This window comes from Streptomyces sp. NPDC048659, assembly GCF_040650575.1.
Classification (GTDB): domain Bacteria; phylum Actinomycetota; class Actinomycetes; order Streptomycetales; family Streptomycetaceae; genus Streptomyces.
Genome location: NZ_JBEZHM010000030.1, coordinates 1 through 57,671, shown reverse-complemented (window position 1 = coordinate 57,671; position 57,671 = coordinate 1). Strand labels below are relative to the sequence as shown.

Below are 57,671 nucleotides of genomic sequence, written 5' to 3'. Positions count from 1 at the left end.
TCGAAGGGGTCCTGGAGCGGATCACCTACGCCAACGAGGAGAGCGGCTACACGGTCGCCCGCGTCGACACCGGCCGCGGCTCCGCCGACCTGCTCACGGTCGTCGGGGCGCTGCTCGGCGCCCAGCCGGGGGAGTCGCTGCGGATGGAGGGCCGGTGGGGCTCGCATCCGCAGTACGGGCGCCAGTTCACCGTGGAGAACTACACGACGGTGCTGCCCGCCACGATCCAGGGCATCCGCCGCTATCTCGGCTCGGGCCTGGTCAAGGGCATCGGCCCGGTCTTCGCCGACCGGATCACGACCCACTTCGGCCTGGACACCCTGCGGATCCTGGAGGAGGAGCCGAAGCGGCTGATCGAGGTCCCGGGGCTCGGCCCGAAGCGGACGAGGAACATCGCGGCGGCGTGGGAGGAGCAGCGGGCCATCAAGGAGGTGATGGTCTTCCTCCAGGGGGTGGGGGTCTCGACCTCCATCGCGGTGCGGATCTACAAGAAGTACGGGGACGCCTCGATCTCCGTCGTGCGCAACCAGCCGTACCGGCTGGCGGCCGACGTGTGGGGCATCGGCTTCCTGACCGCCGACCGGATCGCCCAGGCGGTCGGCATCCCGCACGACAGCCCCGACCGGGTCCGCGCGGGGCTCCAGTACGCGCTGTCGCAGTCCACCGACCAGGGCCACTGCTATCTGCCCCAGGAGCGGCTGATCGCGGACGCGGTGAAGCTGCTCCAGGTGGACACGGGCCTGGTCATCGAGTGCCTGGCGGAGCTCGCCGAGGACCCGGAGGGGGTGGTGCGGGAGGCGGTGCCGGGGCCGGAGGGGCTGCCGGTGACGGGCGTGTTCCTGGTCCCGTTCCACCGGGCGGAGCTCTCCCTGGCCGGGCAGCTCCGGCGGCTGCTGGGGGCGCCGGAGGACCGGCTGCCGGCCTTCCGGGACGTGGCCTGGGACAAGGCGCTGGCCTGGCTCGCGGACCGTACGGGGGCGTCGCTGGCGCCCGAGCAGGAGCAGGCCGTGCGGCTGGCCCTGACCCGGAAGGTCGCGGTGCTCACGGGCGGTCCGGGCTGCGGCAAGTCGTTCACGGTCCGCTCGATCGTGGAGCTGGCCCGCGCCAAGCGGGCCAAGGTGGTGCTGGCCGCGCCGACGGGCCGGGCGGCCAAGCGGCTGGCCGAGCTGACCGGCGCCGAGGCGTCCACGGTCCACCGTCTCCTGGAGCTGAAGCCCGGCGGCGACGCGGCCTACGACCGGGACCGGCCGCTCGACGCGGACCTGGTGGTGGTCGACGAGGCGTCGATGCTCGACCTGCTGCTGGCGAACAAACTGGTCAAGGCGGTGGCACCGGGTGCCCATCTGCTCCTGGTCGGCGACGTGGACCAGCTCCCCTCGGTCGGCGCGGGCGAGGTGCTGGGCGATCTGCTGGCCCCGGGCAGCCCGGTCCCGGCGGTCCGGCTGACCCGGATCTTCCGGCAGGCCCAGGAGTCGGGGGTGGTCACCAACGCGCACCGGATCAACGAGGGCCTGCCGCCCGTGACGACCGGCCTGCCGGACTTCTTCCTCTTCGCCGAGGAGGAGACGGAGGACGCCGCCCGGGTCACGGTGGAGGTCGCGGCCCGAAGGATTCCCGCCAAGTTCGGACTGGACCCGCGCCGGGACATCCAGGTCCTGGCCCCCATGCACCGGGGCCCGGCCGGCGCCGGTTCGCTCAACGGGCTGCTCCAGCAGGCCATCACCCCGGGCCGCCCGGAGCTGCCCGAGAAGCGCTTCGGCGGCCGGGTCTTCCGGGTCGGCGACAAGGTCACCCAGATCCGCAACAACTACGAGAAGGGCGCCAACGGCGTCTTCAACGGCACCGTCGGCGTGGTGACCGCCCTCGACCCCGACGAGCAGCGGCTCCTCGTGCGCACCGACGAGGACGAGGAGGTCCCGTACGACTTCGACGAGCTGGACGAGCTGGCCCACGCCTACGCGGTGACCATCCACCGCTCCCAGGGCAGCGAGTATCCGGCGGTGGTGATCCCGGTCACCACGAGCGCCTGGACCATGCTCCAGCGCAACCTCCTCTACACGGCCGTCACCCGCGCCCGGAAGCTGGTCGTCCTGGTCGGCTCCCGCCGCGCCCTGGCCCAGGCGGTCCGCACGGTTTCGGCCGGACGCCGCTTTACCGCACTGGCACATCGGCTCACAGGGGGCACTCTGGTGTCAGCTTCTCGGCCCTGACGGGCCGGGCTTGTCGGCTCGGCCGGGAGAGGGCGTCGATTGCAAGTGGAGCGCGACCGGCTGCCGCGTGGTCCCCTGCGTCCGGAACTACCGTGCGGTGGTTCTGGGGCGGCTGACCGCGCCCCGCTGCCACGCGACGTCCGCCCGGTGGCGGATGTTGCGGGAGCCGTTGTGGTCCGCGTGCAGGACGGTCCCGCAGGCCCGGCAGACGAACCTCGCCTGGGACACCCGGTTGCTCCGGTGGGTGTACAGGCATTCCGAGCACTGCCGGGAGGTGTCGCGTGGGTCCACGAAGAGGACCGGGACACCTGCCCTTCGGGCCTTGTACGCGATGAAGGCGCCGAGTTGGGCGAAGGCCCACGAGTGCAGTCTGGCCCGCTGGTCCTTCTTGGCCGTGACCCTCTTCCGGATGCCGCCGAGGTCTTCCAGGGCGACTCCGCGAGAGGTGCGTTCAGCGGTGCCGACGATCTTCTTGGCGATGATGTGGTTGTGCTGGGCGCAGTGCCGGGCCTCGCGGCGGCGCAGCCGCTTGAGCGCCCGCTTGGCGGACTTGGTGCGCTTCGCCCGCAGCTTGGCCCGCAGGTCGCGATGGCGCCGGCGGTAGCGGTCGATCCCGCGTCCGGACATGATCCGGCCGTCGGACGTGGTGGCGATGTTCACGATCCCCAGGTCCACGCCGAGCCATCCGGTCGGCTCGTAGACGGCGGGTTCGGGGACATCGATCGTGGCGATGAGGAAGAACATGCCGTCGCGCAGCACGAGATCGCTCTCGCCCTTGCGGCGTGCGAGCAGGCGGCGCGCTTCCGGGGAGCACACGAACGGGATGCCCTTGAGGCGCCCTGCGACGGTCCAGACCGACACCGTGCGCGCGTCGAGGTTCCAGGTCAGGATGCGGTCGTCGTAGGGCTGGGCCGCGTCCGCGCGAAACCTGATGGGTGTGGCCTCCGCGCGCAGACGGCGCTTCGAACCCCGAGGCCCGAGGTTTCCGGCGTCGATGGTGGCCCGCAGTGCCGCGTACGCGTCGACGACCTTCTTGATCACCCGCACGGTGGGCTGCGCCGCGAGACCGAAGGCGGCCTTGGTGTCGTAGTACACCGCCTCTTGGAGCTCGTTCCGCCGTTTCAGGCCCTTGGTGTGTGCGGCCTCGGACACACTGTTCGCGGCTTGGTTGCAGGTGTGCACGGTCGCCGACAGGGCATCGGCATCGTGAGTGGAAGCAGGCAGCAAGCGCACCTGCACGGTGAGCTTCACAGCCGCAACGCTACTACGGCGGATCGTAGGGATCGGGCGCGTTCTCGTACCCCGCGGGAGGGATGGGAGGAAATCAGGTGAAAGATCACACAGGACTTCCGGAACCGGGGCGAAGGGGGCAGGATGAGCAGGTTGGCGGCACTGAGTGCCGCCGATTGGCCCAATGGTCGACCCCGAGTGCACTCTCCTGAGCCAAATGGGGGATGGTAGAGACAGTCAGGGCACCTCGAAGAAGAGGCACTACGTCGGTGAGGGATGACGTGAGCGACAACTCTGTAGTACTGCGGTACGCGGACGGTGAATACACCTACCCGGTGGTCGAGAGCACCGTCGGCGACATGGGCTTCGACATCGGGAAGCTCCGAGCCCAGACCGGTCTGGTGACCCTGGACAGCGGATACGGCAACACCGCCGCCTATAAATCCGCCATCACCTATCTCGATGGTGAGCAGGGCATTCTGCGGTACCGCGGCTACCCCATCGAGCAGCTGGCCGAGCAGTCCACCTTCCTTGAGGTGGCCTCCCTGCTGATCAACGGTGAGCTTCCGAAGGCCGACGAGCTGTCCGCCTTCCAGAACGAGATCACCCAGCACACGCTGCTGCACGAGGACGTCAAGCGCTTCTTCCAGGGCTTCCCCCGGGACGCGCACCCGATGGCGATGCTGTCCTCCGTGGTCTCCGCGCTGTCCACCTTCTACCAGGACAGCCACAACCCGTTCGACGAGAAGCAGCGTCACCTCTCCACGATCCGGCTGCTCGCGAAGCTGCCGACGATCGCCGCGTACGCGTACAAGAAGTCGATCGGCCACCCCTTCGTCTACCCGCGCAACGACCTCGGGTACGTCGAGAACTTCCTGCGCATGACCTTCTCGGTCCCGGCGCAGGAGTACGAGCTCGACCCGGTCGTCGTCTCGGCGCTGGACAAGCTGCTCATCCTGCACGCGGACCACGAGCAGAACTGTTCGACCTCCACGGTCCGTCTGGTCGGCTCCTCGCAGGCGAACATGTTCGCCTCGATCTCCGCCGGCATCTCCGCCCTGTGGGGCCCGCTGCACGGCGGCGCCAACCAGTCGGTGCTGGAGATGCTGGAGGGCATCAAGGCGAACGGCGGCGACGTCGACTCCTTCATCCGCAAGGTGAAGAACAAGGAGGACGGCGTCCGCCTGATGGGCTTCGGCCACCGGGTGTACAAGTCCTTCGACCCGCGCGCCAAGATCATCAAGGCCGCCGCGCACGACGTCCTCTCGGCCCTCGGCAAGTCCGACGAGCTGCTGGACATCGCGCTCAAGCTGGAGGAGCACGCGCTCTCCGACGACTACTTCGTCTCGCGCAACCTCTACCCGAACGTGGACTTCTACACGGGCCTGATCTACCGCGCGATGGGCTTCCCGACGGAGATGTTCACCGTGCTGTTCGCCCTCGGCCGCCTCCCGGGCTGGATCGCCCAGTGGCACGAGATGATCAAGGAGCCGGGTTCCCGCATCGGCCGCCCGCGCCAGATCTACACCGGCGTCGTCGAGCGCGACTTCGTCCCGGTCGCGTCCCGCTGACCCGAGGCACCCCGCGCGCCTGAGCGAGCGGAAAGCGCCCCGCCGTCGATCCCCCCACGGGTCGGCGGTCGGGGCGCTTCCCATATCCCCGGAGCGGATTCCCCCCACGGGATCCGGGCCGGGCGTCTGCTCGCGCGGTCTGCCGGGGTACGTACGGGAGGGCCGCTCAAAGCTCCCCGTGCACGTGCCCCGGCCGCGCTTGCCTGGGACGTCCCCCAAGACATCCCATGAACGTCCCCCAAGACGTTCTCGGCATCGCCCACTTAGACTCGCGAACAGCCCAGATGGTTACCCCCAAATATCTGTGATCTAGATCTCGTTGTGAAGGTCCTGTGCGTCACGTGTAGGTGAATTCACGTGAAGCGACGCAGCCGCAGGCTGTTGGTCACGACGAAAACGGAGGAAAACGCCATCGCGAGTCCGGCGATCATCGGATTGAGCAGTCCGGCCGCCGCGAGCGGCAGCGCGGCCACGTTGTAGCCGAAGGCCCAGCCCAGGTTCCCCTTGATCGTCGCGAGCGTGCGCCGGGAGAGCCGGATGGCGTCCGCCGCGACCCGCAGGTCCCCGCGGACCAGGGTGAGGTCGCTCGCCTCGATCGCCGCGTCGGTGCCGGTGCCCATCGCGAGCCCCAGGTCGGCCGTGGCCAGCGCGGCGGCGTCGTTGACCCCGTCGCCGACCATCGCGACCGTGCCCCCCTCCGCCTGGAGGCGGCGCACCACGTCGACCTTGTCCTGGGGCAGCACCTCGGCGATCACCTCGTCGATGCCGACCTCGGCCGCGACCCGCTCGGCCGCCTCCCGCCCGTCCCCGGTGAGCAGCACGGGCCGCAGCCCGAGGGCGCGCAGCCGGGCGACCGCCTCGGCGCTGGTCTCCTTGACGGTGTCGGCGACGGTGAGGGTGCCGCGGGCGCGCCCGTCCCAGGCGACGTGCACGACGCCGGGCCCGGTCGCCCCTTCGGGTACGGCGATCTCCTCGGCGGCCAGCAGCGCGGTCCGCCCGACCAGCACGAGGTGCCCGTCGACGGAGCCGCGCACGCCGAGCCCCGGCACGTTCTCGAAGGTCTTCGGTACGGGGAGTTCGCCGAGCTCCTCGGCGGCTCCGGCGGCCACCGCGCGGGCGACCGGGTGCTCGGAGGAGTGCTCCAGGGCGCCCGCGAGGCGCAGCAGTTCGGAGCGGTCGACGCCCTCGTACGCGTACACCTCGGTCAGGCGCATCGCGCCGGTGGTGACGGTGCCGGTCTTGTCGAGGACGACGGTGTCGACCCGGCGGGTGGACTCCAGGACCTCGGGGCCCTTGATCAGGATGCCGAGCTGGGCGCCGCGCCCGGTGCCGACCATGAGGGCGGTGGGGGTCGCGAGGCCGAGGGCGCAGGGGCAGGCGATGATCAGGACGGCGACGGCGGCGGTGAACGCGGCGGTGGTGTCGCTGGTGGCGAGGAGCCAGCCGACCAGGGTGCCGAGCGAGATCAGGAGCACCACGGGGACGAAGACGGCGGAGACGCGGTCGGCGAGCCGCTGGACCTCGGCCTTGCCGTTCTGGGCGTCCTCGACGAGCTTGGCCATCCGGGCCAGCCGGGTGTCGGCGCCGACCCGGGTGGCCTCGACGACGAGGCGGCCCGAGACGTTGACGCAGCCGCCGGTGACGGGGTCGCCGGGGGCGACGTCGACGGGCAGGGACTCGCCGGTGAGCAGGGAGGCGTCGACGGCGGAGGCGCCCTCGGCGACGGTGCCGTCGGTGGCGATCCGCTCGCCGGGGCGGACGACGAAGCGGTCGCCCGCGCGGAGGGCGGCGACGGGGAGGCGGACCTCGGTGCCGTCGCGCAGCACGCCGACGTCCTTGGCGCCGAGGCGGAGCAGGGCGTGCAGGGCGGCGCCCGCCTTCCGCTTGGCGCGGGCCTCCAGGTAGCGGCCGAGGAGGATGAAGGTGACGACTCCGGCGGCGACCTCCAGGTAGATGGTGGAGGAGGCGTGGGCGCGGGTGACGGTGAGGTCGAAGCCGTGCCGCATCCCGGGGGTGCCGGCGTCGCCGAGGAAGAGCGCCCACAGCGACCAGCCGAAGGCGGCGAGGGTGCCGACGGAGACGAGGGTGTCCATGGTGGCGGCGCCGTGCCTGAGGTTGGTCCAGGCGGCGCGGTGGAAGGGGAGTCCGCCCCAGACGACGACGGGGGCGGCGAGGGTGAGCGAGAGCCACTGCCAGTTGTCGAACTGGAGGGCCGGGACCATGGCGAGGAGCACGACCGGCAGGGACAGGACGGCGGAGACGGTGAGCCGCTGCCGCAGCGCGGCGAGCGCGGGGTCGCCTGCGCTCCCGGGGCCGGCTTCCGCTTCCGCCTCGGCTTCCGGCTCGGGCGCGGGCGGCGGGGGTTCCTCGGCGGTGTAGCCGGTTCTGACGACGGTGGCGATGAGGTCGTCGACGCTGACCCCGGGGGGGTGTTCGACACGCGCCTTCTCCGTGGCGTAGTTGACCGTGGCGGTCACGCCGTCCATCCGGTTGAGCTTCTTCTCGACGCGGGCCGCGCAGGAGGCGCAGGTCATCCCGCCGATCGTCAGCTCGGTGGTCGTGGAGGGGGAGGTCATAGGGGGTCCCGGGTGGCTTGCGGACGAGAACAGGGCCGTACCGCAACGGTACGGCCCTGCACGGGTGGCGCGGGGGTCAGGCGGCGGGGCCCACGAGCTCGTAGCCGGCCTCGTCGACGGCGGCGCGGACGGCCTCCGGGTCGAGCGGGGCGGCGGAGGTCACGGTGACCTCGCCGGTGGCGGCGACGGCCTTGACGGCGGAGACGCCGGGGATCTCGGAGATCTCGCTGGAGACCGCGCCCTCGCAGTGCCCGCAGGTCATGCCCTTGACCTGGTAGACGGTGGTGAGTTCGGCCATGACGTTCTCCTCGTTCCGGGGTGGTGCGCTCGGTGCGCCTATGCCGTACTAACACATATTATACCCCTAGGGGGTATTAATCGGGGAGTCGCCCCGCCCGGCTCTCGCGAGCGATCTCAGCCAGACCAGTCCCGCCGCCGTGACCAGCACCAGGCCGCCCACCGAGAAGAGGGTGAAGAGGTGTTCCTGCTGGGAGGTGGGGGCCGGGAGGTAGCCCTGGGCGAAGAGGGAGCGGTCCAGGCTCGTCGTGGTGATCTGGAGCACCAGCCAGAGCGCGATGCCGTGCATGGAGTCCCACAGGGCGTGCAGCACGGCCACCCCGAGGTACGCGCCGATGACCGGCCCGGCGAAGCGGAAGCGTCCGTCCGGCCGACGGTAGGCCAGCAGGACGCCGCCCGCGATCGCCGTCCACAGGCCGTGCCCGAAGGGGGCGAGGACCCCGCGCAGGATCTCGGTCTCCAGGAGCGAGCGCAGGTCGATGCCCTCCATCGTGACGGCGGCGTTGAAGGCGTACCCGGCGCTCTCGAAGGCGGCGAAGCCGAAGCCGACGGTGCCGCCGAGCACCAGGCCGGCCCGCACCCCGCGCAGCCACGGCCGGTGCCGCACCACGAACATCAGGGCCGCCAGCTTCACCGCCTCCTCGATGAGGCCGACGCCGACGAACATCCACAGCGAGGGGTGCAGCAGGTAGTACTCCATGACGGAGGCGCCGAGCACCCCCAGCACCCCGCCGGTGACGAAGCAGCCGAGGATCACCGGCACCCCGAGGTCCTGGCCGTGCCGCTCGTAGGCCCAGAGCACGAAGACCGAGGGCACCAGGAAGCTGCCGAGCAGGATGAGCGTCGGCAGCAGCGTGGTGTTCTCCGTCGCGTACGTGACGATCGCGGTGAGCGCCCACAGCGCGAGCCCGCCCCACAGGCAGCGCCGCCAGAGCCCCGGGCGGGGCGTCTCGACGGGCGGGCGCGGGGGCGGCGCCTGGGTGCGGGGTTGCTGGTCGTACACAGCGAGACCTCCAAGTCCCTCCGCCGACAGGCCATCTGACCGGAGCTTATGGTAGATACCCGATATGTCGCATTCGGGGACCACGCTGATTCTGATCATGGCGATCGCCGTCCTGGCGCCGCTGCTGGCGTACGGCGCGGGCCGCTGGCTCCCCGTACCGCTCGTCATCTTCGAGATCCTGCTGGGCATCGTCGTCGGCCCCGACCTGCTGGGCTGGGCGAAGCCCGACGCGCTGGTCGACGGCCTCTCGGAGCTCGGCCTCACCATGCTGATCTTCCTGGCGGGGTACGAGATCGAGTTCGGCAAGGTCCGCGGCGACACGCTCCGGCGCTCGGGCTGGGCGTGGGGGGCCGCCCTCGCGCTCGGGCTCACCGCCGGGGTGCTGCTCGGCGGCGGCTACGACAAGGGCGTCTTCATCGGCGTGGCCCTGACCAGCACCGCGCTGGGCACGGTGCTGCCGGTGCTGCGCGACGCGGGCGACCTGCACGGCCGCTTCGGCTCGGTGGTCATGGCCTTCGGCGCGGTCGGCGAGTTCGGCCCGATCATCGCCATGGCGCTGCTGCTGAGCGGCCGGAACCCCGCCGAGTCCACCGCCCTGCTCGCCGCCTTCGCGGCGCTCACCGCGGGCGCCGTCTACTGGGCGCTGAAGCCGCGCAGGCCGTGGTTCGCCCGGATCATCGCGAAGACCCTGCATAGCAGCGGGCAGTTCGCGGTCCGCTTCGTCTTCCTGCTGCTGGCGCTGATGCTGGGCGCCTCCACGGCGCTCGGGCTCGACGTGCTGCTCGGCGCGTTCGCGGCCGGCCTGATCACCCGTCTGGTCCTGACCGGGGCCGCGCCCGAGTCGGGGCCGCAGATCCTGGAGAAGGTCGAGGCGGTCGGCTTCGGCTTCCTCGTGCCCGTCTTCTTCGTCGTCACCGGCATCGAGTTCGACCTGGACTCGCTGCTCGCGGGCGGCCGTACGCTGCTGCTCCTGCCGCTCTTCCTGGTGCTGTTCCTGGTGGTGCGGGGCGCCCCGGTCTGGTTCCTCGCGCCGCGCGACCTCGGCCGGCGCGACCGGGGCTCGCTGGTCCTCTACAGCTCCACGGCGCTGCCGCTGGTCGTCGCCATCACCACCATCGGCGTCGACGACGAGGCGCTCACGGCGGGCGAGGCGGCGGCCCTGGTGGGCGCCGGGATGGTCTCCGTCCTCGCCTTCCCGCTGCTGGCGCTGCGGCTGCGGGCCCGGGCGGGGGGCGGCCCGGCGCTGCCTGCCGAGCCGGTCACGGGCTCGGAATCGTGGTGAGCGCCTCCCCGACGACCGGGTCGAGATAGCGCAGCACGACGTGCTTGAGCTCGACGACCACGGCGTCCCGCTCGGGGCCCTCGGGGGCGGCCAGCACGAGCGCGAGACCGGCCTTGACGACGGCGAAGGTCATGTCGGCGATCCGGGCGCGCTCGGCGGGCGCGCTGTCCGGGAGGTAGTGGCCGAGCAGCTCGGCGACCCGGGCGAGCAGCGAGGCGTGCAGGGCGTCGTGCTCCTCGGCGATCCGGCCGGGGACGTCCGAGCCGTGCATGAGGGCGAGGAAGGCCGGGTTCTGGCAGTTGAACTCGATCATCGGGTCGAGCACCGCGTCGAGCATCTCCGGCAGCGGCAGGGCCAGGTTCGCGGGGGTGAACGCCTGGCCGTGGGCCTCGCGCATCTCGGCGAGCAGGCGCCCGCCGAGCTCGATGGCGATCGCCTCCTTGTTGGGGAAGTACTGGTAGAGCGTGCCGGGGGAGACGCTGGCCTCGCGGGCGATGGCGTTGGTGCTGCTCGCCGCGTAGCCGTTGGCGCAGAAGACGTCGGCGGCGGCCTTCAGCAGCTGTGCGATGCGGCGCTCGCCGCGGGCCTGGCGGCGGCGCGGCTTCGGCTCTTCGGGCCCTTCTCCGGACATGGCTGTCCCCAGCTTCCTCAACACGTTTGACAAACACGAGCCATCGCTCGCATTCTTGGAAAACGCGAGCGATCACTCGTGTTTGCCAGTCTATGGCAATGGGCGACCCATGCGACCTGCCGGGAAGCGAGCGCCTGGGTCACGGTGAAGGGGACACCGCGTCATGGCCGAAGTCAAGAAAGCGCCTTCCGGCGGGGGGTGGACCCGGTGGGTGACGGCCAGGCCACGGCTCTCGCTCCTGGTCGCGCTCGTGATCACCGCGCTCGCCGTCCTCGCGGGCAGCGGCGTCGGCGACCGGATGGGCAGCGGCGGCTGGGAGGACCCGGACGCCGAGTCCACGTACGCGCTGAAGGTCCTGGAGCGCGAGTTCCCGGCCTCTCAGCCCAATGTGCTGCTCCTCGTCGACGCGGGCGCCGCCGGGGTGGACGCCCCCGCCGTCGCCGCCGAGGCCCGCCGGCTCGCCGAGCGGCTCGACGCGGAGCCCGGCGTCGGCGGCGTCGGCTCCTACTGGAGCACCGGCTCCCCGGCGCTGCGCTCCGAGGACGGGCGCCGGGCGGTGATCGCCGCCCGGATCGAGGGCGAGGAGAAGGCCGCGGGCGAGATCCTGGAGCGTGTCGCCCCCGCCTTCCGGGGCACCCACGGACCCGTCGAGGTCTCCGTCGGCGGCCCGCTCGCGGTGCGCCACGAGATGCAGACGATCATCCAGGAGGACCTGCTGCGGGCCGAGCTGATCGCCCTCCCGGTCACCCTCGTCCTGCTCGTCATGGTCTTCGGCAGCGCCGTCGCCGCCCTGCTCCCGCTCGGCATCGGCATCGTCGCCATCCTCGGGACCAACGCGGTGCTGCGCGGCATCACCGAGCTCACCGACGTCTCCGTCTTCGCGCAGAACCTCACCACCGCCCTCGGGCTCGGCCTCGCCATCGACTACGCCCTGTTCGTGGTCCGCCGCTTCCGCGAGGAGCTCGACGGCGGCGCCGACCCCCACACCGCCGTCGCCACCACCCTGCGCACCGCCGGGCGGACCGTGCTCTTCTCCGCCCTCACCGTCGCCGTCTCGCTCGCCGCGATGATGGTCTTCCCGCAGTACTTCCTGCGCTCCTTCGCCTACGCCGGGATCGCCGTCGTCCTGCTCGCCGCCGCCGCGGCCCTCGTCCTGCTCCCGGCCGCGCTGCTGCTCCTCGGTGACCGGGTCAACGCCCTGGACCTGCGCCGCCTCTTCCGCCGCCGCGCCCGGGCCGCCGCGAAGCCCGGTGCCGGATCCGGTGCCGACGCGGGGGCCGCTGCCGGGACCGGCCCCGACGCCGGGGCCGGCTGGGCGCGCACCGCCGCGCTGGTGATGCGCAGGGCGCCGCTCTTCGCCGTCGCCACGGCCACCGGGCTCGTGCTCCTCGGACTGCCCTTCCTCGGCGTGCGGTTCGGCACCGCCGACGACCGGCAGCTCCCGGCGAGCGCCGAGTCCCGCGTGGTCCAGGACCGGCTGCGGGAGGACTTCCCCGGCAGCCCCGGCGGCGCGATCACCGTCCTCGCCGAGGGCGCGGCCACCCCCGCGCAGTACGCGGGCTACCGCGACCGGATCCGGACGATCGACGGGGTCGCGCGGGTCGACGGACCGGTGACCGCCCCGTCCGCCGCGCCGGGCCACGCCTACTTCACCGTCGTCCCCGAGGGCGAGGCCGTCGGCCCGGACGCCCAGCGGGTGGTGGGCGACGTGCGCGCCGCGCCCGCCCCGTTCACCACCTCCGCCACCGGGGCCGCCGCCGTCCTCGTCGACTCCAAGCACGCCATAGGAGAGCGGCTGCCGTGGGCCGCCGCGATCATCGTCGTGGTCACCCTCGTCCTGGTCTTCCTGCTCACCGGCAGCCTGATCGTCCCCCTCCAGGCTGTGCTGCTCAACGCGCTGAGCCTCACCGCCATGTTCGGCGCGGTCGTCTGGGTCTTCCAGGACGGGCACCTCTCCGGGCTCCTCGGCTTCACCTCCACCGGCGACATCGAGACGAGCCTGCCCGTCCTGATGTTCTGCGTCGCCTTCGGACTCTCCATGGACTACGGGGTGTTCCTGCTCTCCCGGATCAAGGAGGAGTACGACACGACCGGCGACCACGAGCACGCGGTCCGGTTCGGACTGCGCCGCACCGGCGGGCTGATCACCGCCGCCGCCGTGATCCTCGCGGTGGTCATGGTCGCCATCGGCTCCTCGCGGGTCACCAACACCAAGATGCTGGGGCTCGGGGTCGCCCTGGCCGTCCTCATGGACGCCATGGTGGTGCGCAGCCTCCTCGTGCCGTCCGTGATGAAGCTGACCGGCCGCCTCACCTGGTGGGCACCCGCACCGCTGCGCCGCCTGCACGCCCGCTTCGGGATCAGCGAGGGCGGCGCCCCCGAGGCGGCCCCCGCCGGCCCCGGGCGGCCCGGGCCCGAACGGGAGGACACGGCCCGGGAGAAGGAGCCGGTGGGCTGACACGCGAAGGGCCCCGCACCACGGTTCGGGAGGTGCGGGGCCCCAGGGGGCGGGGAGGGCGGTCAGTCCCGGCGGCTCCGGTTTCCGGGACGGTTCGCGACCCAGGCGCGGATGGTGTCCGCGTACCAGTAGGGCTTCCCCGACTCGACGTGGTCCGGGGGCGGCAGCAGTCCGTGCTTCCGGTAGGAGCGGACCGTGTCCGGCTGCACCTTGATGTGGGCGGCGATGTCCTTGTACGACCAGAGCCGTCTGTCCGTCATGCCTGGCACCTCCCTGAGGGCCCGGCAGCGGCGGCGGGGGCGCCGTCGGGGTAGCTGCCGGGGGTTGCACTCGCGATCACTGAGCCTGTGCCCGGTGAACGAGCCCTTCTGACGGGAGGGGAGCGCCTGTCGAGCGCCTGTGACGGAAAACCCGCGTAACGGAGACATGTGTGACGAAGGGATGATGCTCGTGACGTAAGTGACGCACACTCATCAGACGCCGCAGGAACGGAGAAAACGCCGGGTGCGTAGCGCGATGGGGTAGGGCCGGTCCGGTTCGCAGGGGTACATGTCCTGCTCCACGATCGCGAACAGGTCCACGTCCAGCGCCCGGGCCGCCGTCAGGACCGGCTCCAGCGCCGGCACCCCGGCCGGCGGCTCGCACATCACGCCCCGCGCCACCGCCGGGCCGAACGGCAGCTCCTCGGCCACCACCCGGGCCAGCACCGCCGGGTCCACCTGCTTGAGGTGGAGATAGCCGATCCGCTCGCCGTAGGTCTCGATCAGCTTGACGCTGTCGCCGCCGCAGTACGCGTAGTGCCCGGTGTCCAGGCAGAGCGAGACCAGCTCCGGATCGGTCGCGTCCAGGAGACGGGTGACGTTCTCCTCGGTGTCGACATGGGTGTCCGCGTGCGGATGGACGACCACCCGCAGCCCGTACCGCTCCCGGACCTCGTGGCCCAGCCGCTCGGTCAGCCCCGTCAGGTGCCGCCACTGCTCCGGGGTGAGCGTCCGGTCCTCCAGCACCTCGCCCGTCTTGTCGTCGCGCCAGAAGGACGGGATGACCACCAGGTGCCGGGCGCCCATCGCCTGCGCCAGGGCCGCGTTCTCGGCGACATGGGCCCAGGTCCGCTCCCAGACCCCCGGACCGTGGTGCAGCCCGGTGAAGACGGTCGCCGCCGACACCTTCAGCCCCCGGCTCGCGGTCTCCTCGGCCAGCAGCGCCGGATCGGTCGGCAGATAGCCGTACGGGCCGAGCTCGATCCACTCGTAACCGGCCCCCGACACCTCGTCGAGGAAGCGCTGCCACGGCACCTGAAGCGGATCGTCCGGGAACCAGACGCCCCAGGAGTCGGGCGCGGAGCCGACCCGGATCCGGGACGGCGGGAAGGGCGACGGCGACGGCGGACTCGACGGCTGCGACGGCTTCGTCATGACCGCCACCATGACACACGTCCGAATGTAAGGACATGCCGTTGACAGCCTTCCGGAGCGCCGACTAGACCTTGAGGGGCGGGGCGGGGGCACCGAGGCGAGAGGTGACGGGGAATGACGTCGGAGCCGTACGACCTGATCACCATGGGCCGGATCGGCGTGGACCTCTATCCGCTCCAGAGCGGGGTGCCGCTGGACCGGGTCGAGACCTTCGGGAAGTTCCTCGGCGGCTCCCCGGCCAACGTGGCCGTCGCCGCCGCGCGCCTGGGCAGCCGGACCGCGCTCGTCAGCCGGACCGGCGCCGACCCCTTCGGCCGCTACCTCCACCGCGAGCTGGCCGCCTTCGGCGTGGACGACCGCTGGGTCACCGACGTGCCCGCCCACCCCACCCCGGTCACCTTCTGCGAGATCTTCCCGCCCGACCACTTCCCGATCCACTTCTACCGCCGCCCCAAGGCCCCCGACCTGGAGATCCACCCCCACGAGCTGGACCTGCCCGCGCTGCGTGCCGCCCGCGCGCTCTGGGTGACCGGGACGGGCCTGAGCGCCGAGCCCAGCCGGGCGGCCACCCTCGCCGCGCTCCGCGAGCGCTCCGCCCGCCCCGGCGACGGGCTCACCGTCCTCGACCTGGACTGGCGGCCCGCCCTGTGGGACGACCCCGGCGAGGCGCCGCCGCTCTACAAGGAGGCGCTGCGGCACGCCACCGTCGCCGTCGGCAACCTCGACGAGTGCGAGGTGGCCACCGGGGAGCGCGCCCCGCTCGCCGCCGCCCGCGCCCTGCTCGCCGCCGGGGTCCGGCTCGCCGTCGTCAAACAGGGGCCCGCCGGCGTGCTGGCGCTGGCCGCCGACGGCATCCTCGCCGAGGTGCCGCCGCTGCCCGTGGAGGTGGTCAACGGCCTCGGCGCGGGCGACGCGTTCGGCGGGGCGCTCGCCCACGGGCTGCTCTCCGGCCGGGACCTGACCGAGGTCCTGCGCCGGGCGAACGCGGCGGGCGCCATCGTCGCCGGCCGGCTCGCCTGCTCGCCCGCGATGCCGTACGAGGACGAGATCACCCGCGCCCTCACCTCCGGCACTGGCTCCCTACCGGAGCGCACGCCGTGACGGCGCCCGGCGGCCTCGGGCTCGGCCCCGTCCAGGGCCCCGGATCCGCCCCCGCCCGCAGCCCCGCCCCCGGCCTCGCCCCCGGCGGCGTGGCGTCGGAGTCCCGGACCGGCGCCTCGGGTAGGGAGACGACCATGGACTCCACCCCCTCCCCGTCCGGCCCACCCGGCCCACCCGACCCTCTCGCCTCCCCCGCCCCAGGCTCCCTCCACCTCCCCGCCGGTACCGCCGCCCGGGGCCCCTACGCCGTCGACGTCGACCCCGAGCGGGCCGGCTGGACGTACGGCGCGCTGCGGATCCTGGACGTTCCGCCCGGCGGGACCCACCGGTTCGAGACAGGTGGCAGTGAATGGGTGGTGCTTCCGCTCGCCGGTGGCGGTACGGTGCGCGTCGACGGGGAAATCCTCGAACTCGTAGGCCGCGTCAGTGTGTTCGACGGGGTCTCGGACTTCGCCTACGTGCCCAGGGACGCCCACGTCCAGATCGCCTCCGGTGCGGGAGGCCGCTTCGCTTTGGCAGGAGCGAAGTGCGAGCGACGACTCCCCGCCCGCTACGGCCCCGCGCCGGAGGTTCCCGTCGAGACCCGCGGCAGCGGCAACCGCGCCCGCGAGGTGCGCAACTTCGCCGCCGCCGGGGTCTTCGACTGCGACCGGCTGATCGCCGTCGAGGTCCTCACCCCCGGCGGCAACTGGTCCTCCTACCCGCCCCACAAGCACGACGAGCACCGCCCCGGCGAGGAGTCCGTGCTGGAGGAGATCTACTACTACGAGGTGGCCGAACCCCCCGGCCGGCCCCCGGGCGCGCCCGCCCGCGGCTACGGCTACCAGCGGATCAGCCCCTCCCGGCCCGGCGGCGCCGAACTCCTCGCCGAGGTCCGCTCCGGCGACACGGTCCTCGTGCCCGACGGCTGGCACGGCCCGTCCGTCGCCCAGCCCGGCCACCCGCTCTACTACCTCAACGTCATGGCGGGCCCCGGCCCCGAACGGGAATGGAAGATCTGCTTCCACCCCGACCACACGGAGGGATACGCATGAGCGTCCGGCTCACCGTCGCCCAGGCCCTGGTGCGCTTCCTCGCCGCCCAGCACACCGAGCGCGACGGCGTCCGGCAGCGGCTCGTCACCGCCACCTGGGGCATCTTCGGGCACGGCAACGTCGCCGGGATCGGCCAGGCGCTCGTCGAGTACCCCGGGCTCATGCCGTACCACCAGGGGCGCAACGAACAGGCCATGGTGCACGCCGCCGTCGGCTACGCCCGGCAGTCCCGCAGGCTCCGGGTGCACGCCGTCACCACCTCCATCGGGCCCGGCGCCACCAACCTCGTCACCGGCGCCGCCCTCGCCACCGTCAACCGGCTGCCCGTGCTCCTCCTCCCCGGAGACACGTTCGCCACCCGCCCCGCCGACCCCGTCCTCCAGCAGCTCGAAGTGCCCTGGGCGGGCGAGGTGTCCGTCAACGACTGCCTGCGGCCCGTGTCCCGGTACTTCGACCGGATCACCCGCCCCGAGGCGCTGATCCCGGCCGCCCTCGCCGCCGTACGGGTCCTCACCGACCCCGCCGAGACCGGCGCCGTCACCCTCGCCCTGCCCCAGGACGTGCAGGCCGAGGCGTACGACTGGCCCGAGGAGTTCCTCGCCGCACGCACCTGGACCGTCCGCCGCCCCCGCCCCGACCGGGCCGAGCTCGACACCGCCGTCCGGGCGCTGCGGGACGCCGAGCGGCCGCTGGTCGTCGCTGGCGGCGGGGTCAGGTACAGCGCCGCCGAGGACGCCCTGCGCACCTTCGCCGAGCGGACCGGCATCCCCGTCGCCTGCACCCAGGCGGGCAAGGGCGTCCTGCCGTACGACCACCCCTGCGACGTCGGCGGCGTCGGCCACACCGGCACCGCCACCGCCGACGGACTCGCCCGGGAGGCCGACCTGGTGATCGGCGTCGGCACCCGGCTCACCGACTTCACCACCGCCTCCGGCACCCTCTTCCACCCCGGCGCCCGCTTCCTCAACCTCAACATCACCGGCTTCGACGCCCACAAGCAGGCCGCCCTGCCGCTCGTCGCCGACGCCCGCGAGGGCCTCACCGCGCTCACCGAGGCGCTCGCGGAGGCGGTCCCCGGCCGGCCGCCGGGCGACCCCGCCCGCTGGGCCGCCGCCAAACGCGACTGGGAGGCCCGCACCGACGCCGCGTACTCCCCGAAGAGCGAGGACGCCCGCCCCACCCAGGCGCAGGTCCTCGGCGCACTCGACACTCTGGTCACCGGGGACGACATCCTGATCAACGCGGCCGGCTCGCTCCCCGGCGACCTCCACAAGCTGTGGCGGGCCCGCTCCGCCGACCAGTACCACGTCGAGTACGGCTACTCCTGCATGGGCTACGAGATCCCCGCCGCCCTCGGCGTGGCCCTCGCCGCCCCCGGCCGGCCCGTCTGGGCGCTCGTCGGCGACGGGACGTACCTGATGAATCCCACCGAGATCGTCACCGCCGTCCAGGAGGGCCTGCCGATCAAGGTGGTCGTCCTCCAGAACCACGGCTACGCCTCGATCGGCGGCCTGTCCCGGGCCGTCGGCGCCGAGGGCTTCGGCACCGCCTACCGCTTCCGGGACCCCGACGGCCGCTTCACCGGACCGCCGCTCCCCGTCGACCTGGCGGCCAACGCGGCCTCCCTCGGGATGCGGGTGCTGCGCGCCCACACCCTGCGTGACCTGCGAGAAGCCCTCGCGGACGCGCGGGAGGCGACGGTTCCCACATGTGTCTACGTCGAGACCGAAACGGCAGACAGTGTGTCGGGCCCGCCCCCCGCCCAGGCGTGGTGGGATGTGCCCGTGGCCGAGACGTCGACCCGCCCGTCGGCGGCCGAGGCCCGCGAGGAGTACGACCGGCACGTCACCGCCCGACGCCGCCACCTGTAACAGCCAGAAGGAGCATTCCGTCATGACGAAGACCGTCAACCACTGGATCGGTGGCAAGAGCGTCGAGGGCACGTCGGGCAACTGGGGCCCGGTCACCGACCCGGCCACCGGCGCCGTGACCACCCGGGTCGCCCTCGCCTCCGTCGAGGAGGTCGACGCGGCCGTCGCCGCCGCCAAGGACGCCTTCGCGACCTGGGGCACCTCCTCGCTCGCGCAGCGCACCACGATCCTCTTCCGCTTCCGCGCCCTGCTGGACGCCAACCGCGACGCCATCGCCGAGGCGATCGTCGCCGAGCACGGCAAGGTGCACTCCGACGCGCTCGGCGAGGTCGCCCGCGGCCTGGAGATCGTCGACCTGGCCTGCGGCATCACCACCCAGCTCAAGGGCGAGCTGTCCACCCAGGTCTCCAGCCGCGTGGACGTCGCCTCGATCCGCCAGGCCGTCGGCGTGGTGGCCGGCATCACCCCGTTCAACTTCCCGGCCATGGTGCCGATGTGGATGTTCCCGCTCGCCATCGCCTGCGGCAACACCTTCATCCTCAAGCCGAGCGAGAAGGACCCCTCGGCCTCCATGAAGATCGCCGAGCTGCTCGCCGAGGCCGGCCTGCCGGACGGCGTCTTCAACGTGCTGCACGGTGACAAGGTCTCCGTCGACCGCCTCCTGGAGCACCCGGACGTCGCCGCGATCTCCTTCGTCGGCTCCACCCCGATCGCCCGCCACATCCACACCACCGCCGCCGCCAACGGCAAGCGCGTGCAGGCCCTCGGCGGCGCCAAGAACCACATGCTGGTGCTGCCCGACGCCGACCTGGACGCCGCCGCCGACGCGGCCGTCTCCGCGGCGTACGGCTCCGCCGGCGAGCGTTGCATGGCGATCTCCGCCGTCGTCGCCGTGGGCGCGATCGGCGACGAGCTCGTCGAGAAGATCCGCGAGCGCGCCGAGAAGATCAAGATCGGCCCCGGCAACGACCCGGCCTCCGAGATGGGCCCGCTCATCACGGCCGTCCACCGCGACAAGGTCGCCTCCTACGTGACCGGTGCCGAGGCCGAGGGCTGCCAGGTCGTCCTGGACGGCACCGGCTACACCGTCGAGGGCTTCGAGGACGGCCACTGGATCGGCCTGTCCCTCCTGGACCACGTGCCCACCACCGCCAAGGCGTACCAGGACGAGATCTTCGGCCCGGTGCTGTGCGTGCTGCGCGCCGACACGTACGAGGAGGGCCTGGCCCTCATCAACGCCTCGCCGTTCGGCAACGGCACCGCGATCTTCACCCGCGACGGCGGCGCCGCCCGCCGCTTCCAGCTGGAGGTCGAGGCCGGCATGGTCGGCGTCAACGTGCCGATCCCGGTGCCGGTGGGCTACCACTCCTTCGGTGGCTGGAAGGACTCGCTCTTCGGCGACCACCACATCTACGGCAACGACGGCATCCACTTCTACACCCGCGGCAAGGTCGTCACGACCCGCTGGCCGGACCCGTCCGAGGGCCCCTCGGGCGTCGACCTGGGCTTCCCGCGCAACCACTGACCGGGGTGTAAAACGAGTGGCCCCCGGGGCGCGTTCCGACGCACCCTGGGGGCCATGTCCGTTCCCCCGCACGGCGTGCACAGCGCGCTTCCCGCGCCGCCGAAGCACCAGATCCGCGCGCTCCACACAGACACGACGATCACCGTCTACCAGGCGTACCGCCCGGAGCTCGGCCTCCCCGCCGCCCGTGACGGGCGCTTCCCCGCCGCCTGGAAGCGCGAGCGGATGACCTGGATCAAGCCCTCGTTCCTGTGGATGATGTACCGCTGCGGCTGGGGCCTGAAGGAGGGCCAGGAGACCGTCCTCGCCGTCGAGATCGGCCGCGAGGGCTTCGAGTGGGCGCTGCGCCACGCCTGCCTCTCGCACTACGAGCGCGCCCTGCACCCCGACCACGCCGCCTGGCGGCGCGAGCTGAAGCGCGCCCCGGCCCGGGTCCAGTGGGACCCGGAGCGGGACCTGCGGCTCGGCCCGCTCCCGTACCGCTCGCTCCAGCTCGGCCTCGCCGGGGAGGCGTCGCGCCGGTACGCGGACGAGTGGACGGTCGGCATCCGCGACGTCACCCCGCTCGCCCGCGAGGTCCACGCCCTGGTGCGCGCCGGGGACCTGGCGGCGGCGGAACGGCTGCTGCCCGAGGAGCGGCCGTACCCCTCGGGGGACGGGCTCCTCGGGCAGCTCACCCGCTAGTCACCGGGCGGTGTCACCGCCCGGCGCGGTCACCAGCGCGAGTGCAGGAGCTTGTTCGGGGAGCCGGTCTTCGGGTCCTGGACCTTGCCGTTGGTCGCGTTGGCCACGAGCGCGGCGGAGACCTGCGCCGGGGTGGCCGTGGGGTTGGCGGCGAGGTACAGGGCGGCGACGCCCGCGGTGTGCGGCGAGGCCATCGAGGTGCCGGAGATCGTGTTGGTCGCCGTGTCGCTGTCCTTCCAGGCCGAGGTCACCGAGACACCCGGGGCGAACAGGTCCGCACAGGTCCCGTAGTTGGAGAACGAGGCCCGCTTGTCGGCGGAGTCCGTCGCGCCGACCGTGATCGCCTCGGGGACCCGCGCCGGGGAGTAGTTGCAGGCGTTCGCGGGCATGCCGAGGAAGTTTCCGTTGCCCGCGGCGACGGCGTACGTGACGCCCGAGGCGATCGAGCGCTTCACGGCGTTGTCGAGGGAGGTGTTCGCGCTCCCGCCGAGGCTCATGTTGGCGACGGCCGGCTTCACCGCGTTCGCCGTCACCCAGTCGACCCCGGCGATCACCCCGGCGTTGGTGCCGGAGCCGTTGCAGTCCAGCACCCGTACGGCCACCAGCCTGGCGGCCTTGGCCACGCCGTAGGCGGCGCCGCCGACCGTGCCCGCCACGTGCGTGCCGTGGCCCTGACAGTCCTGGCCGTTCTGGCCGCCGCCGACGGTGTCGGTGCCGACCGAGGCCCGCCCGCCGAACTCGGCGTGCGAGGTGCGGATGCCGGTGTCGATGATGTACGCGGTGACGTTCGAGGCGGTGGTGTCGTACGTGTACGTCGTCGACAGCGGCAGGTCCCGCTGGTCGATCCGGTCGAGCCCCCAGGTCGCGCCGGGCTGGGTGCCGGCGATCCGGACGGTCGCGTCCTGCTCGACGTACGCGACCCGGGGGTCGGCGGCGAGGGCGGCGGCCTTCGCCCGGGACATCGAGGCGGCGAAGCCCTTGAGCGCGGAGCGGTACTCGTAGCGGGGCGAGACGCCCAGGTCGGCGGCGCGGGTCGAGCCGTCCTTGAGGACGACGATCCAGCCGTTCTCGACGGCGGTGGCGGCGGGCGCGAGCCGCAGGTCGCCGGCGGGCACGCCCTGCGCGGCGGGGGAGCCGGCGAACTGGAGGCCGGCGGCGAGGGCGAGGACGGGGACGAGGGCGCCGATGCGGCGGGATATCCGCTTCATGGGGGTGGGCACCTGAACCTTTCGTTGTCCGGACGGGGCACGGGCAAGTACGGGTACGCGTGTGGTGCGGAAAAGCGGTGCGGAGACGGTGGTTCCACCGTCTCGTGTTGGCATGAACGGCACAAGAGTCTGGTTCGGACGCGGTGGAGGCACGGTTTTCGGTCGCTCCCGGGCGGCGCTCCCGCACGGGCCCGACCCCGGCCGCCGCCCGCGCCCGCCGCCTTCCGCGTACCGCGATCGCGGTACGCGGACCGTGCCGTCTACGACTTGAGGAGGCCGCCCGGCTCCCCCCGGGGGCGGCCGAGCCGCGCGGCTCCGGCCGCCTAGGCTCAAGGGCATGCAGCTGCGACTTCCCCGGAGGGGACCCCGACGCGCAGGTCCGCCCCGGTGGGCGGCGCTCGCCGCCGTCCTCGCCGTGCTCGTGGGCGGCGCCGGCACCTGGACCGCCGTCGCCTCCGACGACCCGCCGCCCGTGCACCGCGCGGACCGGACGCTCGCCCTCGACGGGGTGCGGATCGACACCTCGTACTTCACCGCCGGCGGCTCCGGCAGACGCCCCGCCGTCCTGCTCGGGCACGGCTTCGGCGGTTCCAAGGACGACGTCCGCGCCCAGGCGGAGGGGCTGGCCCGGGACGGCTACGCGGTGCTGACCTGGTCCGCCCGCGGCTTCGGCGCCTCCACCGGGCAGATCGGCCTCAACGACCCGGAGCGCGAGGTGAAGGACGTCAGCGGGCTCGTCGACTGGCTCGCCGGACGGCCCGAGGTCCTGCTCGACAAGCCCGGCGACCCGCGCGTCGGCATCACCGGCGCCTCCTACGGCGGCGCGGTCGCGCTGCTCGCCGCCGGGCACGACCCGCGCGTCGACGCCGTCGCGCCGCAGATCACCTACTGGAACCTGGCCGACGCCCTCTTCCCGAACGACGTGTTCAAGAAGCTGTGGGCCGGGATCTTCTTCTCGGCGGGCTCGGGCGCGCCCACGGGTGCCGGGGTCGCTTCGGGTGCCGCCTCCGCCGGCCGGACCGCCGGCCCCGCCGGCTGCGGGCGCTTCAGCCCTGAGGTGTGCGCCCTGTACGAGCGCGTCGCCGTCGCCGGGAAGCCCGACGCCGAGGCCCGCCGCCTCCTGGAGGCGCGCAGCCCGTCCGCCGTCGGCGCCCGCATCAAGGTGCCCGCGCTGATCGTCCAGGGCCAGTCGGACTCCCTCTTCACCCTCGGCCAGTCCGACACGATGGCCCGCACCATCGCCGCCAACGGCGCCCCGGTCGCCGTGGACTGGACGGCCGGCGGGCACGACGGCGGCGACCGGGAGACCGCCCGGGTCGAGGGCCGGATCTCGGCCTGGTTCGACCGGTACCTCAAGCGCGACGCCACCGCCCCGACCGGCCCCGCCTTCCGGGTGAGCCGCACCGGCGGCGTCGACTCCACCGACGGGCGCGCCACCCTGCGCGGCGCGACGGCCGACGCGTACCCGGGGCTCGCCGCGGGCCCGGTCCGGGTGCCGCTCACGGGCCCGGCCCGCACCTTCGCCAACCCGGCCGGGGCCAATCCGCCCGCCGTCTCCGCCGTCCCCGGGCTCGGCGGCGGACTCTCCCAGCTCTCCTCGCTCGGCGTGGGCCTGTCGGTCGACTTCCCCGGCCAGTTCGCCGCCTTCGACGCCCCGCCGCGGACGGCCCCGCTGCGGATCACCGGCTCGCCGACCGTCAAGGTCCGCGTGACGTCCACCGCTCCCGACGGCTCGGCGGTCCTCTTCGCCAAGGTGTACGACGTGGGGCCGGACGGGCGGCAGCAGGTGCTGCCCGCGCAGCTCGTCACCCCGGTCCGGGTCACCGACGCCGGGCGCGGGCGCACCGTGGAGCTGACCCTGCCCGCCGTCGACCACGAGGTCGCGGCCGGCCACCGGCTGCGCCTGGTGCTCGCCGCGACGGACCTCGGCTACGCCTCCCCGGCCGCCCCCGCCACGTACACCGTCGGCGTGGAGGGCGCGCTGACCGTGCCGACCGCGCCCGGTGTGACGACACAGGCGGCGGGGCTGCCCTGGTGGGTGTGGGGGCTGCCGCTCGCGGGCGCCGTCATCGCCGCCGCGCTGCTCCTGACGGCCCGCCGCAGGACCGCGCCGCCCGCGTCCGACCCGGCGCTCGCGGAGGTCCCGCTCCAGATCACCGGCCTGTCCAAGAAGTACAAGGGCGGCGACCGGTACAGCGTCCGCGAGCTGTCCTTCCGCGTCGAACAGGGCCAGGTCCTGGGCCTGCTGGGCCCCAACGGCGCGGGCAAGACGACGACCCTGCGGATGCTGATGGGGCTGATCGCCCCGGACGAGGGCGAGATCCGGGTCTTCGGCCAGGCGATCCGGCCGGGCGCGCCGGTGCTCTCGCGGGTCGGCGCGTTCGTGGAGGGCGCGGGCTTCCTGCCGCACCTGTCGGGCCGCGAGAACCTGGAGCTGTACTGGCGCTCCACCGGCCGCCCCGCCGAGGACGCGCACCTCGACGAGGCGCTGCGGATCGCCAACCTGGGCGGCGCCCTCGAACGGGCCGTGCGCACCTACTCGCAGGGGATGCGGCAGCGGCTCGCCATCGCGCAGGCCATGCTCGGCCTGCCCGACCTGCTGATCCTGGACGAGCCGACGAACGGCCTCGACCCGCCGCAGATCCGCGAGATGCGGGAGGTGATGATCCGGTACGCGGCCGGCGGCCGGACCGTGATCGTCTCCAGCCATCTGCTCGCCGAGGTCGAGCAGTCCTGCACCCACCTCGTGGTGATGGACCGGGGCGCCTTGGTGCAGGCGGGCCCGGTCGAGGAGATCACCGGCGCCGACGACACCCTCCTCGTCACCCTGGGCGGACCCGTCCCGGACGAGGTGGTGGAGAAGCTGGGCGCGGTACGGACCGGGGCCGGCCTGCTTGTGCGCCTGGCCGGCTCGCCGTACGCCACGCCCACCGCGCTGATCGCCGAGCTCGTCCGCCTGGAGGTGCCGGTGACGGGCGTGGGGCCGCACCGGCGCCTGGAGGACGCGTTCCTGACCCTGATCGGAGAGACCGCATGACCGCCGCAGCCCCGGCCCCGGCCGCCGCCCCCGGCTACGCGCCGGGCCGCACCCTGCCGTTCCGCGTGGAGGCGCTGCGGCAGCTCAAGCGCCGCCGCACGCTGGTGATGGGCCTGATCCTGGCCGCCCTGCCCTTCGTCCTGATCGTCGCGTTCGCGATCGGCGGCGGGCCGGACGGCTCGGAGAACAACCGGATCACCCTGATGGACACGGCGACGGCCTCGGGCGCCAACTTCGCGGCGACCTGCCTGTTCGTCTCGGCGGGCTTCCTGCTGGTCATCCCGGTCGCCCTGTTCTGCGGCGACACGGTCGCCTCGGAGGCCGGCTGGTCCTCCCTGCGCTACCTGCTGGCGGCGCCCGTCCCGCGCGCCCGCCTGCTGTGGTCGAAGCTGGCGGTCGCCCTGGCCTTCAGCGCGGCGGCCATGGCCCTGCTCCCGCTGGTGGCGCTGGCGGCGGGCACGGTGGCGTACGGCTGGGGCCCGCTGAAGCTCCCGACCGGCGGCGCCCTCCCGGCGGGCGACGCCCTCGTCCGCCTCGCCCTGGCGACGGCCTTCGTCTACGTCTCCCAACTGGTGACGGCGGCCCTCGCCTTCTGGCTCTCCACCCGCACCGACGCCCCGCTGGGCGCGGTCGGCGGCGCGGTCGGCCTGACCATCATCGGCAACGTCCTGGACGCGGTCACCGCCCTGGGCGACTGGCGCGCCTTCCTCCCGGCCCACTGGCAGTTCGCCTGGGCGGACGCGCTCCAGCCGCAACTGGAGTGGTCCGGCATGGCCAAGGGCACGGCGATCTCCCTGACGTACGCCCTGATCCTCTTCGCCCTGGCCTTCCGGGGCTTCGCACGGAAGGACATCGTGTCGTGAGCGACCTGACATATTCGAGCGGCACTCGAATCTTCTCGGAGTCTGTCAGGTCGAAGAAGACGGGAGTGTCTTCGGTGTGACGGGGAGGCGCTTTTTTCGCCATCCGGAGTCGCATATTCGGCCAATGCCCGGACGCCTTTCGAGGCGTCAAGGTTCCGTTCGGCGTGTCGCTATGGGGTGAGTCACACTCAAGAGTGCCCTGATTGGCCGCTTCCTCCCGGTTATGGCAGGGGAAATTGAGATGTCGAACACGTGTTCCCGAACTAGCCTTCCGCACCTGGTTACGCAAACTTTGCGTACATGTGAAGGGCTGGGGGGCCTATGGGGTGGGCTAGACGTCGCTCGAAAGCGACCTACGGGGCCGTCGTCACGACACTGACGGCCATGCTGGCGGGAGGTACGGCCGTGCTGCCGGCCGCCGCCCAGGGCACGGGGACCGTGCCCGCCGAAAGCGCGGTCGCCACGGCCGCGAAAACGGGCGAAGCGCCCAGCGAGGACATGGCGAAGGCCGCCGCCAAGGAGAGCGGCCGGCCCGTCGAGGCGGCCAACCTCCGGGGCGAGCGCCGCGATGTGTTCGCCAACGAGGACGGGTCCTTCACGGCCCGCGAGTACACGGAGCCCGTGCGGACCCGACAGGGCACGGACTGGGTGCCGGTGGACGACACGCTCGTCAAGGAGAGCGACGGGACCTGGGCCCCCAAGGCGGCCACCGTGGACCTGGAGTTCTCCGACGGCGGCACGGGTCCGTTCGCCCGGATGAGCCGGGTCGGCCGCGAGTACGCCCTGACCTGGCCCGGTGGCACGCTGCCGAAGCCCACGGTCGAAGGCAGCACCGCCCGCTACGCCGAGGTCCTGCCCGGCGTCGACCTGGCGGTCCGTGCGGGTGTCGAGGGCTTCTCGCACTACTTCGTCGTCAAGACGGCCGAAGCGGCGGCCGATCCGCGGCTGGAGTCGATCGAACTCGGCCTGTCCACCAAGGGGCTGACCGCCACCGAGACGCCCGACGGCGCACTCAAGATGGTCGACTCCGCCGTCGGCGGCACCGTCTTCGAGGCGGGCGGCGCCTCCATGTGGGATTCGTCCGCCGCGACCACCGCCCCCGCCGCCCGCTCCGCCAGGACCTCCACGGTCGCGAAGCCGGCGCTCGACGCGGCCGACGGCGGGCGCAAGGCACCCGTCGGCATCGACGTGGCCAAGGGCAAGCTGCGCCTCAAGCCCGATCTGAAGCTGCTGCGCGGCCAGGACACCACGTACCCGGTGGTCATCGACCCGACGCCGCGCACCCAGAACACGAGTGCCTGGACCTCGGTCATGTCGGGCATGACGGGGGAGCAGGACTGGAAGTTCGCGAACGACGCGGGTGTGGGCCGGTGCCCCTCCGACCAGACCCCGGACTCCTGCTCCGGCATCGGCGTCCGGCGTACGCTCTTCAGCTTCCCGATGGGCTTCTACAAGGGCAAGACCATCCTGAGCAGCACGTTCTCCGCGCGGCTCGTGAAGAACTACTGGAACGACAACAAGGCCGAGCCGATCGACCTGTACCGGCTCGGCGGCAAGGACTACACCGTCACGTCGGGCAGCAACTGGTCCAACACCTCGGGAAGCTGGTCCAACTACCTCCTGACGGTGAACCGGGCGATCACGCCGACCAGCTGCAAGGGCCAGGCCAACCTGCACTTCAGCAACGGTGACCTCCTGACGGACACGAAGGCCGCCGCGAGCGGCGGCTGGAACACCATGTCCCTCGGTCTCAAGGCCAAGGACGAGGCGGCGTACGCGGGCTGGAAGCGCATCTGCGGCAACGCCTACCTGTCCGTCACGTACAACACGCCGCCCCTGCAGGTCGCGAACTCCCGCATGAGCTCGGACCCCGGCGGCCAGTGCGTCACCGACCCGGCCAAGGCGCCCCTCGTGGACGAACTGCCGATGCTGCGCGGCGAGGCCAGCGACCCCGACCACACGGCGGCCTCCAACGACCCGGTGAGGATGCAGTACCAGGTCTTCTACCGGGACGACCAGAACGTGGAACAGAGCTACCTGTTCACCACCGGGCCCAAGTCCCCCAACCCCGGCACGCTCTTCAGCCACCGGGTGACCTCCCCGACGGCGACCACCGGCGTCGGGATGTACTACCCGAAGGCGACCCCGTCGCCGAGGGTCTACCAGCGCACCACCCCGGACGCGGGCCCCAACACGGCCGACATCCCGTTCGACGCCAAGGGACGGAAGGTCCTCGTCGGCGACTGGAACGCTGACGGCATCGACACCCTGGGCACCTACGACGCGGTGACGCGCACGTTCGAGCTGTGGAACGACAAGTCGTTCACGAACCCGATCCGGATCACCTACGGAAGCACCGGCGACATCCCGGTCGTGGGCGACTGGAACGGCGACGGCCGCGACACCATCGGTGTGTGGCGTCCGAGCAGCCACATCTTCTACCTGAACAACGAGCACACCAACAACGTCGCGGACATCTCGTTCGTGTACGGCGCCGGCGGCATGGTCCCGCTCGTGGGCGACTGGAACGGCGACGGCGTCGACACCATCGGCATGTACTACCCGACGAACGTCATGTTCTACATGCGCGACTTCAACAGCCCGGGCGCCAACACCTATGAGATCCGCTACGGCAGCCCCGGCGACCAGCCCGTCGTCGGCGACTGGAACCGCAACAAGTCGGACACCATCGGTGTCTGGCGCGAGAGCAACCACACGTTCTACCTGAACAACGAGCACACCAACAACGTCGCGGACCTCACGTTCGTGTACGGCGCCGACGGCATGGTCCCGCTCACCGGCACCTGGATGCCGGGCATCCCCGAGAACACGACGATCTCGTGGCAGGCCCGCGCCAACGACGGCGACGCGGACGGGCCGTGGAGCTCGGCGAACGGCGCGGGGCGCTGCTACGTACGGCGCGACTCCACCGTTCCCGCGAAGCCCGTCGTGACGGCCGGCCGTTACGAGGACTCGGCCGACTGGCACGACGGCATCGGCATCGAGGACACGTTCAGCTTCACTGCCTCGGACACCGACGTGGTCGGCTACCGCTACGCCATCGACGGCGTGACCTACCCGCTGGTCCCCACGACCGGAGGCAAGACGGCGCAGGTCAAGTGGACCCCCACCCGGTCTGGTCGCTACTACGTCTCGGTCGAGGCGTACGACGCCGCCGGACACTTCAGTGCCAAGGCGAACTACTCCTTCCTGATCGCGACCGGCCGGGTCGCGCAGTGGGACCTCGCCGAGCCGTCCGGCAGCACGGACGTCAACGGGGTCGGCGACTCGACCATGGTGGCCCGCACCGGCGTGACCTTCGGCAACGAGGGACGCGGTGGACTGGCGAACCCGGTCGCCCGCTTCGACGGGACGGACCAGGCGTACATCTCCCTTCCCGACGGGGAGCCCGACGCCTCCGCCAAGGCGATCGTCGACACGCGGGCCAGCCTCTCGGTCAGCGCGTGGGTGAAGCCCGCGGACCTGACCGCCGACATGACCGTCGTGAGCCAGGACGGAACGGACGAGGCCGGTTTCCAGCTCGGCTACGAGGCCGCGAGCCAGTCCTGGACCTTCGCCACCCCGGACGCGGACGGTGAGAAGACCACCAGCTACGCCGCTCGCGTCCCCGTGGGCGCCAACGCGGTCGGCACGTGGGTCCACCTGACCGGCGTAATCGACGCCAAGGCCGCGGGCGGTCCGCAGCTGCGGCTCTACGTCGACGACGGCGACCCGGCCACGCCCACGGGCACGGCCACGGCCGCGCGCACCACCTCCTGGGCGGCGACGGGCGCCTTCCAGATCGGCCGGGCGCTCCACAAGACCGTGTACCAGGAGTACTTCAACGGCGACATGTCCGAGGTCCGGGTCTACAACCGGCCCGTGACCACGGCCGAGATCGCCCAGTTCCAGACCGTCGGTCCGGTGCGCAAGGCGTACTGGCAGTTCGAGGCCGCGCCGGTCGGCGGTGCCGTGAGCACGGTCGACGGCAAGGGCGGCCCGCTGACCCTCAACGGTGACGCGAAGGTCTTCCTGAGGACCGGACGGAACGACCCCGCTCTGGCCGACAACGGATTCATGACGCTCGACGGCACCGGCGACTGGGCGGCCACCGCCGCCCCCGTCGTGGGCGGTGACAAGAGCTTCACCGTGGCCGCGCGGGTCCAGCTGACGAACGTCGAGTCGGCCACGTCCCAGACCGTCCTCTCCCTCCCGGGTCAGAACACCGACCGGCTCGCCCTCCTCTATGACGGCGCGAGCAGGCTCTGGAAGGTCGTCCTGACCGACTCCGATCTGGCGGGCGCGAAGAAGACCGAGGCCGTCGAAAGCGACACACCCCCGCAGACGGAAGGGGGCGGCAACCACCTCACGCTCGTCTACGACGCCGTGGTCCGCGAGCTCCGCCTGTACGTGGACGCCGGAAACCCGGTGTCCGTGCCCGTCCAGGAAGCGGGCACCTGGGCCTCCACCGGCGGCCTCCAGGTGGGCCGCTCGGCCAAGGCGGGGCAGTACCTCTCCGGTGCCGTGGACGAAGTCCGGGTGTACGACGGCGCGCTCAGCCCCGATGTCGTCAGGCAGGCGAGCGCCCTCATGGGCGATCCGGGCATCTAGCCCCATCCGACCGACCGGGCGGCCCGTACGCACGTACGGGCCGCCCGGCTCTTGGGACCCGCCACACGGCGGGTCCGTGTGACATCCCTTCCTCCCATCGACTCTGCATCGGAGTTCCGTCATGCCCAAACGCGGCAGACTGCTGCACGCGCGCATGCCCCGGAGCGTGCTGGCCGGAGCGGCCATCGTGCTGACCCTGGCCGTATCCGGAGGCAACGCCCAAGCGGTGACCCCGCTCGAACCCCCGCCTCCCGGCCTCCCCGGGTTCTCGAAGAACCCCGACCCCGTCACCGGCAAGGACGCGGGCAAGGCCAAGCCCCGGCCCGCGGACGCCGCCGCCAAGGCAGCCGTCCGCAGCCTGGGCAAGGTGACCTGGCCGGCCGCCGGCAGCGCCGAGGTCGCCCTGCCCGCCGCCGCGGCCCCCGCCGCGCGCACGGCCAAGGCGGCCGGCGCCCCGGCCGCCGCGAAGACCCGGGTCGGCGGCCTGCCCGTCACCGTCGCACCGGCCCACGCGAAGAGCCGTACGGCCGCAGCCGGTCCGGCCAAGGTGAAGATCAGCTCGGTCGGACGCGAGCAGGCGGCCCGCTGGGGCGGTGCCGCGCTCTTCACCGTCGAGCGCGCCGACACAGGCACCACGGCGTCCCCGGTGCACGTGTCGCTGGACTACTCGGCGTTCGCCGACGGTGCGGGCGGTGCCTACGGCGAGCGCCTCACCCTGGTCGAGCTGCCGGGCTGCGCCGTCACGAAGGCGCCCGGCAGCAAGGACTGCACGGCCGTTCCCAAGGCCCTCGCGTCCGTCAACGACCCGTCGGCGCGCACGGTCGGCTCCGACGTCACCGCGACCGCGGCGAAGGCCCCGGCGGTCGTCTACGCGCTGACGCCCTCGGCCTCCTCGGCGAAGGGCAACTACAACGCCACCTCGCTCGCCCCCTCCGCGAGCTGGTCGGTGTCCAACTCCTCGGGCGGCTTCTCCTGGAACTACCCCCTGCGGACGGTGCCGACCCCCGGTGACATCGCGCCCCAGATCGCGCTGGGCTACTCGTCCCAGTCCGCCGACGGCCGCACCGGCGCCACCAACAACCAGGGCTCCTGGATCGGCGAGGGCTTCAGCTACGAGCCGGACTACATCGAGCGCTCCTACAAGCCCTGCTCGGAGGACGGCCACACCGGCTCGACCGAGCAGTGCTGGGCGTTCGACAACGCCACCGTGATGCTCAACGGGCAGTCCTCCACGCTCGTCAAGGGCGACGCGGACGGCAAGTGGCGCTTCGCCTCGGACAACGGCGCCAAGATCGAACAGCTCACCAACGCCGCGTACGTCACCGGCAACGGCGACAACGACGGCGAGCACTGGAAGATCACCACCACGGACGGCACGGAGTACTACTTCGGCCTCAACCGGCTGCCGGGCTGGACCGCGGGCAAGGAGGAGACCGGCTCCACCTGGACCGCTCCCGTCTTCGGTGACGACGCCGGCGAGCCCTGCTACAACGCGACGTTCGCCAGCGCCTACTGCAAGCAGGCATGGCGCTGGAACCTCGACTACGTCAAGGACCGGCACGGCGACGTCCGGGCGTACTACTACACGCCCGAGACCAACTACTACGCGCTGAACGCCAAGACGGACGTCAACGGCACCGCGTACCACCGCGCCGGCTACGTCAAGCGCATCGACTACGGCCAGCGCGACAACGCCGTCTACACCTCCAAGGCCCCGGCGCGCGTGGTGTTCACGACCGCCGAGCGCTGCATCGCCGACGCCTCCTTCGACTGCGCCCCGGCGAAGTTCACCATGGCCAACTCGGCCAGGTGGCCGGACACTCCCGTCGACCGCAACTGCGCGGCCAACACCAAGTGCACGCTGAGCCAGAGCTCCCAGACCTTCTGGACCACCAAGCGGCTCGTCGGCGTCACCACCCAGGTGAGCAAGAGCGCGACCGCCGGCGAGTACGACGACGTGGACGCGTGGACCCTCACGCACCTGTTCACCGACAACGGTGACGCCACGAAGTCCCTGTGGCTCTCCAAGATCGACCACGAGGGCCGCTACGGGGGCACCACCCCGAAGCAGACCGTCGATTTCGGCGGCGTGCCCCTCATGAACCGGGTCGACAGCGACACCGACAACACCGACCCGTTCTACCGCTTCCGCCTCACCACGGTGACGAGCGAGACCGGCGCGCAGCTCGACATCACGTACGCCCCGCGCGAGTGCACGCCGGCCGGCCTCCCGCAGCCCGGCTCCTCGACCAAGCGGTGCTACCCGGTCGTCTGGACCCCGCCGGGTGAGGAGAACCCGAAGACGGACTGGTTCCACAAGTACGTCGTCGAGGAGATCGCCGACACCGACCGCACGGGCAAGAGCGAAGACCTCGTCACCCGCTACGACTACCAGGGCGACGCGGGCTGGCGCTACGGCGAGCCCAACGGCATCAACGACCCGAAGTACCTGACCTGGAGCCAGTGGCAGGGCTACGGGAAGGTCAGCGTCACCGGCGGCAACGGCCAGTCCCGCACCTCCCGCGTCGACTACACGTACCTGCAGGGCCTCGACGGCGACAAGCTGCCCGGCACCGGCACGGCCACCCGCACGGAGAAGGTGAAGGACTCCACGGGCGTCGAGTACACCGGCTCCAAGGAGTTCACCGGCTTCGAGATCGAGAAGCAGGCGTACGACAGGGCCGTCGGCGGCAAGGTCGTCTCCAAGACCGTCACCGAGCCGTCGATGGTGGAGACCGCGACGCAGAAGCGGACCTGGGGCACCACCAAGGCCACCGTGGTCCGGCCGAAGGCCAAGCGCGAGTACAACGTCCAGCACGACAACACCTGGGTCGCCACCAAGTCGGTCTCGAACTACGACGACACCGTCCCGGGCACCCGGCTGAAGAGCACGGACGACTACGGCGACATGTCCACGTCCGACGACGACAAGTGCACGACCGTCGAGTACGCCGACGTGGCGGCCAAGAACGTCTACGACCAGGTCTCCCGCAAGGAGACGGTCACCGTCCTGTGCGCCGCCGCGGCCACGGCGGACCGCCCCTCCCAGGTGCTCACCGACACCAAGGCGACCTACAACGCCGCCGGTGACATCACCCTGAACGAGCGGCTCGTGGGCTACGTCGGGAAGACCCCCGACTACGACCCGACGACGACCACCGCCTACGACACGTACGGCCGTCCGACGTCGGTGACCGACGCCCTCAAGAACGAGACGAAGACCGAGTACACGGACGTCAACGGTCTGCTGTCCAAGACCAAGGTCACCAACGCGCTGACCCACGTCACCACCACCGACTACTCCCCGGCCTGGGGCGTGGCGACCGGCTCCCTCGACGCCAACAGCAAGCGCACCGACCTGGCGTACGACGCGCTCGGGCGGCTCACCTCGGTGTGGCTCCCCAACCGCGCCAAGACCTCCACGCCGAACACCAGGTACTCCTACGACATCCGCCGCGACAAGCCGTCCGTGGTGAAGACCGAGACGATCAAGAACGACGGATCGTACGCGGCCTCCTACCAGCTCTACGACAGCCTGCTGCGCCTGCGGCAGACCCAGGCCCCGGGATCCGGCGGCACGCGGCTCGTCAGCGACGTCTTCTACGACGGCACCGGCAAGCAGAAGAAGACCAACGCCACCTACAACGCGGCCGGCGCCCCCTCCGACGAGCTCCTGACCGTCCTGAACGGCCAGGTCGGCGCGCAGACCGCCTACGAGTACGACGGCCTCGGCCGGACCACCGAGGAGATCTCGCTCATCGCGGGCGTCGAGCAGTGGCGCACCAGCACGGTGTACGACGGCAGCCGGGTCCACGTCGACCCGCCGACCGGCGGAGTCCCCACCACGACGATCTCCGACGCCGAGGGCCGGATCACCGAGACCCGCCACTACCGCACCGACAGCCCGGAGCCGGCCGGCCCCGGGACGCAGTACGACAGCATCAAGTACACGTACAACAAGCGCGGCCAGCTGGAGACGGTCACCGACTCCAAGAACAACGTGTGGAGCTACGGGTACGACCAGCTGGGCCGCAAGACCTCGGCGTCGGACCCCGACGCGGGCGTGACGACGACCGAGTACGACGAGCTCGACCGGCCCAAGTGGACGATCGACGCCCGTAAGAAGAAGATCTCCACCAGCTACGACGCCCTCGGCCGCGCGACCGCGACGTGGGACGGCGAGGCCGTCACCGGCACGAAGCTGACCGAGACCCTGTACGACCGGTCCGGCTTCCGCGGCTACCCGTGGGCGTCCATCCGGTACGTCGGCGGCGTCGAGACCTTCTCCAGCAACATCCTGAGCCGTGACGCGCTCTACCGCCCGCAGCGCACCGACTACTACGTCTCCGCGGGCGTGGACGCCAAGCTCCAGGGCTCGTACACGTTCACCACGGGTTACGCGCTCGACGGCACCATCGAGAGCACCGGCATGCCGGCGGCGGGCAAGCTGCCCGTCGAGACCTTCTCCTACACCTACGACGACGTGCAGCGCCCCGACACCATGAAGGGCTCGGTGTCGACCTACGTCAAGGACACCCTGTACAGCAACACCGGCCAGCTCCGGGGCCTGATCATGGCCGCGGGCAGCGGACGCCAGGTGCAGCAGTCCTTCGACTACGAGAAGGGCACCGACCGGCTGCTCACCTCGACCGTGGACGTCGAGGGCATCACCGGTTCGGCGAGGAAGTCGTCGTACTCCTACGACCAGTCCGGGAACGTCCTGTCCATCGCCGACACGGCGGACGCGACCCCGGACGTGCAGTGCTTCGCCTACGACACCGGCAAGCGCCTCTCCGAGGCGTGGACCCCGGCGGCCACCCCCGAGGCGGCGGCCGGCTCCGGCACCGTCGACAGCACGCAGGACGGCAAGTCGCCGGCGGCCTGCGCCGCGGCTCCCGGCACCAGCCCGCTGGGCGGCCCGGCCGCGTACTGGAAGTCCTACACCACGGACTCCATCGGCAACCGGACGCAGGACGTCACCCACGACGTGGGTCTGGACGCGTCGAAGGACGTCACCCGGACCTTCACCTACGGCGAGAACGGCGCCGGTGCGCACGCGGTCACCAAGGTCGACGAGACCTCGGCGGCCGGAAACCGCACGTCGACGTACCACTACGACGCGAGCGGCAACACCGACAGCCGGACCTTCGGCACGGACACCCAGAAGCTGGAGTGGAACTCCGAGGGCAAGCTGGCGACGACCACGGAGGCTGACGGCAAGGTCGCCTCGAACGTGTACGACGCCGAGGGCAATCGCGTCGTTCGGACGGACGCCGGGGGCAGCACCGTCTATCTTCCGGGTATGGAACTGAAGTTGGCGGCGGGCCGTGCCTCCGTCGAGGCGACCCGCTACTACAGCTTCGCGGGCCAGTCCGTGGCCGTGCGCCAGGACAGCGGTGTGCTGAACTTCCTGGGTGCCGACCAGCAGGGCACCGGCCTCGTGGCCATCGCCGCCGTCACGGGCGCGTTCACCCGCCGCCGCCAGGACCCCTACGGCAACAGCCGCGGCCCGGCGGTCGCGACCTGGCCGGGCGAGAAGGGCTTCGTCGGCGGCACGATGAACCCGCAGACGGGCCTGACGACCGTCGGCGCCCGCGAATACGACGCCACACTGGGCAAGTTCATCTCGGTCGACCCGATCATGGACCCCCAGGACCCGGCCCAGATGAACGCCTACAGCTACGCCCACAACTCCCCGATCACCAAGTCCGACCCGACGGGCCTCCGCCCCGACGGCCCGGCCGGCGGCGCGTCGTACAACGACGAACGCTGGGCGGACGACCGCGGTATGTCGATCCACTACGACTACGGCAAGGGCGACTTCGACATCAAGCCGAAGAAGGACAAGGCGTCGAAGGAGAAGTACAAGAACTATCGTGCGAATCCGGCGAACTATCGGGTCTACCACTACGACCAGAAGAAGGTCGAAGCCCAGCGGAAGGCCGCGGACGAGCGTGCTTTCGAGCGGAGGAAGGCTGCTCAGGCACAGCTTGACAGGGAGCGGGGCCTCCTTGATCTCTTCAAGGCCAAGATGATCGATCCATATATCAATCCAGACACCAGTGGTATGTGCATCAACGTGTCTGTCGGATTTGTTGTTGGCGGATTTGCCAGCGGATGCTTCGTGACGACTGCGCGTCCGGATGGAAAGACCGACGTGGGTCTGTCTCTCTCTAAGGGACTTGAGGCGCTCTCCTTCGGAGGAAATGCAACGTTCAGCCTGTTCGGAAGCAATGCGACGGACTTTGAGCAACTGCGTGGCAATGCTGAGGGTGGTAGCATCACCGGGGGTTATGGGCCAGCGGTTAGTGTCTCTCACGAGAGGGACATCGATACATATAATGACCGCGGCGAGTCGACAGGCGCGACGAGTGTCGGCGTCGGCCTGGGGGTGGGGCTCGAGGCGGGCTGGCACAAGTCCTATGACACTCAGGTAGGGCACCTCTTCACCTACTGACAGTGAAGAATCTGGCTACGAGATTGAGTCGTCGAAGCGTTATTTTTCGAAAGCGATTGCGATGACGGCTCCGGGAGGGTATGTGCTCGCTCACGCAGTTGCAGGCAATTCTTCCAGCGGTATCAGCGTTTACGCTGTTGCCTTCTACATACTGTTCGGTGTTGTCGGCGTCTGTCTCGCGCTGAACTTCCAAAGCGCTGCCGACAGGTTCTTCCGCATCGTTTCGGTAGTGATGGGAGGGAAGGTTGGATGGGGGACTCCATGGATACTTCGACTGGTAGGGGCGATGGCCGCTGTTATGGCGATCATCGGAATCTGTGTCGAAGTGGTAGTTGAGCTGACCTGACGGTCACTGGAGTCCTGGACGCAGGCGCCTGAGTCACTCTCACACCCATCCCCGACGAGCCGCTTCCGCCCCCGCGCGGAAGCGGCTCGTCGTGCCTAGCGCTGCCATCAGTTCGCCGACGCGGCGGCTGTACGTGCGGGGGGACATGCCGAGGCGGGTGGCGGCGGCCTCGTCGGTGAGGCCCGAGAGGAGGGCTTCGAGGACGGGGCGGAGCTGGGGCGGGAGGTCGCGGGTCGGGGCGGCCAGGCCGACCAGCTCCTGGCCGGTGTCCCAGAAGAGGTGGTGGGCCCGGACCAGGGCGGCGACCACGACCGGGTCGCGGATCAGCAGCAGCCCGTTGTAGTGGAGCTCCAGGTCCAGGGGGACGGCCGCGACCGTGCGGTCGACGACGATCATCTTGAACGGGATCGCGTCCGTGACCCGCGCCCGGCCCGGGACCGTGAGGGCGCCCACGAGCTGGGGGAGGGCGTGCCGGGGGACGATCCGGCGGACCTCGCCGGCCCGCTCCGCCGCCGCTCGCATGCACGCCCCCGCCAGCTCCAGGAACGGCTCGGGGATCGCGCGCGACGCCGAGGCGGCCGGGTCGTCGAAGGTCAGCAGCTCGTGCCGGGCCGAGGCGGCCAGTCCCGCGAGGGCCGCGCTGACCCGCCGGGTGCCCCGGACCGGGCGCGCGGGAGGGCGCTGGAGCTCGGGCCCCGCCCGGCCCATGGCCGAGCGGGCCAGCATCACGGAGCCCGCAGTCTCTTGCACTGCTCACCACCCCCGCCCGTCCGGTGTGCCACTCCATGTACGCACGCGACTGCGTACGGTGACAACCCCTGTTGACAAAGGTGGCGAGTCCCTGCCACTGCGGTGTGCCCCCGCCGCCGTTGCCGCATTGAGATCCATCCGCAACACCCCCGTCCGCTCCTCTCCGCCGGCTCGCGCGTCACATGCGCAGAGGGACGTCGGAGCAAGTGGGGCGAGCCAAGGGGGAGTTCGGATGGGCGAGCGATGGCGGGCGTCGTGGCCGCGCTCGGTGCGGTGCTGCTCGCCGGCGGATGCGCCGGCGGTACGGGCGGGGGAGCGCGCGACGGGGGCGCGCCGCCCGCCGCCGCGGGCCGGGGCGTCCCCGACAGTGTCACGGGGCTTTCCACCTTCGCCCTCGACGTGGACACCGCCTCCTACGGCTACGCCCGCCGCTCCCTCGCCGAGGGGCGGCTGCCCGCGCCGGAGGACGTACGGCCCGAGGAGTTCGTCAACAGCTTCCGGCCGGGGTACGCGCCGCCGCCGGACGACGGGTTCGCCGTCGCCCTCGACGGCGCCGACGGCTGGTCGCTGCTCCGGGTCGGGCTCGCCACCCGGCCCGCTTCGGGCGAACGTCCGCCCGCCGCGCTCACGTTCGTCGTCGACGTCTCCGGCTCCATGGCCGAGCCCGGCCGCCTCGACCTGGTCAAGGAGCCGCTCGGGCTGCTCGCGGACCGGCTCCGGGGCGACGACGCGATCGCCCTCGTCACCTTCAGCGGCACGGCGGAGACCGTGCTCCCGATGACCCGGGTCGGCGCCGCCCGCGAGCGGATCCGCGCGCTCGTCGACGGTCTGGAGACCTCCTCCTCCACCAACGTCGAGGCGGGCATCCGGGCCGGTTACGACACGGCCGTCGAGGGCCACCGCGAGGGCGCCACCAACCGGGTCGTGCTGCTCTCCGACGCCCTCGCCAACACCGGCGACACCGACGCCGAGGGCATCCTGGAGCGCGTCGACCGGGAGCGCCGGGCGTACGGGATCACCCTGTTCGGCGTCGGCGTGGGCGGCGAGTACGGGGACGCGTTCATGGAGCGGCTGGCCGACCGGGGCGACGGGCACACCACGTACGTCGCCACCTCCGCCCAGGCCCGCAAGGTCTTCGTCGACCAGCTCCCGGCCCACGTCGAGCTGCGCGCCAGGGACGCCAAGGCCCAGGTCGCCTTCGACCCGGGGACGGTGGAGAGCTTCCGGCTCGTCGGCTACGAGAACCGGGCGGCCGCCGACCGGGACTTCCGGGACGACCGCGTGGACGGCGGCGAGATCGGGGCCGGGCACACCGTGACGGCGCTGTACGCGGTCCGGCTGCGCCCGGGGGCGGGCGTCCGGGTGGCCACCGCCACGGTCCGCCGGCTCGACCCCGCCACCCGGGCCCCGCGCGAGCGCGCGGGCGCGGTCGACGCCGCGGCCCTCGGCGCCCCGCTGTGGGGGCCGGGGCACGACAGCCTCCAGGTGACCGTGCTCGCCGCCTGCTTCGCCGAACGGCTGCGCGGCACGGCGCTGCCCGGCACCCCGGGGCTGCGCGGACTCGCCGGGCACGCGGAGGCGCTGGCCGCCCGGGCCCGCTCGGCCTCCGTCCAGGAACTCGCGCGGGCGATCCGCCAGGCGGACGCGCTGGGCGGCGGGGCCGGCGAGGTCGGGGCGGGGGATCCGTACGCCGGTTGAATTACGGTGCGGGCATGGGTGGTTGGCGGTGTGTTCGGCCATCATGGGGGCATGGCCGCCCTGTTGATCGCCCTCTCCGTCGTCTGCACCGGGCTCTACGCCGGTTTCATGCTGATCTTCCAGACCGGGGTGATGCCCGCCCTGGCCCGGCTCTCCGACGAGGAGTTCGTGCGGGCCATGCGGCGGATCAACGAGTACGTGCCGAGGCCGGTGTTCCTGCTCGTCTTCCTCGGGGCCGTCGCCTTCCCCGCCGCCGCCCTGGCCGTGCCCGTGGACGGGCGGACCGGCGCGGGGACGTGGCTGGTGGTGGCCGGGCTCGTCGCCGCCGTCGCCAATCACCTGGTCACCGTCGCCGGGAACGTCCCGCTCAACACCGCGCTCGCCGCCTCCGAACCGGCCGGGGAGCCCGCGGGCGCGGTGCGGGCGGCCTTCGAGCGGCGCTGGAACGGCTTCCACCGAATCCGTACGCTCCTCGTCCTCGCCGCCTTCGGGCTGCTGACCGCCGCCGCCGTCCTCGGCGGCTGAGCGCGCGACGGGACGAGGGTCCGGAAATCGCTTTCCACCGACCTCCAGGTCTGTTTTTCGGTCGCCCTGCGTGACGATGAGGGCCCGTCAGGGGGTCCTCGGGGGCCTCTCGGGGGGTCCTGAGGGCGGGGGAGTCGGGGAGACCTGACGTTGTGTATCCCGTTACCTTTGGCATCTGTGCAGGTCAGGGCCGTTTTCGTCCAGCACGTGAGATGGTCGGGTTCACTGCGAACAAGGCTTCGGGTATGTTCCAGCTGCCGGAAAATTGGTACCCCCAGGTTTGTTTTCTCGGACCACCGGGATGCCGGTTCGGGCGATGAGAGGGACGTGACTGCCATGGCGAAGCAGGACCGGGCGATCCGTACCCGTCAGGCGATCCTGGAGGCGGCGGCGGCCGTTTTCGACGAGCGGGGCTACGAAGCGGCCAAGCTCTCCGACATCCTCCGGCTCGCCCAAGTGACCAAGGGCGCGCTCTACTTCCACTTCGATTCCAAGGAAGACCTCGCCCACGCGGTGATCGACGCGCAGGTGTCGGTGGTGCCCGCGCCGCCGCCGCAGATCTCCAAGGTGCAGGAGTTCGTCGACGTCGGCATGGTCTTCGCGCACCGGCTGACCTGCGACCGGGTGCTCAGCGGCTCGGTCCGGCTCACCCTCGACCAGGGCGGCCACGAGCTCAACCGGAGCGGCCCGTACCGGGAGTGGACCGAGATCAACCTGCGGCTGCTCACCGAGGCGAAGAAGGCCGGCGAGCTGCTCCCGCACGTCGACCCGGAGGAGATCGCCCCGCTCGTCGTCGGCTCCTACGCGGGGCTCAACCTGATGACCCACGCCCTGGAGGGGCACCGCTCCTCGATGGAGCGTTGGGCGTCCGCGCTCTACCGCCACCTGCTGCCGAGCGTCGTCGTCCCCTCCGTGCTCACCGTGCTCGATCTGGAGCCCGGCAGGGGCGCCCGTGCACTGGGAGTGGCGGACGACGCCCCCTGACGACCTCTTCGGCGCGTCTAATCAAACCGCGACGCTGGTTTCTTTATGATGCTGGCCGGATGGTGCCCGCACCGTTGCCTGAAAACGATCCACAAAAGATACCCGTGGGTCCAGTATCTGGATCCGTAGGTACGTTTCCCTGACTGTTGACGTTCCGTTGATGGGGACGGATATGTCGAAAAGGGACGAAAGTGGAGTCCAAACGGTACGGCGATTCCGTACCGTCCGGTTTCTTATTGACATGCATCGCGGTCTCTTTTCTAATCATCGAGGGTCATCCCGTGCACAGACGCTGAGGGGGCAAAGTGGACGTCCGGATCCTGGGAGGGCTGTCGGTACGCGAGAACGGGGTGTCGATCACCCCGACCGCGGCCGCGCCCCGACAACTGCTGGCCCTGCTCGCGGCCAGCGCCGACCAGGTCGTCCCGGTCGCCGTCCTCATGGAGGAGATCTGGCCGTCCGGCGCGCCGCGCGCCGCGCGGGCCGAGCTCCAGTCGCACATCCTCGGGCTGCGGGCGCTCATCGCCGCCGCGCTCACCGGGGCCGCTCCCGCGCCCGGCCGGCTGTTCCCCGGGGTCCCGCGGGCCTCTGAGGGCGCAAAGGGCCCCGAGGGCGCAGAGGGCACCGAGGGGCGCGCCGCCGAGACCGTCCTCGCCGCCCAGTCCGGCGGCTACCGTCTCGACACCGGCGGCGGTTCCCACGACGTCCGTCAGTTCGAGCGCGCGGCCGGCGCCGGCTACCGGGCCATGGAGGCGGGCGACCTCCCGCGCGCGGCGCTCCGCCTCGGCGAGGCCCTCGCCCTGTGGCGCGGCGAGCCGTACGCGGGTGTCGACGCGGGCCCCCGGCTGCGCGCCGAGACCGAGCGCCTGGAGGCGTCGCGGCTGAGCGTGCTCGACCAGTGGGTCGAGGCCCAGCTCGGGCTCGGCCGGCACGTCGAGCTGGTGCCCGAGCTCGCCGTCCTCGCCGCCCGGCACCCCGCCGACGAGTCGCTGCACGGCCAGTTCATGGTCGCCCTGCTGCGCTCCGGGCGCGCCGACGACGCCCTGGAGGCGTACCGCAGGCTCTGCGCCGGACTCCAGCGCGACGGCGGCCGGGAGCCCTCCGCGCGGCTGCGCCGGCTGCACCGCTCGGTCCTCGCCGTACGGGACGCGACGCTGCCCCGCGTACCCACGCAGTCCAGCGGGTTCTGGCTCCGGCCGCGGTCCGAGCCGGCCCTGGCCGGGCTCGCCGGGAGCCTCGTCTGAGGCGCGCCGGCCGGGCCCCCGGGGCGCCCGTGGCGGCGGGCCCCGGGCCAAAGGGGAATCAAGTGGTCGATCTCACCGTTGACCGTCGTCGACGCCCGAATTAATTTCGGCCAGCGGGAGGAGTTGAGGCATGTCCTACGACAGCGCGGACGGAGGCGGGGGCGCCGACGCGCTCGCCGTGCTGGAGCTGCTGGCCCGCGGGGCCCCACCGGGCCGGTTCGCCGAACTCCTCGAACGGGCCCGCGACGAGGGCCGCCCCGAAGCCGAACTGGACGCCCTGGAAAGGGCCGTTCACCTCGCCACCGACGTCGGCCGCACGCTCGCCCGCCGCGAGCGGAGCGAGGAGGGCCTCGCCGCCCTCCTCGACACCACCCGGGACCTGACCCTCCCGTACGACCTGGACGGCCTGCTGCGGGTCGTCACCCGCCGGGCCAAGCGCCTCCTCGGCCTCGACCTGGCCTGCGTCACCCTGCGCGGCCCGCACGGCGGGCGTCTGCCGCACAGCGCCGAAGGCGCCCTCACCCCGCTCGACCCGGTCGGCTGCCCCGCCCTCTTCGAAGGCGACGGACTCGGCGGCCTGGCCCACACCCTCGGCGAGCCCGCCTGGACCGAGGACTACCTGGCCGACGCCCGCTTCCCGCACTCCGCCGACATGGACGACCTGGTCCGCGCCGAGGGCCTGCGGGGCGTCCTCGCGGTGCCGCTGCGCACCGGCGACACCACCCTCGGCGTGCTCTACGGGGCCGACCGCGCCACCCGCCGGTACACCGGGGACGAGATCGCCCTGGCCGCCGCGCTCGCCGGGCTCGCCGCCGTCGCCACCGAGAAGGCGGGGCTGCTCGACCAGACCAGGGCCGAGGTCACCGAGCTCGAACGGGACAGCTCCCGGGCCCGCACCCGGCTCACCCGGATGAGGTACATCGGCGAGGCGCACAGCCGCATCATGAGCCTGATCCTCGCCGGCGGCGACCTGGGCAACGTGGCCACCGCCGCGGGCGACGCGCTCGACGGCGCCGTCCTGGTCCGCGACCCGGGCGGCCGGACCCTCGCGCGGGCGGGCGAGCTGCCCGGCCTCGACGAGGACGCCGTCGCCAAAGCCTCGCTCGACGCCCACGCGCTCCGCCGCCCGGTCCTCACCGCGAGCGGGCCGGGCCCGGCGGGGGAGCCGGGGGCGGGAGACGGGTACGGATACGGCGACGGGGACGGCGACCAGACCTGGGTCGCCCCGGTGCTGGCCGGCTCCGAGGACCTCGGCGTGCTCGTGGTCCGCGCCGCGACCCCGCTCACCGGCGAGGACGAGCGGCTGCTCGAACTGGCCGCGCAGTCCGTCGCGTTCCTGCTGCTGATGCAGCGCTCCACGGCGGTCGCCGAGGGCCCGGTCCGCGACGAGCTCCTCGACGACCTGCTCGCCGAGACCCAGCACTCCCCGCAGCAGATCGCCCAGCGGGCCCGCCGCCTCGGCCTCGACCTGCGCAAGCCGCACGTCGTCGTGGTGGCCCGCCCCGAGGGCGGCGAGCAGGGCCGCGCGGTCGTCTGGGCCTCCTCGTACGCCTACCGCGTGTCCGGCCTGAAGACCGTGCACGGCGGCGCGATCGTGCTGCTGCTGCCCGGGGTGGACGCCTCCGCCGCCGCGAAGGCCGTCTCCGGGGAGCTCTCGCCGCTGCTCGGGCACCCCGTGTCGGTGGGCGCCGCCGGGCCCGGCTGGAGCCCGGACAGCGTGAGCCGGCTCTACCAGGAGGCCATGCGCTGCCTGGACGCGATGGGCGCGCTGGGCGGTTCGGGGGCGGCGGCGTCCGTGCAGGACCTCGGCTTCCTCGGGCTGCTGCTCTCCGACGACCACGACGTGGACGGCTTCATCGAGTCGGCGATCGGGCCCGTGCTCGACTACGACGCCGAGCGGTTCACCGATCTGACCCGCACCCTGGAGGCGTACTTCGCCTCCGGCGGCAGCCCGACCAACGCGGCCGAGGCGCTGCACGTGCACCCGAACACGGTCTCGCGGCGGCTGGAGCGGATCGGCGAACTCCTGGGCGCGGAGTGGCAGAAGCCCGGCCACGTCCTGGAGGTGCAGCTGGCGCTGCGCCTCCAGCGCACCCGCGACGTCCTGGCCCGCCAGCGCGCCGAACTCCGCGACGCCCGCGCCGCGTCCCCGCCGTGCGAACGCCCGGGGGGCTGACGGGGGTTGAAGGGGGCTGAGACGGGGGCCGGCGAGGACGCGGACGCCCGGGGCGAGGGCCGACGCCGGGGCCGGGGCCGGGTCCCTGGGTCAAGGGCCGACGCTGGCGCCGGGTCCCCTGGGTCAACGGGCGGCGCCGGGGCCGGGTCCCCTGGGCCAAGGGGCGGCGCCGGGGCGCGGTCCGGGCCGTCGGCCCCGGGTCCCGCGCCCTGGCGCACCGGTTCACCCCGCCGAGCGCCCCTGGAGCTGGCCGAAGGCCGGTGGGGCCGCCGTGTTCCAGCCGGGGGACAGGACCGTCGCCGCGTGGGCCGCGGAGGCCAGCGTGATGTGCCGGTGCCAGCCGCGGAACGAGCGGCCCACGAAGTCCCGCAGGCCCGCGCCCTCGCCCACCGCGCGGAAGTCCCGCTCCACCCGCCGCGACAGCTTCGTCAGCCGCAGCAGCGGGCCGACCGCCGAACCGGTCAGGTCGGTGATCCACAGCCGGGCCGGGGCCCGCCGCGGGTCGTCCCACTCGCCGAGCAGCAGCAGCGGGCGCTGCCGCTCCCCGGCCGGCACGGGCAGCGTGACCCGTACCGCCGTGGCCAGCGAGGTCCGCGAGGTGCGCACCCCGGCCGCCGAGTCCACCCAGCTCACCGGGCGGCGCAGCCCCTTCAGGGACTCCAGGATCTGCTGGGCCGTCAGCGGGCCCGCGCCGAAGCCCGGCAGCGAGCGGTCCGCCACCGTCAGCCGGCAGCTCGTGCCGATCCGCGCCACCACGGGCACCCCGGCCAGCGCGAGCCGGTGCAGCGCCGCCCGCCCCGCACCGCCGCGGATGTCCAGCAGCAGCGGCTTGCGGGTCACCTCCGGCCAGCGGGCGGTGTCGAGCGCCGCGTTCACCGCGCACTCCTCCAGGGTCTCCTCCGCCGCGCCCTCGGGGACCTCCGCGCGGTCGCGCCGCGTGCGGTCCTTCACCCAGGGGTCCGGCAGGAAGAGCCGCCAGTTGACGGGGACGCTGATCTCCTCCGAGGCCATCCACACGCCGAAAGCCTGCTGGCCGCGGAAGACCTGACCGCGCTCCGGGTCGAAGCGGCGGTCGACACCGACCGAGTGGTCGCCGGCCTTCGGTATCGGCATGGGGCGCACCACCCACGCCTGGGGCGCGCTGTTCTGCTGCAGGAACCGGGCCAGCTCCGCCCGCATCGGGCGCCAGTCCCACGTCGAGCTGGAGATGAAGTGGTGCAGGCTCTGCTCCGCGGCCGGCCCGCCGATCTGGGCGGCGATGTTGCGGATGGACTTGCGGCCCTGGGCGGTCAGCAGCCCCCGCAGGTACTGCTCGGCCTTGATCCGCTGGTCGCGGCGCGGGAAGGCGGAGAAGAGCGCGGCGCACAACTCGCCGTACACGTCCTCTTCCGCCGCGTCCCGGGGCGCGGCGACGGTCCTGAACCTGGTTGCGACGGATGTACTCACGACACTCCTGACCGACGGTTGCGCAGCTCCCTCCAGCTGCCCCTCCACCGTCGCGCTTCGACACCCCCCGCGACGAGGTGTACCCGGCACCCGTCTGGGCCGCCTGATGGTGGCCGGACCACCGCCATACCCCGCGGGGGGATCTGACAGACTCGCCGGACGGCCTTTGACCGGCGCGCGGCCGGGCCCGGACCATCACTTCACGAGGCTGCACGGGCCGGGCTCCGGTTAATGCCCCAGGCCGAAGACCGTGCCTGTGCGCCTCGCTCCACCGGCACCCGCGCGGACCCGTCATGACCTGCGCGGACCGGACCGCGCCCCGGCCGTCCCCGGGGAGCGCCTACGCTGGTGCCATGGGATTCCGCGCGCAGCTTCCGGTCGTCGGCGTGGTCGCCGCGGGCGGCGCACTCGGCGCCTGCGCCCGGTACGGGGCGACGCTGGCCTGGCCCACCCCGGTCGGCGCGTTCCCCTGGACCATCCTCACGGTGAACGCGGCTGGCTGCGCCCTGCTCGGCGCGATCATGGTCTTCGCCACCGAGACCCTCACCCCGCCACACCCCCTGCTGCGCCCCTTCCTGGGCACCGGCGTCTGCGGCGGCTTCACCACCTTCTCCACCTACTCCCTGGACACCCAGCGGCTGCTCGCCGCCGGGGACGCCGCGCGGGGCCTCTCGTACCTCGCGCTGACCGCGCTGACCGCGCTCGCCGCCGTGTGGGCGGGTGTCACCGCCGCGCGGGCCGTCGCCGGCGCGGCGCCCGAGAGGAGGCGGCGATGACCCGGCTCACCGGCCCCGCCCTGCGCCTGACGGTCCTCGTCGGCGAGGGCGACACGTGGCACCACCGGCCGCTGTACACCGAGATCGTCCACCGCGCCCACGCGGCCGGTCTCGCCGGCGCCTCCGTCTTCCGCGGCATCGAGGGCTTCGGCGGCTCCTCGCTCGTCCACACCACCCGGCTGCTCTCGCTCGGCGAGGACCTGCCGGTCGCGGTCCTCATGGTCGACACCGAGGAGCGGATCCGGGCCTTCCTGCCCCGGCTGGAGGGGCTGGTCCCGGACGGCCTCGTCTTCCTCGACGCCTGCGAGGTCGTGCAGTACGCGCGGGGCGCCCGGGACCAGGACCAGGCGGAGTCCCAGAAGTCACAGGAGTCCCCGGAGTCCCAGGAGCCGCCCGAGTGAACTGGCTGCTCGTCGTGCTCGGCGCCGCCGTCGGCGCGCCCCTGCGCTACCTCACCGACCGCGCCGTCCAGGCCCGCCACGACTCCGTCTTCCCCTGGGGCACCTTCACCGTCAACGTCGTCGGCTCCCTCGTCCTCGGCCTCCTCACCGGGATCGCCTCCACCCGCTGGGGCCTGCTCCTCGGCACCGGCCTGTGCGGGGCCCTCACCACGTACTCGACCTTCTCCTTCGAGACCCTGAAGCTCTACGAGTCGGGCGCCCGCGGCTACGCGGCGGCCAACGTCCTCGGCAGCATCGCCGCCGGGCTCGGCGCCGTCTGGCTCGGCGTCCTCCTCGTCTCGTAACGCCCGCGCCCCGCCCCCCGCCCGCGCCCCGCACGTCAGGATCACGTCAAGAGGCGCCCGAGCGGCGTCAAGAGCGCGGGAGGAACGCGCCTTTCCGGCCCGGACGCGCCCCACGCTGGGCACTCCTGTGGGGATCCGAACGTGAAAGGGAACGCGCGCATGGGCGTCCAGACCACCGAGAGCTCAGCCGTGCGGGGTGCCGAGGAGCCTCCCGATACGGGGGCCCGGCACCGGCTCACCGCCGTCACCGGGCTCGCCGCCCTCTCGCTCGACGCGATGGCGTCCGTGGCGTACGGGCCCGAGGCCATCGTCCTGGTCCTCGCCGCCGCCGGCGCCCACGGGCTCGGCTTCACCCTGCCGGTGACCCTGGCGATCGCCGGCCTGCTGGCCGTGCTGGTGGCCTCGTACCGGCAGGTCATCGCCGCCTTCCCGGACGGCGGCGGCTCCTACGCCGTCGCCCGCGCGCACCTCGGCCGCCGCACCGGCCTGGTCGCCGCCGCCTCCCTCGTCCTCGACTACGTCCTCAACGTCGCCGTGGCCGTCACCGCCGGAGTCGCCGCGCTCACCTCCGCCTTCCCCGGCCTCTACGGGGACCGGCTGGCGATCTGCCTGGGCGTCCTCGTCCTCGTCACCGCCGTGAACCTGCGGGGCATCGTCGACTCGGCCCGCGCCTTCCTCGTCCCCACGGTGGTCTTCGTCGGCGCGATCCTCGCCATGGTCGTCGTCGGCCTCTTCCGGGACGCGCCCGTCTCCACCGCCACCTCCGCCGGACACGCCTCCGTCCTCGCCGACAACGCGACCACCGTCGGCGCGCTGCTGCTGCTCAAGGCGTTCGCCTCCGGCTGCTCCGCGCTCACCGGCGTCGAGGCCATCGCCAACGCCGTGCCGTCCTTCCGCGCCCCCGCCGCCCGCCGCGCGATGCGCGCCGAGGTCGCCCTGGGCGCGCTCCTCGGCGTCATGCTGATCGGCCTGTCGGTGCTGATCTCCCGCTTCGGCCTCCAGCCGGTCGAGGGCGTCACCGTCCTCGCCCAGCTCGCCGACGCCTCCTTCGGCCACAACGCGGCCTTCTACGTGGTGCAGTTCGCCACCATGCTGCTGCTGGCCCTCTCGGCCAACACCTCCTTCGGCGGGCTGCCGGTGCTGCTGAAGCTGCTCGCGCGGGACGACTACGTGCCGCACGTCTTCGGGCTGAAGGCCGACCGGCAGGTGCACCGGCACGGCGTCGTGTGGCTGGCCGTCGTCTCCGCCGCGCTGCTGGTCTTCTCCGGCGGCGACACCAACACCCTGGTGCCGCTCTTCGCCATCGGCGTCTTCGTCGGCTTCACGATCGCCCAGACCGGCATGGTCCTGCACTGGCGGGCCCGCCGGCAGTGGGGCCGGGCCGCCCTCAACGGCCTCGGCGCCGTGCTCACCGGCGTCTCGGCGCTCGTCGTGACCGCCACCAAGTTCCACGACGGGGCCTGGCTGATCGTGATCGCCTTGCCCGTGCTCGTCGGCCTGTTCGAGCTCGTCCACCGGGCGTACGGCCGGATCGGCGAGCGGCTCGGCGTCGGCCGGATCCCCGCGCCGCCGCACCGGGCGCGCTCCCTGGTCCTGGTCCCGGTCTCCTCGCTGACCCGGCTGACCAGCGAGGCGCTGACCGCCGCCGTGTCGCTCGGCGACGAGGTCCGCGCGGTCACCGTCTGCCACGCGGACCCCGAGGACCGGGAGCAGACGGAGGCGCTGGAGCGCGACTGGGCGCTGTGGAACCCGGGCGTGCCGCTGGTCCGGCTGGCCTCCGAGCGGCGCTCGCTGGGCCGCCCGGTCAGCGCGTACGTACGGGAGCTGACCGCCGCCGCCCCGGACGTCCGGGTGACGGTGCTGGTCCCGGAGGCGGAGCCGGAGCGGCTGTGGCAGCGGCTGCTGCAGAACCGGCGGGGCGCCGTCGTCGCCCACGCGGTGCGCCGGGACACGGACGCGGTGGTGTGCCGGCTGCGGCTGCGGGTCTGAACGGCGCGGCGCCCAACCGGTCTTCAGAGCCCGGAGACCTTGAAGACCGTGTGGGCCGTCTCCCGGTCGATCCGGCGCCGGAGCTGCGCCAGGGCCGTCGTCCCGCACAGCAGGGTGCCCTCGCGCAGGGAGGTGCTGGTGTCGGTGTCGAGGAGGTGCCAGAGCGGCGGGTTGGCGACCAGGACGGCCGGGTCGAACTCGGCCCGGTTGCCGTACCGGTCGCGCAGGACGAGCCGCTGGGCGACCCCGTTCGACCAGCGGACCGACACCAGCCGGTCGGTGCGCACGGTCCGCCGGGCGCACAGCCCGCGCACGGTCAGGCGCCCGGGGACGGCGGACACCCGGGCGGGCAGCAGGACGACGAAGAGGAGGACGGCCAGGGCGAGCCAGAGCGGCGCGCCCCAGCCCGCCATGCCGCCGTCGGCGGTGTCGATGCCGACGCAGGCGGCGAGGAGCAGCCCGGCACACCCGGCGGCGGCCCGCGCCTCACCGGGCCAGGTGGTGTCACGGGCGGGGGCCGCGGGATCGGGGGGCTCGTCGGGGGTGCCGGTGGGGACGGTGTCCTGACGGGGGCTCATAGGGCCTGTCCGGCGCGAGGACTTCGCGGGTTTCGCGGGCTTCATGGGCTTCACGGGCTTCATGGAACGGACGCTAGGCCCGGCGGCCGGAGCCGCCGGGCCGTCCTGACAGACCGTTTACGCGGCGTACGGCAACCTTGACGCCGGGCTGACGGGCCCGGTCGCGTAGTGGGTGTACTCGCGGGCGAGCCGGAAGCCGGCCGTCCAGGCGAGGAGCCGGCTGGGCCGGTTGTCGCGGGAGCAGCACCAGCTCGCGGTCCGGCCGCGGGCCGCGATGTCGGCGGTGAGGCCCGTGACGCAGGCCAGGGTGAGCCGTCGCCGGCGTTCCTCGGGCGCCGTCACGCAGGCCACGTCCTCGTAGGCGCTGCCCGCGAAGCGGGTGCAGGCCACGGCGAGGACCCGGTCGCGGCGGAAGGCGGCCCAGCCGCGCCCGGAGCCCGCGAGCCCGCCCGGGCCGCCCCAACCGGCGTGGATCCAGGCCATGGTGGGGTCGAGGGCGGCGAGGGCCGGGGTGTCCGCGGGGGTCAGGCGGCGCACGGTCACGCCCCACGGCAGCTGCGGCCCGGTCACCGGGACGCGGTGCACGTAGAGCATCCGCTCCCAGGGGGTGAGCCGCTCGAAGGCGGCGCCGAGGGCGGGCAGGAAGCGGTCGGGGGCCTCGACGTGCTGTCCGGCGAAGGGGGCGAGTGCGGCGGCCGGCAGGGCGGTCGGGTCGCCGGCCAGCAGGGTGTGCCCGGCGCAGGAGACCCCCACGAGCCGGGGCCGATCGGCGCGGTCGCTCCACCAGCGGCCGTGCCCGGTGGCCAGGACGTGCTCGGCGAGGGCCGCGGTGCCGGGCCCGGCGGTGAGGAAGGCCCGCGCGGCGGACGGCGGCCGGTGGGCGGGGTGCGGGATCACGCGGGCCCGTTCAGACGCTCTGGCCGGAGCCGGAGCCGGAGCCGGAGCCGGAGCCGGAGCCGGAGCCGATGCGGGGGTAGGAGCCGGAGCCGATGCCCGCGCCGGTGGCGAGGGCGGTGCGGCCGGACAGGGACGGGGACATGGCTCCTCCTGGGAGCGGTCGAAGGGAGGGAAACGGGAGCGGGGCGCCCGACCTCGGTGGTCGTGGCGCCCGTCCTCAGCGAAGCCCCCGCCCGGTCCGGCGGCAAGGACGGCGTTCCTTCTCTGACGGTCCTTTGACGAGGGCCCGGCCGCCCCGTCCGGCACCGCCCGCCGCCCGTCCGGCGGGTGCCCAGAGGGGCCCTGACCGCTTCCCGACCGGTTCATGGCCGGTCCTGAGCGGGTCGTGTCCGGAAGCGGCGTAGAAGATGCGTAAAGAGGGCGCCCGGCGGCGTTAGGGGAGCGTCAAGGGCGGCGGTGGCCCGTTCCGGACGCGGTTTGCTCGGCTCGTCAGAAAAATCCGCTCTCTCTGTCAGGAGCTCACGATGGCCGACGTGGCCTTCGTGGTCACCACGATCGCGGTCTTCGCGCTGGTGGCCTTCATCGCCAAGGGGGTGGCGAAGCTGTGAACGCCGAGAACATCGTCGGCCTCATCGTCGCCGTCGCCCTCCTGGGGTATCTCGTCCTCGCGCTCGTCAAGCCGGAGAGGTTCTGAGCCCCGACATGTCTCCTGTTCTCGCGGGCGTCCTGCAGTTCCTCGCCCTGGCCGCCGCCCTCGCCCTCTCGTACAAGCCGCTGGGTGAGTACATGGCGAAGGTCTACTCCTCGGACAAGCACCTCAAGCCCGAGAAGTGGATCTACAAGGCCATCGGAGCCGATCCGAACACCGAGATGCGCTGGCCCGCGTACCTGCGCGGCGTGCTCGCCTTCTCCGTGGTGAGTGTCCTCTTCCTCTATCTGCTCCAGCGCCTCCAGGGCTCCCTGCCCGGCTCGCTCGGCTTCGTCTCCATCGACCCGGACCAGGCGTTCAACACGGCCGCGTCCTTCGTCGCCAACACCAACTGGCAGTCGTACTACGGCGAGCAGGCCATGGGCCACGTCGTGCAGACCGGCGGCCTCGCGGTGCAGAACTTCGTCTCGGCGGCGGTGGGGATCGCCGTGGCGGTGGCCCTCGTGCGCGGCTTCGCCCGGTCCCGTACCGGCGAGCTCGGCAACTTCTGGGCCGACCTGGTCCGCGGCACCGTCCGGATCCTGCTGCCGATCTCGGTGGTCGGCGCCCTGGTGCTCGTCGCGTGCGGCGCGATCCAGAACTTCGCCGGCATCCACGAGGTCGGCCAGTTCATGGGCGGCACCCAGCAGTGGAACGGCGGCGCGGTGGCCTCGCAGGAGGTCATCAAGGAGCTGGGCACGAACGGCGGCGGTTACTTCAACGCCAACTCCTCGCACCCCTTCGAGAACCCCAACGGGCTCTCCAACCTCTTCGAGATCTACCTGATCCTCGTCATCCCCTTCGCGCTCACCCGCACCTTCGGCCGCATGGTCGGCTCGATCAGGCAGGGGTACGCGATCCTCGCCACCATGGCGACCATCTGGGTCGGCTTCACCGCCCTGATGATGTGGACCGAGTTCGCCCACCCGGGCCCCGCCTTCGACCTCGCGGGCGGCGCGATGGAGGGCAAGGAGACCCGCTTCGGCATCGGCGGCTCGTCGATCTTCGCGGTGGCGACCACGCTCACCTCGACCGGCGCCGTGAACTCCTTCCACTCCTCGTACACCGGCTTCGGCGGCGGCCTCACCATGCTCGGGATGCAGCTCGGCGAGATCGCGCCCGGCGGTGTCGGCTCCGGCCTCTACGGGATGCTGATCATGGCGATCATCGCGGTCTTCATCGCCGGTCTGATGGTCGGCCGCACCCCCGAGTACCTGGGCAAGAAGATCGGCACCCGCCAGATCAAGTACGCGGCCTGCTACATCCTCGTCACCCCGGCCCTGGTGCTCACCTTCACCGCCCTGGCGATGGCCCTGCCGACGCCGGCGGACTCCATGACCAACTCCGGCGCGCACGGCTTCTCCGAGATCCTGTACGCCTACACCTCCGGCGCCAACAACAACGGCTCCGCCTTCGCGGGCCTGAACGCCGACACCCAGTGGTTCAACACGACGATCGGCATCGCGATGCTGCTCGGCCGGTTCCTCCCGATGGTGTTCGTCCTCGCGCTGGCGGGCTCCCTCGCCGAGCAGACGCCCGTCCCCGAGACCGCGGGCACCCTGCGCACCGAGAAGCCGCTCTTCACCGGCCTCCTCGTCGGCACGATCATGATCATCACCGGTCTGACCTACTTCCCGGCCCTGGCGCTGGGACCGCTCGCCGAAGGGCTGGCAGCATGAGCACCCTCACCCCCACCCGCGTCCCGCACGACGAGGACGCCGCGACCCCGCGCGAGGGCACCGGCGCGGGACGGGTCGGCGGCGGGCTCTTCGACCCGAAGCAGCTGCTGAAGTCGCTGCCGGACGCGCTGCGCAAGCTGGACCCGCGCGTGATGGTGAAGTCGCCGGTCATGTTCGTGGTCCTGGTCGGCTCGGTGGTCACCACCGGGCTCGCGATCGCGCACCCCGGCGACTGGTTCGGCTGGGCGATCACCGCCTGGCTCTGGCTCACCACGATCTTCGCCAACCTGGCGGAGGCCGTCGCGGAGGGCCGCGGCAAGGCGCAGGCCGACACCCTGCGCAAGGCCAAGACCGACACCGTCGCCCGCCGGATCATCGGCACGAACGAGGAGCGCGTCCCCGGCACCGAGCTGCGCATCGGCGACCTGGTGGTCTGCGAGGCCGGCGACGTCATCCCCGGCGACGGCGATGTCGTCGAGGGCGTCGCGTCGGTCGACGAGTCCGCCATCACGGGTGAGTCGGCGCCGGTGATCCGCGAGTCGGGCGGCGACCGCTCGGCCGTCACCGGCGGCACGAAGGTGCTGTCCGACCGCGTCGTCATCAAGATCACGACGAAGCCCGGCGAGACCTTCATCGACCGCATGATCAACCTGGTCGAGGGCGCCGCCCGGCAGAAGACCCCCAACGAGATCGCCCTCAACATCCTGCTGGCGTCCCTCACCATCGTCTTCCTGCTGGCCGTCGTCACCCTCAAGCCCTTCGCGATCTACGCCGGGGCCGACAAGCAGACCTCGATGATCGTCCTCACGGCGCTCCTGGTCTGCCTCATCCCCACCACCATCGGCGCCCTGCTCTCCGCGATCGGCATCGCCGGCATGGACCGGCTCGTGCAGCGCAACGTCCTCGCCATGTCCGGCCGGGCCGTCGAGGCCGCCGGCGACGTGTCCACCCTGCTGCTCGACAAGACCGGCACCATCACCCTCGGCAACCGCCAGGCCGCCGAGTTCGTCCCGGTCAAGGGCGTCACCGCGGCCGAGGTCGCGGACGCCGCCCAGCTCTCCAGCCTCGCCGACGAGACCCCCGAGGGCCGCTCGATCGTCGTCCTCGCCAAGGAGCGGTACGGGCTGCGCGAGCGCCACCAGGGCGAGCTCGCCCACGCCGAGTGGATCGCCTTCACCGCCCAGACCCGCATGTCCGGCGTGGACCTCACCGAGGACGGCGTGACGCGCAAGGTCCGCAAGGGCGCGAGCGGTTCGGTCGTGGCCTGGGTGGAGGAGAACGGCGGGCGGGTCGCGGAGGACGCGCAGGCGCTCACCGACGCGATCTCGCAGGCGGGCGGCACCCCGCTGCTGGTGGCCGTCCAGGACGGCAAGGGCGCCCGGGTCCTCGGCGTCATCCACCTCAAGGACGTGGTCAAGGAGGGGATGCGCGAGCGCTTCGACGAACTGCGCCGGATGGGCATCAAGACCATCATGATCACCGGCGACAACCCGCTGACCGCCAAGGCCATCGCAGAGGAGGCCGGAGTCGACGACTTCCTCGCCGAGGCCACCCCCGAGGACAAGATGGCCCTCATCAAGCGGGAGCAGGCGGGCGGCAAGCTGGTCGCGATGACCGGCGACGGCACCAACGACGCCCCGGCCCTCGCCCAGGCGGACGTCGGCGTCGCGATGAACACGGGCACGTCGGCCGCGAAGGAGGCCGGCAACATGGTCGACCTCGACTCCGACCCGACCAAGCTCATCGAGATCGTCGAGATCGGCAAGCAGCTCCTCATCACCCGGGGCGCGCTCACCACCTTCTCCATCGCCAACGACGTGGCGAAGTACTTCGCGATCATCCCCGCCATGTTCGCCGTCGCCTACCCGGGCCTGGACAAGCTCAACATCATGGCGCTGTCCTCGCCCGAGTCCGCGATCCTGTCCGCCGTCATCTTCAACGCGCTGATCATCATCGCCCTGGTGCCGCTCGCCCTGAAGGGCGTCCGCTACCGCCCGACCAGCGCCGACAGGATGCTCCGCCGCAACCTCGGCCTGTACGGACTCGGCGGCCTGATCGCCCCGTTCGTCGGCATCAAGCTCATCGACCTGATCCTCTCCCTCATCCCCGGAATCGGCTGATCATGAACAACTCGGTAGGAAACGCGGGGCGGTTGCTCTGGGCGGGCCTGCGCGCCCTGCTCGTCCTCACGGTCGTGTGCGGCGTGCTCTACCCGCTCGCCGTCACCGGGATCGCCCAACTCGCCTTCCACGACAAGGCGAACGGCTCCGAGATCAAGGACGCGAGCGGCCGGGTCGTCGGCTCGGAGCTGATCGGGCAGACCTACAACCTGCCCCTGAAGGACGGCGAGGAGACGGCGAGCCCGGACCTCAAGTGGTTCCAGCCGCGTCCGTCGAACGGCCTCGGCTCCAACAGCGTCAACACCCAGTACAAGCTGATCCTGTCGGGTGCGACCAACCGTTCGGGTGACAACGCCGATCTGATCAAGTGGGTGACCGACGCCAAGGCGGCCGTGGTCAAGGACAACTCCACCGCCGGTTACACGGTCAAGCCGTCCGACGTGCCCGCCGACGCTGTGACGTCCTCCGGCTCCGGCCTCGACCCGCACATCTCCCCGGCGTACGCCGAGCTCCAGGTCCACCGGATCGCCGAGCGCAACGGGCTCCCCGTCGCCGCCGTCGAGCGGCTGGTCGCCGAGCACACCGACGGGCGGATCCTCGGCTTCGTCGGCGAGCCCCGGGTCAACGTCCTCCAGCTCAACATCGCCCTCAAGGCGCTCGTGGCGGCCAAGGGCTGACCGGAGTGTTACACGACAGGCCCCGCGGGCCCGGGGGAGCACCCCGGGCCCGCGCGGCCGTGAACAGGAAGGCCGCAGGATGACCCGGGTACTGGTCGTGGAGGACGACCCGCAGCTCGCGCGGGCGCTGGTCATCAACCTCCAGGCGCGGACGTACGAGGTGGACTCCGCGCCCGACGGGGCCACCGCCCTCCGGCTCGCCGCCGACCGCCGGCCCGACGTGATCCTTCTCGACCTCGGGCTGCCCGACATGGACGGCCTCGACGTCATCGCCGGGCTGCGCGGCTGGAGCAGGGTGCCGATCCTCGTGCTCTCCGCCCGCAGCGCCTCCGAGGAGAAGGTGCACGCCCTCGACGTCGGCGCCGACGACTACATGACCAAGCCCTTCAGCATGGACGAGCTGCTCGCCCGGCTGCGGGCCGCCGCCCGCCGCCGGGAGGCCGTGCCCGAGACCGAGGTCACCGTCGTGGCCACCGAGGACTTCACCGTGGACCTGGTGGCCCGCCGGGTGCGCCGGGGCGGCCGGGACGTGCGGCTCACCCCGACCGAGTGGCACCTGCTCGACATCCTGGTCCGCAACCCCGGCCGGCTCGTCGCCCAGCGGCACCTCCTGGAGGAGGTCTGGGGCGCCGGCTACCGGGGCAACACCAACTACCTGCGGGTGTACATGGCCCAGCTGCGGCGGAAGCTGGAGCCGGACCCCTCGCACCCGCGCTATCTGATCACGGAGGCCGGCATGGGCTACCGCTTCGAGCCGGCCCGTGGCTAGGCGCGGCAGGCTCCGCATCTACCTCGGCGCGGCGCCGGGTGTCGGCAAGACGTACGCGATGCTCTCCGAGGGGCACCGGCGGGTGGAGCGCGGCACGGACTGCGTGGTGGCGTTCGTGGAGCATCACGACCGGCCGCGTACGGAGGTGATGCTGCACGGTCTGGAGCAGGTGCCGCGCCGGGAGATCCCGTACCGGGACACCGTCTTCCCCGAGATGGACATCGACGCGGTCCTCGCCCGCCGCCCCGCCGTCGCCCTCGTCGACGAACTCCCGCACACCAACGTGCCCGGCTCCCGCAACCCCAAGCGGTGGCAGGACGTGGAGGAGCTGCTGGCCGCGGGGATCGACGTGGTGTCGACGGTGAACATCCAGCATCTGGAGTCGCTGGGTGACGTGGTGGAGTCGATCACGGGGGTGCGGCAGCGGGAGACGGTGCCGGACGAGGTGGTGCGGCGGGCGGACCAGATAGAGCTGGTGGACATGTCGCCGCAGGCGCTGCGGCGGCGGATGGCGCACGGC

Annotated in this window: 41 protein-coding genes and 1 pseudogene (1 of these 42 running past the window's edge); 29 read left to right on the top strand and 13 right to left on the bottom strand. The window is 72.4% G+C overall.

Going from position 1 to position 57,671, the window contains the following annotated elements; all coding sequences use genetic code 11:
• On the top strand, positions 1–2,210 hold the 3' portion of the coding sequence (locus AB0C99_RS22710; RefSeq protein ID WP_362477825.1) for an ATP-dependent RecD-like DNA helicase. It extends 19 nt beyond the left edge of the window; 2,210 of the gene's 2,229 nt are visible here — the last part of the coding sequence; its start codon lies beyond the left edge, outside the window; its stop codon occupies positions 2,208–2,210.
• Positions 2,211–2,297: 87 nt separating this feature from the next.
• Here AB0C99_RS22710 and AB0C99_RS22705 read toward each other — a convergent pair whose 3' ends face one another.
• Complete coding sequence (locus tag AB0C99_RS22705) at positions 2,298–3,443, bottom strand: transposase (protein ID WP_362477912.1); 1,146 nt, start codon at positions 3,441–3,443, stop codon at positions 2,298–2,300.
• A gap of 278 nt (positions 3,444–3,721) precedes the next feature.
• On the opposite strand from AB0C99_RS22705, the gene AB0C99_RS22700 reads away from it, so the two are divergent.
• Positions 3,722–5,011 carry a citrate synthase gene (locus tag AB0C99_RS22700; protein ID WP_362477822.1) on the top strand — a complete coding sequence of 430 codons (1,290 nt, stop codon included), beginning with the start codon at positions 3,722–3,724 and terminating at the stop codon, positions 5,009–5,011.
• Positions 5,012–5,364: 353 nt separating this feature from the next.
• Here AB0C99_RS22700 and AB0C99_RS22695 read toward each other — a convergent pair whose 3' ends face one another.
• The 3 genes from AB0C99_RS22695 to AB0C99_RS22685 form a co-directional block, all read right to left on the bottom strand.
• On the bottom strand, positions 5,365–7,587 hold the full coding sequence (locus AB0C99_RS22695; RefSeq protein ID WP_362477819.1) for a heavy metal translocating P-type ATPase: 2,223 nt from the start codon (positions 7,585–7,587) through the stop codon (positions 5,365–5,367).
• 76 nt (positions 7,588–7,663) lie between these two features.
• Positions 7,664–7,885 carry a cation transporter gene (locus AB0C99_RS22690; protein WP_362477816.1) on the bottom strand — a complete coding sequence of 74 codons (222 nt, stop codon included), beginning with the start codon at positions 7,883–7,885 and terminating at the stop codon, positions 7,664–7,666.
• A 66-nt stretch (positions 7,886–7,951) separates the two neighbouring features.
• Entirely contained in the window at positions 7,952–8,887 is a 936-nt protein-coding gene (locus tag AB0C99_RS22685; protein WP_362477813.1) for a PrsW family intramembrane metalloprotease, read from the bottom strand.
• 64 nt (positions 8,888–8,951) lie between these two features.
• On the opposite strand from AB0C99_RS22685, the gene AB0C99_RS22680 reads away from it, so the two are divergent.
• Positions 8,952–10,169, top strand: coding sequence for a cation:proton antiporter (locus AB0C99_RS22680; protein ID WP_362477810.1), 1,218 nt, complete (start codon positions 8,952–8,954; stop codon positions 10,167–10,169).
• Here AB0C99_RS22680 and AB0C99_RS22675 read toward each other — a convergent pair.
• Positions 10,147–10,800 carry a TetR/AcrR family transcriptional regulator gene (locus AB0C99_RS22675; RefSeq protein WP_362477808.1) on the bottom strand — a complete coding sequence of 218 codons (654 nt, stop codon included), beginning with the start codon at positions 10,798–10,800 and terminating at the stop codon, positions 10,147–10,149. The two genes, AB0C99_RS22680 and AB0C99_RS22675, sit on opposite strands and share 23 nt — an antisense overlap.
• 163 nt (positions 10,801–10,963) lie before the next feature.
• Between AB0C99_RS22675 and AB0C99_RS22670 the strand changes: the two genes are divergently transcribed.
• Positions 10,964–13,258, top strand: coding sequence for an MMPL family transporter (locus AB0C99_RS22670; RefSeq protein ID WP_362477806.1), 2,295 nt, complete (start codon positions 10,964–10,966; stop codon positions 13,256–13,258).
• 62 nt (positions 13,259–13,320) lie between these two features.
• On the opposite strand, the gene AB0C99_RS22665 is transcribed toward AB0C99_RS22670, so the two are convergent.
• Together AB0C99_RS22665 and AB0C99_RS22660 are read right to left on the bottom strand one after the other, a co-directional pair.
• On the bottom strand, positions 13,321–13,518 hold the full coding sequence (locus tag AB0C99_RS22665) for a MerR family transcriptional regulator (RefSeq protein WP_362477803.1): 198 nt from the start codon (positions 13,516–13,518) through the stop codon (positions 13,321–13,323).
• Between the two features lie 213 nt (positions 13,519–13,731).
• Positions 13,732–14,673: a sugar phosphate isomerase/epimerase gene (locus tag AB0C99_RS22660; RefSeq protein WP_362477800.1), complete on the bottom strand. Its 942-nt coding sequence runs from the start codon at positions 14,671–14,673 to the stop codon at positions 13,732–13,734.
• Between the two features lie 114 nt (positions 14,674–14,787).
• Here AB0C99_RS22660 and iolC point away from each other — a divergent pair, with 114 nt between their 5' ends.
• From iolC to AB0C99_RS22635, 5 genes are all read left to right on the top strand, one after another.
• Positions 14,788–15,774 (top strand): 5-dehydro-2-deoxygluconokinase, encoded by a 987-nt coding sequence (iolC, locus tag AB0C99_RS22655; RefSeq protein WP_362477797.1) that lies wholly within the window; start codon positions 14,788–14,790, stop codon positions 15,772–15,774.
• A gap of 134 nt (positions 15,775–15,908) precedes the next feature.
• Positions 15,909–16,808 (top strand): 5-deoxy-glucuronate isomerase, encoded by a 900-nt coding sequence (iolB, locus tag AB0C99_RS22650; protein WP_362477910.1) that lies wholly within the window; start codon positions 15,909–15,911, stop codon positions 16,806–16,808.
• Positions 16,805–18,679, top strand: a complete 1,875-nt coding sequence (iolD, locus tag AB0C99_RS22645) for a 3D-(3,5/4)-trihydroxycyclohexane-1,2-dione acylhydrolase (decyclizing) (RefSeq protein WP_362477794.1) — start codon at positions 16,805–16,807, stop codon at positions 18,677–18,679. The genes iolB and iolD overlap by 4 nt, the downstream gene beginning before the upstream one ends.
• Before the next feature lie 22 nt (positions 18,680–18,701).
• Positions 18,702–20,204 carry a CoA-acylating methylmalonate-semialdehyde dehydrogenase gene (gene mmsA, locus AB0C99_RS22640; RefSeq protein WP_362477792.1) on the top strand — a complete coding sequence of 501 codons (1,503 nt, stop codon included), beginning with the start codon at positions 18,702–18,704 and terminating at the stop codon, positions 20,202–20,204.
• Positions 20,205–20,258: 54 nt separating this feature from the next.
• Positions 20,259–20,888 (top strand): DUF4291 domain-containing protein, encoded by a 630-nt coding sequence (locus tag AB0C99_RS22635; RefSeq protein ID WP_362477789.1) that lies wholly within the window; start codon positions 20,259–20,261, stop codon positions 20,886–20,888.
• Positions 20,889–20,917: 29 nt separating this feature from the next.
• Here AB0C99_RS22635 and AB0C99_RS22630 read toward each other — a convergent pair whose 3' ends face one another.
• Positions 20,918–22,096 (bottom strand): S8 family serine peptidase, encoded by a 1,179-nt coding sequence (locus tag AB0C99_RS22630; protein WP_362477786.1) that lies wholly within the window; start codon positions 22,094–22,096, stop codon positions 20,918–20,920.
• 337 nt (positions 22,097–22,433) lie between these two features.
• Between AB0C99_RS22630 and AB0C99_RS22625 the strand changes: the two genes are divergently transcribed.
• The 5 genes from AB0C99_RS22625 to AB0C99_RS22605 all read left to right on the top strand — a co-directional run bounded on the left by AB0C99_RS22625 (position 22,434) and on the right by AB0C99_RS22605 (position 37,410).
• On the top strand, positions 22,434–25,133 hold the full coding sequence (locus AB0C99_RS22625) for an alpha/beta fold hydrolase (RefSeq protein ID WP_362477784.1): 2,700 nt from the start codon (positions 22,434–22,436) through the stop codon (positions 25,131–25,133).
• Positions 25,130–25,996, top strand: a complete 867-nt coding sequence (locus AB0C99_RS22620; RefSeq protein WP_362477781.1) for an ABC transporter permease — start codon at positions 25,130–25,132, stop codon at positions 25,994–25,996. Before AB0C99_RS22625 ends, AB0C99_RS22620 begins: the two co-directional genes overlap by 4 nt.
• Positions 25,997–26,380: 384 nt before the next feature.
• The gene (locus AB0C99_RS22615) at positions 26,381–30,607 is read left to right on the top strand and encodes a LamG-like jellyroll fold domain-containing protein (RefSeq protein ID WP_362477778.1); all 4,227 of its coding nucleotides are present in this window, start codon (positions 26,381–26,383) and stop codon (positions 30,605–30,607) included.
• A 154-nt stretch (positions 30,608–30,761) separates the two neighbouring features.
• Positions 30,762–37,064: an RHS repeat-associated core domain-containing protein gene (locus AB0C99_RS22610; protein ID WP_362477775.1), complete on the top strand. Its 6,303-nt coding sequence runs from the start codon at positions 30,762–30,764 to the stop codon at positions 37,062–37,064.
• An 82-nt stretch (positions 37,065–37,146) separates the two neighbouring features.
• Positions 37,147–37,410 (top strand): hypothetical protein, encoded by a 264-nt coding sequence (locus AB0C99_RS22605; RefSeq protein WP_362477772.1) that lies wholly within the window; start codon positions 37,147–37,149, stop codon positions 37,408–37,410.
• Positions 37,411–37,449: 39 nt separating this feature from the next.
• Here the strand turns inward: AB0C99_RS22605 and AB0C99_RS22600 are convergent, their stop codons facing one another.
• Positions 37,450–38,160: a DNA-binding response regulator gene (locus AB0C99_RS22600; protein ID WP_362477769.1), complete on the bottom strand. Its 711-nt coding sequence runs from the start codon at positions 38,158–38,160 to the stop codon at positions 37,450–37,452.
• A 243-nt stretch (positions 38,161–38,403) separates the two neighbouring features.
• Between AB0C99_RS22600 and AB0C99_RS22595 the strand changes: the two genes are divergently transcribed.
• The 5 genes from AB0C99_RS22595 (at position 38,404) to AB0C99_RS22575 (ending at position 44,787) form a co-directional block, all read left to right on the top strand.
• Entirely contained in the window at positions 38,404–39,858 is a 1,455-nt protein-coding gene (locus tag AB0C99_RS22595) for a von Willebrand factor type A domain-containing protein (RefSeq protein WP_362477766.1), read from the top strand.
• A 51-nt stretch (positions 39,859–39,909) separates the two neighbouring features.
• Positions 39,910–40,383 carry an anthrone oxygenase family protein gene (locus AB0C99_RS22590; protein ID WP_362477763.1) on the top strand — a complete coding sequence of 158 codons (474 nt, stop codon included), beginning with the start codon at positions 39,910–39,912 and terminating at the stop codon, positions 40,381–40,383.
• 336 nt (positions 40,384–40,719) lie between these two features.
• Complete coding sequence (locus AB0C99_RS22585; RefSeq protein WP_362477760.1) at positions 40,720–41,367, top strand: ScbR family autoregulator-binding transcription factor; 648 nt, start codon at positions 40,720–40,722, stop codon at positions 41,365–41,367.
• A gap of 305 nt (positions 41,368–41,672) precedes the next feature.
• Positions 41,673–42,611: an AfsR/SARP family transcriptional regulator gene (locus tag AB0C99_RS22580; protein ID WP_362477757.1), complete on the top strand. Its 939-nt coding sequence runs from the start codon at positions 41,673–41,675 to the stop codon at positions 42,609–42,611.
• Between the two features lie 130 nt (positions 42,612–42,741).
• A complete protein-coding gene (locus AB0C99_RS22575) occupies positions 42,742–44,787 on the top strand; it encodes a helix-turn-helix domain-containing protein (protein WP_362477755.1) in 2,046 nt (681 codons plus the stop codon).
• A gap of 222 nt (positions 44,788–45,009) precedes the next feature.
• Here the strand turns inward: AB0C99_RS22575 and AB0C99_RS22570 are convergent, their stop codons facing one another.
• Entirely contained in the window at positions 45,010–46,233 is a 1,224-nt protein-coding gene (locus AB0C99_RS22570) for a transposase (protein WP_362477752.1), read from the bottom strand.
• A gap of 353 nt (positions 46,234–46,586) precedes the next feature.
• Here AB0C99_RS22570 and crcB (AB0C99_RS22565) point away from each other — a divergent pair, with 353 nt between their 5' ends.
• The 4 genes from crcB (AB0C99_RS22565) to AB0C99_RS22550 all read left to right on the top strand — a co-directional run bounded on the left by crcB (AB0C99_RS22565) (position 46,587) and on the right by AB0C99_RS22550 (position 49,743).
• The gene (crcB, locus tag AB0C99_RS22565; protein WP_362477751.1) at positions 46,587–47,009 is read left to right on the top strand and encodes a fluoride efflux transporter CrcB; all 423 of its coding nucleotides are present in this window, start codon (positions 46,587–46,589) and stop codon (positions 47,007–47,009) included.
• Positions 47,006–47,410, top strand: a complete 405-nt coding sequence (locus tag AB0C99_RS22560; protein WP_362477748.1) for a DUF190 domain-containing protein — start codon at positions 47,006–47,008, stop codon at positions 47,408–47,410. The genes crcB (AB0C99_RS22565) and AB0C99_RS22560 overlap by 4 nt, the downstream gene beginning before the upstream one ends.
• Entirely contained in the window at positions 47,407–47,754 is a 348-nt protein-coding gene (gene crcB / locus AB0C99_RS22555) for a fluoride efflux transporter CrcB (protein WP_362477746.1), read from the top strand. The genes AB0C99_RS22560 and crcB (AB0C99_RS22555) overlap by 4 nt, the downstream gene beginning before the upstream one ends.
• A 159-nt stretch (positions 47,755–47,913) precedes the next feature.
• Positions 47,914–49,743 carry an APC family permease gene (locus AB0C99_RS22550; RefSeq protein ID WP_362477744.1) on the top strand — a complete coding sequence of 610 codons (1,830 nt, stop codon included), beginning with the start codon at positions 47,914–47,916 and terminating at the stop codon, positions 49,741–49,743.
• 23 nt (positions 49,744–49,766) lie between these two features.
• Here the strand turns inward: AB0C99_RS22550 and AB0C99_RS22545 are convergent, their stop codons facing one another.
• From AB0C99_RS22545 to AB0C99_RS22535, 3 genes are all read right to left on the bottom strand, one after another.
• Positions 49,767–50,321 (bottom strand): hypothetical protein, encoded by a 555-nt coding sequence (locus AB0C99_RS22545; RefSeq protein WP_362477741.1) that lies wholly within the window; start codon positions 50,319–50,321, stop codon positions 49,767–49,769.
• Positions 50,322–50,438: 117 nt separating this feature from the next.
• Complete coding sequence (locus AB0C99_RS22540; protein ID WP_362477738.1) at positions 50,439–51,218, bottom strand: GNAT family N-acetyltransferase; 780 nt, start codon at positions 51,216–51,218, stop codon at positions 50,439–50,441.
• Between the two features lie 10 nt (positions 51,219–51,228).
• A complete protein-coding gene (locus tag AB0C99_RS22535) occupies positions 51,229–51,360 on the bottom strand; it encodes a hypothetical protein (protein WP_362477735.1) in 132 nt (43 codons plus the stop codon).
• 462 nt (positions 51,361–51,822) lie between these two features.
• Here AB0C99_RS22535 and kdpF point away from each other — a divergent pair, with 462 nt between their 5' ends.
• The 6 genes and pseudogenes from kdpF to AB0C99_RS22505 all read left to right on the top strand — a co-directional run.
• Positions 51,823–51,912, top strand: a complete 90-nt coding sequence (kdpF, locus tag AB0C99_RS22530; RefSeq protein WP_063785316.1) for a K(+)-transporting ATPase subunit F — start codon at positions 51,823–51,825, stop codon at positions 51,910–51,912.
• Positions 51,913–51,920: 8 nt separating this feature from the next.
• Positions 51,921–53,585 carry a potassium-transporting ATPase subunit KdpA gene (kdpA, locus tag AB0C99_RS22525; protein WP_362477732.1) on the top strand — a complete coding sequence of 555 codons (1,665 nt, stop codon included), beginning with the start codon at positions 51,921–51,923 and terminating at the stop codon, positions 53,583–53,585.
• The gene (gene kdpB / locus AB0C99_RS22520) at positions 53,582–55,705 is read left to right on the top strand and encodes a potassium-transporting ATPase subunit KdpB (protein WP_362477729.1); all 2,124 of its coding nucleotides are present in this window, start codon (positions 53,582–53,584) and stop codon (positions 55,703–55,705) included. The genes kdpA and kdpB overlap by 4 nt, the downstream gene beginning before the upstream one ends.
• Positions 55,706–55,707: 2 nt before the next feature.
• Positions 55,708–56,382 (top strand): potassium-transporting ATPase subunit C, encoded by a 675-nt coding sequence (locus AB0C99_RS22515; RefSeq protein WP_362477726.1) that lies wholly within the window; start codon positions 55,708–55,710, stop codon positions 56,380–56,382.
• Positions 56,383–56,461: 79 nt separating this feature from the next.
• Complete coding sequence (locus AB0C99_RS22510; protein WP_362477724.1) at positions 56,462–57,151, top strand: response regulator; 690 nt, start codon at positions 56,462–56,464, stop codon at positions 57,149–57,151.
• A pseudogene (locus AB0C99_RS22505) lies at positions 57,144–57,671 on the top strand (histidine kinase); the annotation flags it as partial. The gene AB0C99_RS22510 and the pseudogene AB0C99_RS22505, both read left to right, overlap by 8 nt.

Coding starts and splice junctions, on each gene's coding strand:
- AB0C99_RS22695 (WP_362477819.1), bottom strand. CDS start 7,587: ATGACCTCCCCCTCCACGACCACCGAGCTGACGATCGGCGGGATGACC.
- AB0C99_RS22690 (WP_362477816.1), bottom strand. CDS start 7,885: ATGGCCGAACTCACCACCGTCTACCAGGTCAAGGGCATGACCTGCGGG.
- AB0C99_RS22680 (WP_362477810.1), top strand. CDS start 8,952: ATGTCGCATTCGGGGACCACGCTGATTCTGATCATGGCGATCGCCGTC.
- AB0C99_RS22675 (WP_362477808.1), bottom strand. CDS start 10,800: ATGTCCGGAGAAGGGCCCGAAGAGCCGAAGCCGCGCCGCCGCCAGGCC.
- AB0C99_RS22670 (WP_362477806.1), top strand. CDS start 10,964: ATGGCCGAAGTCAAGAAAGCGCCTTCCGGCGGGGGGTGGACCCGGTGG.
- AB0C99_RS22665 (WP_362477803.1), bottom strand. CDS start 13,518: ATGACGGACAGACGGCTCTGGTCGTACAAGGACATCGCCGCCCACATC.
- AB0C99_RS22660 (WP_362477800.1), bottom strand. CDS start 14,673: ATGACGAAGCCGTCGCAGCCGTCGAGTCCGCCGTCGCCGTCGCCCTTC.
- iolC (WP_362477797.1), top strand. CDS start 14,788: ATGACGTCGGAGCCGTACGACCTGATCACCATGGGCCGGATCGGCGTG.
- iolB (WP_362477910.1), top strand. CDS start 15,909: ATGGACTCCACCCCCTCCCCGTCCGGCCCACCCGGCCCACCCGACCCT.
- iolD (WP_362477794.1), top strand. CDS start 16,805: ATGAGCGTCCGGCTCACCGTCGCCCAGGCCCTGGTGCGCTTCCTCGCC.
- mmsA (WP_362477792.1), top strand. CDS start 18,702: ATGACGAAGACCGTCAACCACTGGATCGGTGGCAAGAGCGTCGAGGGC.
- AB0C99_RS22635 (WP_362477789.1), top strand. CDS start 20,259: ATGTCCGTTCCCCCGCACGGCGTGCACAGCGCGCTTCCCGCGCCGCCG.
- AB0C99_RS22630 (WP_362477786.1), bottom strand. CDS start 22,096: ATGAAGCGGATATCCCGCCGCATCGGCGCCCTCGTCCCCGTCCTCGCC.
- AB0C99_RS22625 (WP_362477784.1), top strand. CDS start 22,434: ATGCAGCTGCGACTTCCCCGGAGGGGACCCCGACGCGCAGGTCCGCCC.
- AB0C99_RS22620 (WP_362477781.1), top strand. CDS start 25,130: ATGACCGCCGCAGCCCCGGCCCCGGCCGCCGCCCCCGGCTACGCGCCG.
- AB0C99_RS22615 (WP_362477778.1), top strand. CDS start 26,381: ATGCTGGCGGGAGGTACGGCCGTGCTGCCGGCCGCCGCCCAGGGCACG.
- AB0C99_RS22610 (WP_362477775.1), top strand. CDS start 30,762: ATGCCCCGGAGCGTGCTGGCCGGAGCGGCCATCGTGCTGACCCTGGCC.
- AB0C99_RS22595 (WP_362477766.1), top strand. CDS start 38,404: ATGGCGGGCGTCGTGGCCGCGCTCGGTGCGGTGCTGCTCGCCGGCGGA.
- AB0C99_RS22590 (WP_362477763.1), top strand. CDS start 39,910: ATGGCCGCCCTGTTGATCGCCCTCTCCGTCGTCTGCACCGGGCTCTAC.
- AB0C99_RS22585 (WP_362477760.1), top strand. CDS start 40,720: ATGGCGAAGCAGGACCGGGCGATCCGTACCCGTCAGGCGATCCTGGAG.
- AB0C99_RS22575 (WP_362477755.1), top strand. CDS start 42,742: ATGTCCTACGACAGCGCGGACGGAGGCGGGGGCGCCGACGCGCTCGCC.
- crcB (WP_362477751.1), top strand. CDS start 46,587: ATGGGATTCCGCGCGCAGCTTCCGGTCGTCGGCGTGGTCGCCGCGGGC.
- AB0C99_RS22560 (WP_362477748.1), top strand. CDS start 47,006: ATGACCCGGCTCACCGGCCCCGCCCTGCGCCTGACGGTCCTCGTCGGC.
- AB0C99_RS22550 (WP_362477744.1), top strand. CDS start 47,914: ATGGGCGTCCAGACCACCGAGAGCTCAGCCGTGCGGGGTGCCGAGGAG.
- AB0C99_RS22545 (WP_362477741.1), bottom strand. CDS start 50,321: ATGAGCCCCCGTCAGGACACCGTCCCCACCGGCACCCCCGACGAGCCC.
- AB0C99_RS22535 (WP_362477735.1), bottom strand. CDS start 51,360: ATGTCCCCGTCCCTGTCCGGCCGCACCGCCCTCGCCACCGGCGCGGGC.
- kdpA (WP_362477732.1), top strand. CDS start 51,921: ATGTCTCCTGTTCTCGCGGGCGTCCTGCAGTTCCTCGCCCTGGCCGCC.
- kdpB (WP_362477729.1), top strand. CDS start 53,582: ATGAGCACCCTCACCCCCACCCGCGTCCCGCACGACGAGGACGCCGCG.
- AB0C99_RS22515 (WP_362477726.1), top strand. CDS start 55,708: ATGAACAACTCGGTAGGAAACGCGGGGCGGTTGCTCTGGGCGGGCCTG.
- AB0C99_RS22510 (WP_362477724.1), top strand. CDS start 56,462: ATGACCCGGGTACTGGTCGTGGAGGACGACCCGCAGCTCGCGCGGGCG.